The 57,671-nt window shown below is 58.8% G+C and carries 48 protein-coding genes (1 of these 48 running past the window's edge); 16 read left to right on the top strand and 32 right to left on the bottom strand.

From position 1 onward, the window contains the following. On the top strand, window positions 1–440 hold the 3' portion of the coding sequence (locus AC13DD_RS14985) for an EAL domain-containing protein (RefSeq protein ID WP_405417328.1). It extends 2,164 nt beyond the left edge of the window; only the last 440 of its 2,604 coding nucleotides appear in the window; its start codon lies beyond the left edge, outside the window; the stop codon is at window positions 438–440. 12 nt (window positions 441–452) lie between these two features. On the opposite strand, the gene ilvD is transcribed toward AC13DD_RS14985, so the two are convergent. Beyond that, entirely contained in the window at window positions 453–2,141 is a 1,689-nt protein-coding gene (gene ilvD, locus AC13DD_RS14980) for a dihydroxy-acid dehydratase (protein WP_482931380.1), read from the bottom strand. A 212-nt stretch (window positions 2,142–2,353) separates the two neighbouring features. On the opposite strand from ilvD, the gene AC13DD_RS14975 reads away from it, so the two are divergent. Next, the gene (locus AC13DD_RS14975; protein WP_482931379.1) at window positions 2,354–4,771 is read left to right on the top strand and encodes a phosphoketolase family protein; all 2,418 of its coding nucleotides are present in this window, start codon (window positions 2,354–2,356) and stop codon (window positions 4,769–4,771) included. On the opposite strand, the gene AC13DD_RS14970 is transcribed toward AC13DD_RS14975, so the two are convergent. The 6 genes from AC13DD_RS14970 to ald form a co-directional block, all read right to left on the bottom strand. Beyond that, window positions 4,752–7,478, bottom strand: a complete 2,727-nt coding sequence (locus AC13DD_RS14970; protein WP_273095526.1) for a cation-translocating P-type ATPase — start codon at window positions 7,476–7,478, stop codon at window positions 4,752–4,754. The two genes, AC13DD_RS14975 and AC13DD_RS14970, sit on opposite strands and share 20 nt — an antisense overlap. 107 nt (window positions 7,479–7,585) lie before the next feature. Further along, window positions 7,586–8,950 (bottom strand): alkaline phosphatase D family protein, encoded by a 1,365-nt coding sequence (locus AC13DD_RS14965; RefSeq protein ID WP_482931378.1) that lies wholly within the window; start codon window positions 8,948–8,950, stop codon window positions 7,586–7,588. Window positions 8,951–8,971: 21 nt separating this feature from the next. After that, window positions 8,972–9,328 carry a PhoD-like phosphatase N-terminal domain-containing protein gene (locus AC13DD_RS14960; protein WP_482931377.1) on the bottom strand — a complete coding sequence of 119 codons (357 nt, stop codon included), beginning with the start codon at window positions 9,326–9,328 and terminating at the stop codon, window positions 8,972–8,974. Window positions 9,329–9,544: 216 nt separating this feature from the next. Continuing rightward, complete coding sequence (locus AC13DD_RS14955) at window positions 9,545–10,156, bottom strand: Yip1 family protein (protein ID WP_008173563.1); 612 nt, start codon at window positions 10,154–10,156, stop codon at window positions 9,545–9,547. Window positions 10,157–10,350: 194 nt separating this feature from the next. Then, a complete protein-coding gene (locus tag AC13DD_RS14950; protein WP_136629870.1) occupies window positions 10,351–10,923 on the bottom strand; it encodes a glutathione S-transferase family protein in 573 nt (190 codons plus the stop codon). A gap of 22 nt (window positions 10,924–10,945) precedes the next feature. Next, a complete protein-coding gene (gene ald, locus AC13DD_RS14945; protein ID WP_482931376.1) occupies window positions 10,946–12,064 on the bottom strand; it encodes an alanine dehydrogenase in 1,119 nt (372 codons plus the stop codon). A gap of 157 nt (window positions 12,065–12,221) precedes the next feature. Here ald and AC13DD_RS14940 point away from each other — a divergent pair, with 157 nt between their 5' ends. After that, on the top strand, window positions 12,222–13,025 hold the full coding sequence (locus AC13DD_RS14940; protein ID WP_482931375.1) for a dienelactone hydrolase family protein: 804 nt from the start codon (window positions 12,222–12,224) through the stop codon (window positions 13,023–13,025). Between the two features lie 50 nt (window positions 13,026–13,075). Here the strand turns inward: AC13DD_RS14940 and AC13DD_RS14935 are convergent, their stop codons facing one another. The 6 genes from AC13DD_RS14935 to cysZ all read right to left on the bottom strand — a co-directional run bounded on the left by AC13DD_RS14935 (window position 13,076) and on the right by cysZ (window position 20,994). Continuing rightward, window positions 13,076–13,771, bottom strand: coding sequence for a lysophospholipid acyltransferase family protein (locus AC13DD_RS14935; protein WP_053113200.1), 696 nt, complete (start codon window positions 13,769–13,771; stop codon window positions 13,076–13,078). A 170-nt stretch (window positions 13,772–13,941) separates the two neighbouring features. After that, a complete protein-coding gene (locus AC13DD_RS14930; protein ID WP_008172950.1) occupies window positions 13,942–14,148 on the bottom strand; it encodes a cold-shock protein in 207 nt (68 codons plus the stop codon). A gap of 239 nt (window positions 14,149–14,387) precedes the next feature. Then, complete coding sequence (gene crcB / locus AC13DD_RS14925; RefSeq protein ID WP_482931374.1) at window positions 14,388–14,768, bottom strand: fluoride efflux transporter CrcB; 381 nt, start codon at window positions 14,766–14,768, stop codon at window positions 14,388–14,390. 17 nt (window positions 14,769–14,785) lie between these two features. Then, window positions 14,786–17,236, bottom strand: a complete 2,451-nt coding sequence (locus tag AC13DD_RS14920) for an acyl-CoA dehydrogenase (RefSeq protein ID WP_092030551.1) — start codon at window positions 17,234–17,236, stop codon at window positions 14,786–14,788. Between the two features lie 130 nt (window positions 17,237–17,366). Further along, the gene (rapA, locus tag AC13DD_RS14915) at window positions 17,367–20,228 is read right to left on the bottom strand and encodes an RNA polymerase-associated protein RapA (RefSeq protein ID WP_482931373.1); all 2,862 of its coding nucleotides are present in this window, start codon (window positions 20,226–20,228) and stop codon (window positions 17,367–17,369) included. 16 nt (window positions 20,229–20,244) lie between these two features. Then, a complete protein-coding gene (cysZ, locus tag AC13DD_RS14910; protein WP_092030554.1) occupies window positions 20,245–20,994 on the bottom strand; it encodes a sulfate transporter CysZ in 750 nt (249 codons plus the stop codon). A gap of 97 nt (window positions 20,995–21,091) precedes the next feature. Between cysZ and AC13DD_RS14905 the strand changes: the two genes are divergently transcribed. Then, window positions 21,092–21,496, top strand: coding sequence for a VanZ family protein (locus AC13DD_RS14905; RefSeq protein ID WP_482931372.1), 405 nt, complete (start codon window positions 21,092–21,094; stop codon window positions 21,494–21,496). Between the two features lie 444 nt (window positions 21,497–21,940). Here AC13DD_RS14905 and AC13DD_RS14900 read toward each other — a convergent pair whose 3' ends face one another. After that, window positions 21,941–22,600 carry a class I SAM-dependent methyltransferase gene (locus AC13DD_RS14900; protein ID WP_041645686.1) on the bottom strand — a complete coding sequence of 220 codons (660 nt, stop codon included), beginning with the start codon at window positions 22,598–22,600 and terminating at the stop codon, window positions 21,941–21,943. A gap of 133 nt (window positions 22,601–22,733) precedes the next feature. Between AC13DD_RS14900 and mnmH the strand changes: the two genes are divergently transcribed. The 5 genes from mnmH to AC13DD_RS14875 all read left to right on the top strand — a co-directional run bounded on the left by mnmH (window position 22,734) and on the right by AC13DD_RS14875 (window position 27,325). Beyond that, the gene (gene mnmH, locus AC13DD_RS14895) at window positions 22,734–23,837 is read left to right on the top strand and encodes a tRNA 2-selenouridine(34) synthase MnmH (protein ID WP_273069541.1); all 1,104 of its coding nucleotides are present in this window, start codon (window positions 22,734–22,736) and stop codon (window positions 23,835–23,837) included. A gap of 141 nt (window positions 23,838–23,978) precedes the next feature. After that, the gene (locus AC13DD_RS14890; protein WP_273157394.1) at window positions 23,979–24,812 is read left to right on the top strand and encodes a mechanosensitive ion channel family protein; all 834 of its coding nucleotides are present in this window, start codon (window positions 23,979–23,981) and stop codon (window positions 24,810–24,812) included. A gap of 170 nt (window positions 24,813–24,982) precedes the next feature. Next, window positions 24,983–25,540 carry an aminoacyl-tRNA deacylase gene (locus AC13DD_RS14885; RefSeq protein WP_008172962.1) on the top strand — a complete coding sequence of 186 codons (558 nt, stop codon included), beginning with the start codon at window positions 24,983–24,985 and terminating at the stop codon, window positions 25,538–25,540. Between the two features lie 82 nt (window positions 25,541–25,622). Next, on the top strand, window positions 25,623–26,918 hold the full coding sequence (locus tag AC13DD_RS14880) for an FAD-dependent monooxygenase (protein ID WP_482931371.1): 1,296 nt from the start codon (window positions 25,623–25,625) through the stop codon (window positions 26,916–26,918). A gap of 41 nt (window positions 26,919–26,959) precedes the next feature. Beyond that, window positions 26,960–27,325, top strand: a complete 366-nt coding sequence (locus AC13DD_RS14875; RefSeq protein WP_273044941.1) for a histidine triad nucleotide-binding protein — start codon at window positions 26,960–26,962, stop codon at window positions 27,323–27,325. 173 nt (window positions 27,326–27,498) lie between these two features. Here AC13DD_RS14875 and phoU read toward each other — a convergent pair whose 3' ends face one another. From phoU to AC13DD_RS14850, 5 genes are all read right to left on the bottom strand, one after another. Next, on the bottom strand, window positions 27,499–28,221 hold the full coding sequence (gene phoU, locus AC13DD_RS14870; protein WP_088558819.1) for a phosphate signaling complex protein PhoU: 723 nt from the start codon (window positions 28,219–28,221) through the stop codon (window positions 27,499–27,501). A gap of 33 nt (window positions 28,222–28,254) precedes the next feature. Next, complete coding sequence (pstB, locus tag AC13DD_RS14865; RefSeq protein ID WP_041645688.1) at window positions 28,255–29,142, bottom strand: phosphate ABC transporter ATP-binding protein PstB; 888 nt, start codon at window positions 29,140–29,142, stop codon at window positions 28,255–28,257. A gap of 11 nt (window positions 29,143–29,153) precedes the next feature. After that, complete coding sequence (gene pstA / locus AC13DD_RS14860; protein ID WP_053113208.1) at window positions 29,154–30,428, bottom strand: phosphate ABC transporter permease PstA; 1,275 nt, start codon at window positions 30,426–30,428, stop codon at window positions 29,154–29,156. Beyond that, window positions 30,421–31,809, bottom strand: a complete 1,389-nt coding sequence (pstC, locus tag AC13DD_RS14855; RefSeq protein ID WP_008172968.1) for a phosphate ABC transporter permease subunit PstC — start codon at window positions 31,807–31,809, stop codon at window positions 30,421–30,423. The genes pstA and pstC overlap by 8 nt, the downstream gene beginning before the upstream one ends. A gap of 137 nt (window positions 31,810–31,946) precedes the next feature. Then, complete coding sequence (locus AC13DD_RS14850; protein ID WP_008172969.1) at window positions 31,947–32,987, bottom strand: substrate-binding domain-containing protein; 1,041 nt, start codon at window positions 32,985–32,987, stop codon at window positions 31,947–31,949. Between the two features lie 197 nt (window positions 32,988–33,184). Here AC13DD_RS14850 and AC13DD_RS14845 point away from each other — a divergent pair, with 197 nt between their 5' ends. Beyond that, the gene (locus tag AC13DD_RS14845; protein ID WP_008172970.1) at window positions 33,185–33,589 is read left to right on the top strand and encodes an acyl-CoA thioesterase; all 405 of its coding nucleotides are present in this window, start codon (window positions 33,185–33,187) and stop codon (window positions 33,587–33,589) included. A 12-nt stretch (window positions 33,590–33,601) separates the two neighbouring features. Here the strand turns inward: AC13DD_RS14845 and AC13DD_RS14840 are convergent, their stop codons facing one another. From AC13DD_RS14840 to AC13DD_RS14815, 6 genes are all read right to left on the bottom strand, one after another. After that, window positions 33,602–34,594: a dihydroorotate dehydrogenase-like protein gene (locus AC13DD_RS14840; protein WP_053113209.1), complete on the bottom strand. Its 993-nt coding sequence runs from the start codon at window positions 34,592–34,594 to the stop codon at window positions 33,602–33,604. Then, window positions 34,587–38,180 carry a pyruvate:ferredoxin (flavodoxin) oxidoreductase gene (gene nifJ / locus AC13DD_RS14835; RefSeq protein ID WP_053113210.1) on the bottom strand — a complete coding sequence of 1,198 codons (3,594 nt, stop codon included), beginning with the start codon at window positions 38,178–38,180 and terminating at the stop codon, window positions 34,587–34,589. The genes AC13DD_RS14840 and nifJ overlap by 8 nt, the downstream gene beginning before the upstream one ends. A 110-nt stretch (window positions 38,181–38,290) precedes the next feature. Next, window positions 38,291–39,409: a tRNA-queuosine alpha-mannosyltransferase domain-containing protein gene (locus AC13DD_RS14830; RefSeq protein ID WP_053113211.1), complete on the bottom strand. Its 1,119-nt coding sequence runs from the start codon at window positions 39,407–39,409 to the stop codon at window positions 38,291–38,293. Window positions 39,410–39,420: 11 nt separating this feature from the next. Further along, window positions 39,421–40,605, bottom strand: coding sequence for an MFS transporter (locus AC13DD_RS14825; protein WP_053113212.1), 1,185 nt, complete (start codon window positions 40,603–40,605; stop codon window positions 39,421–39,423). Beyond that, window positions 40,602–41,399: an ABC transporter permease gene (locus AC13DD_RS14820; protein WP_041645695.1), complete on the bottom strand. Its 798-nt coding sequence runs from the start codon at window positions 41,397–41,399 to the stop codon at window positions 40,602–40,604. The genes AC13DD_RS14825 and AC13DD_RS14820 overlap by 4 nt, the downstream gene beginning before the upstream one ends. After that, entirely contained in the window at window positions 41,386–41,994 is a 609-nt protein-coding gene (locus AC13DD_RS14815) for an ABC transporter ATP-binding protein (protein ID WP_008172979.1), read from the bottom strand. The genes AC13DD_RS14820 and AC13DD_RS14815 overlap by 14 nt, the downstream gene beginning before the upstream one ends. An 89-nt stretch (window positions 41,995–42,083) precedes the next feature. Between AC13DD_RS14815 and AC13DD_RS14810 the strand changes: the two genes are divergently transcribed. Beyond that, window positions 42,084–42,710, top strand: a complete 627-nt coding sequence (locus AC13DD_RS14810; RefSeq protein WP_008172980.1) for a hypothetical protein — start codon at window positions 42,084–42,086, stop codon at window positions 42,708–42,710. Between the two features lie 7 nt (window positions 42,711–42,717). Here the strand turns inward: AC13DD_RS14810 and arsJ are convergent, their stop codons facing one another. From arsJ to AC13DD_RS14795, 3 genes are read right to left on the bottom strand one after another with little or no spacing between them, the layout of a single operon-like run. Continuing rightward, complete coding sequence (gene arsJ, locus AC13DD_RS14805) at window positions 42,718–43,911, bottom strand: organoarsenical effux MFS transporter ArsJ (RefSeq protein WP_273096385.1); 1,194 nt, start codon at window positions 43,909–43,911, stop codon at window positions 42,718–42,720. 1 nt (window position 43,912) lies between these two features. Next, window positions 43,913–44,917, bottom strand: a complete 1,005-nt coding sequence (locus AC13DD_RS14800) for an ArsJ-associated glyceraldehyde-3-phosphate dehydrogenase (RefSeq protein WP_273096375.1) — start codon at window positions 44,915–44,917, stop codon at window positions 43,913–43,915. A gap of 46 nt (window positions 44,918–44,963) precedes the next feature. Further along, on the bottom strand, window positions 44,964–45,728 hold the full coding sequence (locus tag AC13DD_RS14795) for a metalloregulator ArsR/SmtB family transcription factor (protein WP_273096378.1): 765 nt from the start codon (window positions 45,726–45,728) through the stop codon (window positions 44,964–44,966). Window positions 45,729–45,819: 91 nt separating this feature from the next. Here AC13DD_RS14795 and arsB point away from each other — a divergent pair, with 91 nt between their 5' ends. After that, on the top strand, window positions 45,820–46,890 hold the full coding sequence (gene arsB, locus AC13DD_RS14790; RefSeq protein ID WP_273096381.1) for an ACR3 family arsenite efflux transporter: 1,071 nt from the start codon (window positions 45,820–45,822) through the stop codon (window positions 46,888–46,890). A 129-nt stretch (window positions 46,891–47,019) separates the two neighbouring features. Further along, window positions 47,020–47,817, top strand: a complete 798-nt coding sequence (locus tag AC13DD_RS14785; protein ID WP_008172985.1) for an undecaprenyl-diphosphate phosphatase — start codon at window positions 47,020–47,022, stop codon at window positions 47,815–47,817. Window positions 47,818–47,829: 12 nt separating this feature from the next. Here AC13DD_RS14785 and uvrD read toward each other — a convergent pair whose 3' ends face one another. Next, complete coding sequence (gene uvrD / locus AC13DD_RS14780) at window positions 47,830–49,995, bottom strand: DNA helicase II (protein ID WP_405417364.1); 2,166 nt, start codon at window positions 49,993–49,995, stop codon at window positions 47,830–47,832. Window positions 49,996–50,234: 239 nt separating this feature from the next. Next, window positions 50,235–51,686 carry an NAD-dependent succinate-semialdehyde dehydrogenase gene (locus tag AC13DD_RS14775; RefSeq protein ID WP_482931370.1) on the bottom strand — a complete coding sequence of 484 codons (1,452 nt, stop codon included), beginning with the start codon at window positions 51,684–51,686 and terminating at the stop codon, window positions 50,235–50,237. 185 nt (window positions 51,687–51,871) lie between these two features. Here AC13DD_RS14775 and AC13DD_RS14770 point away from each other — a divergent pair, with 185 nt between their 5' ends. Further along, a complete protein-coding gene (locus AC13DD_RS14770; RefSeq protein ID WP_482931369.1) occupies window positions 51,872–52,885 on the top strand; it encodes a histone deacetylase family protein in 1,014 nt (337 codons plus the stop codon). A gap of 4 nt (window positions 52,886–52,889) precedes the next feature. Here the strand turns inward: AC13DD_RS14770 and thiI are convergent, their stop codons facing one another. Then, window positions 52,890–54,344 carry a tRNA uracil 4-sulfurtransferase ThiI gene (gene thiI, locus AC13DD_RS14765; RefSeq protein WP_482931368.1) on the bottom strand — a complete coding sequence of 485 codons (1,455 nt, stop codon included), beginning with the start codon at window positions 54,342–54,344 and terminating at the stop codon, window positions 52,890–52,892. 110 nt (window positions 54,345–54,454) lie between these two features. Here thiI and ppnN point away from each other — a divergent pair, with 110 nt between their 5' ends. Next, window positions 54,455–55,837 (top strand): nucleotide 5'-monophosphate nucleosidase PpnN, encoded by a 1,383-nt coding sequence (gene ppnN, locus AC13DD_RS14760; RefSeq protein WP_288367425.1) that lies wholly within the window; start codon window positions 54,455–54,457, stop codon window positions 55,835–55,837. A gap of 24 nt (window positions 55,838–55,861) precedes the next feature. Here the strand turns inward: ppnN and AC13DD_RS14755 are convergent, their stop codons facing one another. Beyond that, a complete protein-coding gene (locus AC13DD_RS14755) occupies window positions 55,862–56,197 on the bottom strand; it encodes a c-type cytochrome (protein ID WP_053113218.1) in 336 nt (111 codons plus the stop codon). Window positions 56,198–56,416: 219 nt separating this feature from the next. Between AC13DD_RS14755 and AC13DD_RS14750 the strand changes: the two genes are divergently transcribed. Next, window positions 56,417–57,520, top strand: coding sequence for an enoyl-CoA hydratase/isomerase family protein (locus AC13DD_RS14750; protein WP_014578589.1), 1,104 nt, complete (start codon window positions 56,417–56,419; stop codon window positions 57,518–57,520). Window positions 57,521–57,671: the final 151 nt, after the last annotated feature.

The raw sequence follows: 57,671 nt of genomic DNA, 5'->3' as shown, positions 1-57,671 counted from the left end.
TCACCCACCCGGACTTTCTGGAAAAGGTGAAGGCAATTGTGCAGCACCATGGGGCACAACCTTCCGATCTTATTCTGGAGATTACCGAAACAGCGATGATGGCTGACACAGCCTTGGCAAAAGTCGTTATTCGGACCCTGAGCCAAAGCGGGTTCAGAATTGCCGTCGATGATTTTGGAACCGGGCACTCGTCGCTGGGAACCCTTGCCACATTCGAGCTGGACGAGTTAAAAATCGACCGGAGTTTTCTCAGCGACATACTCACCCAACCCGCCCGACAGCGGATATTCCGAGCGGCGCTTGACCTGGGTGAGGCTCTCGACCTGGATGTTGTGGTCGAAGGTGTGGAGGAGGAAGCTATCGCCGCCTGGCTACAGCAGTTCCCCGGCCTGTATGGCCAGGGATACTACTGGGGCAAGCCAGAACAGCTGAAGACCTGAGCTCCAAGCAGATCAGGGCAAATCGGTCACAGCCCCTTTCGAGGCAGAACTTACGGTTCGCGAATACTTCGCCAACGTGCCTCGGGTGAAACGGGGTGGTGGAGCCTGCCAGGCCTGCCGACGACGTTCCAGTTCCTGATCCGAGACATCCAGCTCAATCCGGTTACTGACGGCATCAATGGTAATGGTGTCGCCATCCTCGACCAGCGCAATCGGGCCGCCCTCGGCCGCTTCCGGTGTGATATGGCCAACCACGAAACCGTGGCTGCCTCCTGAGAACCGGCCATCGGTAATCAACGCGACATCGCTGCCCAGGCCCTTGCCCATGATCGCGGAGGTGGGGCTCAGCATCTCCCGCATGCCCGGTCCGCCTTTGGGGCCTTCGTAGCGGATGACCAGCACATCGCCGGCCACCACTGTGCCGTCGAGAATCCGCTCCTGGGCTTCTTCTTCCGAATGGAATACCCGGGCACGGCCGGTAAAATGCGTGCCTTCCTTGCCGGTGATCTTCGCCACCGCTCCGGTTGGCGCCAGGTTCCCGAAAAGGATCCGCAGATGGCTGTCCGCCTTGATCGGGTTGTCGAAGGCGTGAATGATGTCCTGCCCTTCCGGATAGGGGGCAACATCGGCCAGGTTCTCGGCCAGAGTCTGGCCGGTTACGGTCAGACAGTCGCCATGCAGCAGCCCGCGGTCCAGCAACATTTTCACCAGCGGCTGGATACCGCCGATGGCCACCAGCTCCGACATCATGTAGTGGCCGCTCGGGCGCAGATCCGCCAGCACCGGCACCCGCTTGCCAATCTCGACAAAGTCTTCCAGCTCCAGATCGACACCGACGGTGCTGGCCATGGCCAGCAGGTGCAGTACCGCATTGGTGGAACCGCCCAGGGCGATGACGACCGTAATGGCGTTTTCGAAGGCTTTCCGGGTCATGATGTCGCTGGGCTTGATGTCTTTCTCCAGCAGGTTCAGCACCGCAGCACCGGCACCTCGACAATCCTCCGCCTTGGTCTCCGACACAGCGTTCTGGGCGGAGCTGCCCGGCAGGCTCATGCCCATGGCCTCGATGGCCGACGCCATGGTATTGGCGGTATACATGCCACCACAGGACCCTGGCCCCGGAATCGCGGTTTCCTCTATCTGCTTCACCTCAATCAGATCCAGATCACCACGGGCGTGGGCACCCACGGCTTCAAACACGGAAATAATATCGGTGTGGTTCTCGCCAGGCATGATGGTGCCGCCATACACGAACACAGATGGCCGATTCAGACGCGCCAGGCCCATCATGCAACCGGGCATGTTCTTGTCGCAGCCACCGATCGCCACCAGGCCATCGAACCCTTCGCAACCGGCCACGGTCTCGATGGAATCGGCGATCACCTCCCGGGACACCAGGGAATACTTCATGCCCTCGGTACCATTGGCAATGCCGTCCGATATGGTAATGGTATTAAAAATCAGTGACTTGCCGCCTGCCTCATCGGCTCCGGCAGCCGACTCCTCGGCCAGTTGGTTGATGTGCATGTTGCACGGCGTGAGGTTACTCCATGTGGACGCAATGCCGATCTGGGGCTTTTTGAAATCCTCATCGGTAAACCCGACGGCCCGAAGCATGGCACGGCTGGCGGATTTGCCAATGCCATCAACAACGGGGGCCGAATATTTCCGGCGCTTGTCCTGATTCTTGTCTTGCGTCATGGGAGTCTCCTTATCAGGTGGCTTATTCGAACAGACTCTCAGAAACCATGGCTTTCGGCAACGGGCAGGCGAGCAAGCCTGTACGCGGGCGGGTGGAACGCTTGGCTTGGGGCAGTCTGCAGAAAGATGCAGTTTCGACTGACCTGCATCAATGGCAGTTCACAGCGGTGGTTTTAAAATTCGCGGACACACTGACGCCATGGAGGCATCTCATGCCATTTCCCATTCAAACAGCAGCGGTGAATCACGCTGCTTCGGACTGCCCGGATTTCCGGCGCTGGTGCGATGGTTATGGCGTCATCCAGCACAGTGAAGCCACGCAACATCAGGTCAGCGTACTGGCAGAGCACCTGGTTGCTGCAGGCCACCAGCCCGATGCTGCCGCGGTCTATCGTAAACTCGCCGACCTGGACAGGCTGACCAGTGCCGGTCTCTGGCTGGTAGTCCACATGACCTACGCCCGCCGGGTTGATGTCTCCGGCCAGCCGCTGGCGCCTCAGGACTTCAAGACCAATCCGGAAGGCCACACCGGCGGGGCACTGAACATGGTGCCGGCCTATGCCGGCTATCTGGCTCTGAACAATCTGACCGAACGCACACGGAGCTGGCTGATGGGCCAGGGGCACTGCGTGGCAGCCGTGGACGCCCTGAATGTCCTCACCGGAAACCTTCATCCGGAACAGGCGGAACGTTATCGAGGGCCGGACGGGCTCTCAACTCTGGTTTCCGATTTCTACAGCTACCGCCAGAAGCCGGACGGTACCATGGCCGCGCCCCTTGGCAGCCACGTCAATCCGCACACCGCCGGTGGTATTCTCGAAGGGGGCTACCTCGGGTTTGCCGAGCTACAATACGCCCATATGCCCCTGCCGGGTGAGTCTCTGGTGGCCTTTCTGTCTGATGGGGCCGCCGAGGAGCAGCGCGGCAGCGACTGGATCCCCCGCTGGTGGCGTGCCGAGGACTGCGGCGCAGTGATGCCGGTTATGATTGCCAATGGACGGCGCATTGAACAGCGAACCGAGCTGGGCACCCGCGAGGGTCTCGAACGTTTTGAAGCGCATCTCGAACACAGGGGCTTTGTGCCCTTCCGTTTTGATGGCCGCGATCCTGCCGCCTTTGTCTGTGCTCTCTATGAAATGGAGCAGGCACTCGCCACCAATGGCGAGGCGGCGCTACGGGGAGAGAGCGGCTATCCCGTTCGGGTACCCTATGGCATTGCGGAGACCACCAAGGGGTATGGTTTTTATGGCGCCAGCAGCAATGCAGCCCACAACCTGCCACTGCCCGGAAACCCGCGAATGGATGCCCGGGCCAGGGAGCTGTTTAACGAGCATGCCGCCAGATTGTGGGTGGCTCCGGATCAGCTTCAAAACGCTATCACTCATCTTAACCAGCACGCCGGGCAATCTCGGCCACTTGAGCGTGATCATGCTCTCGCGACCCGCAATCCACCGGACCCGATAATCCCCCGGCTTCCGGCCTGTCGGGAATGCACCTCGCCGATGAAGGCTGTGGATGATTTTTTCCGTGCGCTGGTGGCCCAGAACCCGGACCTCAGGGCCAGAGTGGGCAATCCGGACGAGCTGGCAAGCAATCGTCTTGGCGGAGTGCTGGATGATCTGAAGCACCGGGTGAACGATCCCGAGAACGATCAGGAGTCGGTGCACGGCAAGATCATCACGGCACTGAACGAAGAATCTGTGGTATCGGCTTGTCTGGCCAATAAGGCCGGGCTAAATCTGGTCGCCAGCTATGAGGCCTTCTGCGTGAAAATGCTTGGCGCCATCCGCCAGGAGCTGATTTTTGCCCGGCACCAGAAAGAAATCGGGCGGCCTGCCCGCTGGCTCGGCTTGCCGGTTATTGCCACCTCCCACACCTGGGAAAATGGCAAGAACGAGCAGTCCCATCAGGACACCACCTTCTGCGAAAGCATGATCGCGGAGATGAACGACGTCTCCCGGGTGCTGTTTCCGGCCGACTACAACAGCACTCTGGCAACATTGCCATCTGTATTCCGTGAAAGGGGCACGATCAGTTGCATGGTAATCCCGAAACGGGAACGCCCCTGCGTCTTCGACACCCGGGAAGCGGAACTGCTGGCGAGGCACGGGGCCCTGGTGGTGGATGAAGATACCTCGTCCGGTGAACCATTGCTGCTCATCGCCAATGGCGCCTACCAGTTATCCGAGTCAATCAGAGCCTGTGAACGCCTGAGGGAGACCGGCACCCCCTTTCGCCTGGTCTATATCCAGGAACCCGGCAGATTCCGCCAACCGAGGGACACCATGGAAGCCCAGGTATGCCTGTCCGAATTCGAGCGGGAGCGCCTGTTCCCCCACCGCATTCGCCGACGGGTTGCTCTCACGCACATGCGCCCGGAGGTCTTCCGGGGCCATCTCCATCCGCTGTTCCCGGAACCGTCGCAGGCCCGGGTTCTTGGCTACATCAACCGCGGCGGGACATTGAATGAAGCCGGCATGCTGTTTGCCAACGGCTGTTCCTGGGGCCATGCCCTGGCTGCCTGTGCCAGCGTGATGGACAAGCCGCCGGGCGAATGGCTGTCCAGTGCGGAGCTGGCAGCGGTAGAAGGCCGGGGGGACCCGGCGGTGATTACCCGGGGCCTGCCCTGAGCCAACGCCTTCTGACAACCGTTTCGATTTCGAGGATCACCAGAACCACCACACCGGAAACCGCTGCAAACGCGAGCATTTCAACGCTCAACGCCTGCGTGCCAAAGGTCTCGTTGAACCAGGGCGTATAGGTAAACAGCAGTTGCAATGCAATAACCGCGGCGACTGCCAACAGGACGATCGGCGTACCCAACACCCCGCGCAGGGTAATTGACGCTGAATCCAGGTATCGCACCGCAAACAGGTAAAACATTTCCATTGCCACAAGCGTGTTAACCGCAAGGGTCCGGGCAGTGCTCTCATCACCATGATGATGCATGGCCCAGTACCAGGCAGCAAAAATGCCACCAAGGAACAGAAGTGAAACGAAGACCACACGCCAGACCACGAATCCCCGAAGCAGGGACTCATTCCGCCCCCTTGGCGGATGCTTCATAACATCGGGTTCCGCGGGCTCAAACGCCAGTGTCATGGCCAGAACCACAGAGCTGACCATGTTGACCCAGAGAATCTGCAGTGCCGAAATGGGCAGGGTCAGCCCAAGCAACAGGGCGGTAACGAGACTGATAGACTCCCCACCGTTAATGGGCAGCATAAAGGCAATGCCTTTTTTGAGATTGGTGTAAACAGTTCGCCCCTCGCGCACGGCTGCCGCAATACTGGCGAAATTGTCGTCCAGCAACACCACCGAAGACGCTTCCCTCGCAGCCTCCGAGCCCTTCACCCCCATGGCAATACCCACATCCGCCCGCTTGAGGGCCGGTGCGTCATTGACCCCGTCCCCGGTCATGGCGACAACTCCATGCAGGGCCTGCAGCGCAGTGACCAGCCTCAATTTGTGTTCGGGACTGGTCCGGGCAAAGACATCCACTTCACCAACAAGATCCCGAAGTTGATCATCATCCAGCTGGTCCAATTCCTTACCAGTCAGAACCCGCCCGGTATTTTTCAGGCCCAGCTTGCGGGCAATAGCGCCTGCCGTGATCCCATGATCACCGGTAATCATCTTCACCCGGATTCCGGCATCGTGGCACTCGGCAATGGCCCGAATGGCTTCCTGCCTTGGCGGATCCAGCAAACCAACCAGTCCAAGCAGTTCTGCACCCTGTTCAAGATCTTCAATGGCCAGTTCGCCAATGCCACGTTCTGCGGGCTTCCGGGCAAGGGCCAGCACTCTGAGACCATCGGATGCCATTTCGGTGATAACCCGCTCCCAGAAATCCCGGCGCAGTTCGCTGGTTTCCCCGGATTCGGCAACCTCGCTGTTACACATATCCAGGATCCGCTCCGGCGCGCCTTTGAGGTAGATCACGCTGTGGCCGTGGTGGTCATGATTCAGCGTGGCCATGAAGCGATTCTCGGTATCGAAAGGGATCTCATCTTTCCGGGGCCAGTCGGCGGCGCTGCCATCAACATCAAACCCGGCTTTGCGGGCAAACACGGAGAGCGCGGCCTCCATTGGATCGCCGGCGATTCGGATTCTGCCTGAGTCATGGTGAACATGGGCGTCGTTACAAAGGGCGGCGGCCCGGGCAAGTTCGTCCAGCAGAGTGGAGTCCGACGGGTGACCATTTTCGGCGTTTACCGCACCATCAAGATCGTAGCCTTCGCCAGTCACCTCGAGCTGAACCCCGGATAACACCGCCCGAGTGACCATCATTTCGTTCCGGGTGAGCGTTCCGGTTTTATCCGAACAGATTACCGACACCGCGCCCAGGGTTTCGATAACCGGCATTCGGCGAACCACGGCCTGCCGGCGTGCCATCTGGCGCACACCGATGGCCAGGGTAATGGTGAGAATTGCTGGTAAGCCCTCGGGTATCGCGGCAACGGTGAGCCCAACCACTGCCATAAACAGTTCCCGGAATGGCAGACCGCTGAATGCAGCTCCGCCAACAAAAATCGCAATGCCGGCGGCAATCACGATGATGGAAAGGATTCGGGCGAACCTGTCCATTTGCTCCAATAAGGGGGTTTTCAGAGTTGTGGTCTGAGCGAGGAGTCCGGAAATGCGACCGATCTCAGTGCGCGCGCCGGTTCGAACCACAACGCCACGGCCGGTCCCGGTCGCAACCATGGTGCCGGAGAAGGCCATCCCGGACTGGTCCCCCAACGGAGCATCTGGAGCCACCGACCCTGTTGATTTATCAACAGCCTCGGACTCACCCGTGAGAATGGCCTCATCGATTTTCAGGTTGTGGGACTTTTCCAGACGCAGATCGGCGGGCACCCGGTCTCCGGGCTCCAACAGTACCGTATCGCCCGGAACCAGATTGGCAGCATCTATCTGATGCTGGCCATCAGAACGCATGACCCGTGCTTTGGGCGCAAGCATGTGGCGAATGGCCGACAGGGCCTGCTCGGCCTTGCCCTCCTGAACGAAGCCCACCAGCGTCTGGATAACAACAACAGCGAGAATGACGCCAGCATCCACCCAGTGGCCCAGGCTCGCCGTGATTACGGCGGCCCCTGCCAGTACGTAAATCAGGAAATTCTTGAGTTGCCGTCCCAGTCTCGCCCAAGGCCCCTTTGCACGAGCCTCCGGCAAAGCATTTGGGCCATGGCGGGCCAGGCGCTGGCGAACCTCATCCTCAGACAGGGGCTCCTTTGCTTTGAGCTCCTGCCTTGCTTCCGCGGACTGAAGCACATGCCACTCCGGCTCCCGCTGCTCGCACTCGCCGTTTTTCAAGACCACCGATTCCGACATCCCCTGAGAGCTCCCTGCCATTGCAACACCCCATTAAACCCCGGAAAGCACCCGGGGTGGTTTGCGCTGCATCAAAGACAGAATAGTCAGGGGACCGGTCGGACTTCTTATCCTATGCTTGTGTCCTGCACCGTACGATTTCCGGGACCGGGCAATACCCGCCGGGAAGCGGTGCGGCTCGCGTCGATCTGATAATCCTTTGACTTGATGGTGTCCACGAAATACCAGTCGGCCCGGGCTTCTTCGGGCGTAAAGGTCACCAGCATGTAGCCACGCTGATTCACGTTCAGGTAATCCAGGTCATCCACCAGCAGACCAATGGCCTGTTCCGCGCCCTGAATCATGTCATCCGGAATGCCCAGATACTCCTCCAGGCCGGGTGATGTAACCGACGCTGTAGCGAACTCCACGCCAATCTGGTCGCCCTGGATGTCTTTCAGGTTGTTGGCCCACGCGTTATGGGTATCCCCCGCCAGTACAACCAGGTTCTTGTTCAGCGCCTTGGCCGTTCCCAGAACCACTTCCCGTTCATATTGGTAGCCATCCCAGGCGTCCAGATTGTAGGGGGCAACTGTATTGATGCGAGCCAATTCCTCTGGAGTCAGGGACGGATCCCCCTGGAGCTCCCGGCCTTTGAGCTGGGCCAGTTCCGCCAGTTTTTCCGGCAGACCGTCAAACTGCTCAGTAGCAATGGCCACCAGCAGCTCCGCAGGCAGATTCATTCGGCCCATGAGGACTTGTTGCCCCAGCACCTGCCATGTGGCGGTGGAGTAGTTCAGGGAAGACTGCAGCCAGAGCAGTTGCTCCGCACCTAGCAGGGTACGGTTCTCACTGCCAACATCCGCAGTAAAGCGGACAGCATCGAGGCCTTCTCCCGTGAAATAGTCCATGTAGTCCAGTTGCTGGTCGCGACCGATAATGCGGGTATCCAGCATGTGCAGGTCCACCAGATTGCCGAACCGGAAGGTCCGGAAGATGGCCTCGTCGCTGCCCTCGATCACAGGGCGGATCGGCATCCATTCGAAATAGGCCTTCAGGGCATTGAGCTTACGCTGGGTGAAATCGCCCTCGCCCTCGTTGTGGTTTTCAGCTCCCTCTTCCCAGGCGTCGTTCGCCACCTCGTGGTCGTCCCACACCACGATGAACGGCACTCTCGCATGCAGGGACTGAAGATCCGGGTCCGCACGATACGCAGCGTAACGTCTGCGATAGTCCACCAGTTCAATCAGCTCAAGATTGTTGTCCTCAGAAAAGGTCCTCCCCAGCGCCTGGGCATCCTGTGCCGCATAACTGCCGCTGTCGGAGCTGTATTCGTAGATGTAGTCGCCCAGATGGACCACGGCATCCAGGTCATTCTGTTTACTGATTTCCCCGTAGACGTTGAAATAGCCGGCCGGATAATTCGCGCAGGAGACCACGGCCAGGCGCACTGAGTCGATACTGCCTTCCGGTAAGGTCCGGGTTACGCCCACCGGTGACTGCCGATCGGTCGTCTAAAAGCGGTAATAGTAGCTCTGCCCCGGTGCCAGGCCGCGGACGTCCACCTTGACGGTGAAGTCATGGGCCTCAGTGGCCTCTGCCGTGCCGGAGTGCACAAGGTTCTCGAAACCCTCATCCGTCGATACCTCCCAGGCGACACCGACAGGTGCCGAACCGGTCGCCGGTGCAGCCCTGGTCCAGAGCATGACACCATCGGCAAGCGGGTCGCCGCTGGCCACTCCATGGGTAAAGCTGATTGTTCGCTTGTCGGAGCTGTCCAGTACACAGCCTGCGAGGCCGGTCGAAATCACCACGGCGCCCATACCCATGGCTGATGCCTTCAGAAAATCCCGTCGTGTCAGTCGTTTCATTGTTATATCTTCCCCTGCATTCGTCCCTTGTAGTCTCGACGTTCTGCACCTTTCGCCGTTTCTACTCCAAATGAAGAAGCTAATCGGGCTTGGTTAAGAACGCATTGCCAATTTGCGACAGGGGGATGGCAAATCACGACAAGTCTTTTGCAAGAACCAGAAACCATAAAAAAAGGGAGCCAGTGGCTCCCCTTTTGCGGTCCGTTTAAACCCGGTCTATCCGCTGATAAATACCGGACCAACTCCGAAGTTCCAGAGAATGACGGAACCCACGCGAGTGGATACCAGGATCACCAGCGCGACGGTCAGCAACGCTCCGGCGTACATTACCGCCCGCTCCTTTTCGATGCCCATGACAATCGGCAGCCCGTCATACATGAGATAGGCGCCATAGCAGGCGGCGGCCAGGAAGACGATGGCGTTGAACCAGGGCACTGGATACAGCAGGGCAAATCCTGCGAGGAACAGAGGAGTGCAGGAGTAGGCTGCCAGGGCAATACCGTTCGAGGGTACGTGTTCTTCCTTGGCGCCGTAGGTTCTTGCCATCCAGTTGATGGCGTAACCCAGCGCAAAAACGCCGACCAGCATTGCCAGATAGGTCAACACGCTGAGCTGCATTGCACTGATCTCGGTTAACTTGATCAGCCGCTCATTGCCGACCGTCCAGCCGAAATAGGCAGTCGATATGTAGGCACAAATGGGAGCTATCGCCGCCAGAATCAGAACATAGGCAACATAGACCCGGCGCGGAGTTTCATGTTCTTTTCGTATGGAAGCCCACTCTTCATCAGGATGGGTAAAGAGACCGAACGCATGTGACAGGAGCATGGATGACCCCCTCTCTCTTCTATTGTTGGTATTTATACGTACGGAACGCGGTAACCGGCAGATCAGACGCTGTTCCTTAATCTTAACTATAGTCAAGAACAGCGATTGCGAAAGCAAAATGACGCAGGATGATCGGGCAAGTTTTTTTCAGCCTTGGCTGGAGGCGGCGGCCGGCGATTGCCGGCCGCGCGGAGTCAGGAATTGCGCGGATCGGTCTCGGCAACCCAGGGGTAATCCCGGTGGCTGTCGCGGAAGGATAACAGGCTCTCCACACCGGAAAAGTCCACAAGGTCCCTGAAATCCAGCCAGTCTACCAGGCAATAAAGACAGATGGCCGGGTAATTCCATTCCTCGAACTGGCCCTCTTCCGCCATTGCCGACAGCGTGCGCAAGGTTGTCATGATGCGTTCACGTTGAAGGTTGTAGAACATCAGGTCGGCGCCGGTATCGATTCCGGACTTCTCCGAGAGCAGCAACGTGACCGCGGAGTCATTGGCGCCATCGATCATGGTCAGCTGGTTTTCCTGATCCCAGGTCAGCGGATCGCGGCCCTGTTTGGCACTGACGTAACGGGCGATAATCCGGGAATCATAGATTTCCTTGCCACCGTCTTCGAGTACCGGAATTTTCAGGGTCGGATTGTTTCGCCGCAGCTCGTCCCGGCCTTCACCATAGATATTGAGATTGAGGAATTCATAGGGCTCTTCGTCCAGCAGGATACGAATGCGCCGAACGTAAGGTGAAGTAGTGGATCCGATCAGTTTCATGGTTTCTCCGGGGATTTCACACTCAGGATCCCAACAGGGATTCAGGGTTGGTGTATGGGTGCCCGGTCGCTTCTGCCACTTCCCTGTAGGTCACCTTGCCCGCGGCCACGTTCAGCCCGGCCCTGAGGTGTTGATCTTCCTTCATCGCCCGATCCGGACCCTTGTTGGCCAGGGCCGCCACAAAAGGCAAAGTGACGTTATTCAACGCCAGAGTCGACGTGCGCGCAACGGCACCCGGCATATTCGCCACGCAGTAATGTACCACACCATCAACAATATACGTGGGATCGTCGTGCGTCGTGGCCCGGGAGGTTTCGGCACAGCCACCCTGATCAATGGCAACGTCCACGATAACGCTTCCCTCCGGCATCCGGCGGATCATGTCGCGGGTGATCAGCTTTGGCGCAGAGGCCCCTGGAATGAGCACACTGCCGATGACAAGATCGGATTCCGTCACCGCCTGATCGAGAGTCTGGGCCGTTGAAAACAGGGTTGTGATGCGGTTGCCGTAGAGATGGTCCAGGTTTCTGAGTACGTCCATGTTGCGGTCCAGAACCGTGACCTGGGCACCCAATCCGACCGTCATGGCAATCGCATTCTGGCCGACAACTCCGCCACCAACGACCGCTACTCGCGCCGGACTGACACCGGGTACGCCGCCCAATAGCACGCCGCGACCGCCCATGGCTTTCTCCAGGCAATGGGCACCGGCCTGGATCGACATGCGCCCGGCGACTTCCGACATCGGCGCCAGCAGGGGCAAGTGCCCTCCACGGTCGGTCACTGTCTCATAGGCAATGCAGGTAGCGCCGGACTTCACCAGGTCGTCCGTCTGCGCTTTGTCCGGGGCCAGGTGCAGATAGGTGAAAAGCGTGTGCTCCGGCTTCAGCATGGCCCGCTCTTCGGCCTGGGGCTCCTTGACCTTGACGATCAACTCTGCGGTATCGAAAACCTCCCCGGCCGTCTCAAGAATTCGCGCTCCGGCCTGCCGATAATCCTCGTCGGAAAAGCCAATGGCGAGGCCAGCTCCCGTTTCCACAAACACCTCATGATTGTGGCCGCACAGCTCATGAACGGCAGCGGGTGTCATGCCTACACGGTATTCGCGGTTCTTGATTTCCCTGGGTACACCGATCCTCATACACAACCTCCAGATCATTCGGGATTTGCGGGTGTCTGACTGTAGTGTAGTCAAAAGGTCCTATACTGGATTGGCAACTGATTGCATCGGTTTACCGGTTCCGGGCGTAGATTTCCGGACAAAAAGACAATCCGACCCAAAAGGAGTAGGACAGATCATGACACCCCTAAAAGCAACAGCGGCAGCCGGAACCTTCTCAATAGCGCTGGCAAGCACGCAGGTACTGGCAGAAATGCAAACCAAGACCGTTGAATACAAGGTCGGTGAAACCACCTTCACCGGTTACATGGCCTGGGATAATGAGTTCGAAGAGAAGCGCCCGGGTGTTCTGGTGGTGCATGAGTGGTGGGGCCACAATGACTTTGCCCGGGATCAGGCAGAGCGGCTTGCCGCTGCCGGCTATACCGCCTTTGCCCTGGATATGTATGGCTCCGGCAAGCAGGCGGACCACCCTGATACCGCCCAGAAGTTCATGCAGGAAGCGACCAAGGACATGGATCAGGTGAAGGCGCGCTTCATGAAGGCGATGGAGATCCTGCAAAACCATGAAAGCGTTGATGCGTCCCGCATCGCTGCACAAGGCTACTGTTTCGGCGGCGCGGTGGTCCTGAATATGGCACGTATGGGCGTGGATCTGGACGGCGTCGTCAGCTACCACGGTGCGCTTGGCAGCCCCATAACCGCCGAAGCCGGAACAGTGAAGGCCAGGGTTCAGGTGTACACCGGTGGTGCCGACAAGATGGTTCCTTCAGACCAGGTCGCCGGCCTGGTGAAGGAGATGCAGGACGCAGAAGTCGATCTCACCCTGGTGAGCTTTCCCGGCGTGTTGCACTCATTCACCAATCCTGGCGCTGACAAGGTCGCCGAGGAGTTCGGCATGCCGATAGGTTATGACGAAGAGGCCGCCACCCGTTCCTGGGAGGGAACCATGCGTTTCTACGAGGCTATTTTCGCCCGGTAACACCGTGCGCTGAACACCGGAACCCGGCCGGACGGCCGGGTTCTTCTGCTTCAGAGGGACGACGCAATACTGTTGCGAACGTCTGTCATCAGATCATCCAGCGGCAAAGCCCCGGACGCCATCGGGGGATGAATGACGATTTCAATGTCACCGCTGCTGAAGGCAGCACTTCCCTTGGGCAATCGCTGGTGGGACCCACAGATGGTGACGGGCAGAATCGGAAGCTCGCCATCCTGTGCAATGACGAAACCACCCTTCTTGAAGGGTAGTAATTTGCCATCCCACGAACGGGTTCCTTCCGGGAAAATCAGAATGCCGGTGCCGTCCGGGAGCTGGCCTACCCCCCGCTTGATGCTCTCCAGCGCATCACTGCCTTTCGAGCGATCGATAAACAAATTCCGCGAGGCTTCCAGTGCCAATCCGAACAGGGGCACCTTGCGCAACTCTTTCTTGATCACCCACCGATATTGCAGACCAAGGGCGAGCACCAGCGCCGGGGGATCAAGATAGGAGGCATGGTTGCTCAGAATGACATATCGCTGACCGGGCTCGATGTTTTCCCTGCCACGAACCTTGAGGCGGATACCGCAGACTTTCAGGATAATCCATGCATAGATCTGGGTGCCGTGGAACGCCGCATCCCCTCGCTTCCCCAAAAGGGCTGCAATAACAATCGGGAAAAACAGAATCAGGGTGAGCAGTATGGCCCAGAACAGGATCCAGGCGGCCTTGAGCGGTCGGAGCATGTAATGATTCCTGGAGATCTCGACTTCCGGTTAAACGAGCAGCAGGTCGGTAAAGATTACACAATGATGGGAAAATAACAAAAGCGTGCCACCTTGCCAGGCGTTTTTCAGCCATTAAAAAAGGCAGCCGAAGCTGCCTTTTTGGCGGTTATTGCCGAATCCATCAGGGATTACAGGGCAACAACGTTCTCCGCCTGAGGACCTTTCTGGCCCTGGGTAACGGTGAACTCAACCTGCTGGCCTTCTGCCAGAGTTTTGAAACCGCTGCCCTGAATAGCGCTGTAGTGAACAAAAACGTCCGGGCCGCCTTCACGAGTGATAAAGCCAAAGCCTTTTGCTTCGTTGAAGAACTTAACAGTACCGGTAGTAGTAGACATACTTAAACTTCCTGAAATCAATCATATTATCTGCCGCCTCGCACCTTCATGGTGTCAGGTCAGCGTTTTGCGGAAATACAGAACTCGCGGAATCAAAAACAGGACGGTCACTACTAACTGCGGAGGTACGTCTTATTCATGAAATGCTTTACTGAATCTTTCCTACGCCCTTCACTCTACTCCTGAATCCGAAGCTTGCCAAGGGTATTTTCGAGAATTTGTGTAGGTAGTGGTACCCATCATCCCTTCACCAGGCCAAAGGTGTAAATTCCCAGTGCAGTCATGAGGATGGAGCCGACAACGTGGGCCAGAATACCGGTGATGGCCATGGCCCATTTGCCGCCCTGGATTGCAGCAAACATCTCGAGTGAAAACGTCGAAAAGGTGGTCAGCGCACCGCACAATCCGGTTATGGCAAAGAGCCGCCACTCCGGTGCCAGCGTGGTGCCATGGCTGAAGTAACCGATAAGCAGCCCGATCAGCCAACCACCACTGAGATTGGCAACCAGCGTTCCGTAAGGAACGGCATGGTAGGTCGTGTTCAACCACAATCCCAGAGCCCAACGAAGGTTGGCGCCGATGACGGCGCCAACACTCACAGCAACGAACGACAACCACATGTCAGGGCTGTCTCCTGTCAGGCGGGGTTGTGATCAATCACTGTCTCCTTGTTGCGCGCAAACTCATCAAACGGGAAGTCATCGACCGTTAGCATCTCGAGTACCACCGTCTCATACTGGCGCATGAAATCGGCCTCTTCCTTGGTATAGATACCAGCCTTCAGGGCCGCCTCAAACCGCTCTTCCGGATGCAAGGCGGTCATCGGCAATTCACCTTTGGCGTAGGCCTTGGTCGCTTTCCGGTATAGCTGTTCTGCCTTGTCGTAGTCCTTGAGCAGACCGTTGTAGCGAGCCACCGGATTCTCCACGGTGCCCTCGCCATTGGTATGCCAGATGCTGGCAATCAGCTTATTGCGGATAGGCGTGTCTGTGGATATTGCACGAGCCAGTTTGCGCGCAAGGTCGTCCTGCGGACTGCCCCAGCGACGGCCAAGCGGCATCGTAACGCCGCGCAGAACCAGCGCCACGGCGCGATTCGGCAGGTTCTGGAGGAACTCATCCAGGGCGTTTTCAGTGCGATGCAGCAGCATGCCCAGGCTGTACTCCATTACTTCCTTCTCACCCTCTACCGGCTGGGTCTCGTGCCAGTTCTTGAGGACCATGGAAGCCAGGTACAGGTTGGACAGCATATCCCCCAGCCGTGCAGAGATAAGCTCCCGCATTTTCAGTTCGCTGCCAAGCGTGGTCATCGCGGCATCCGAGCACAGACCAAAGGCTGCGCTGAAGCGGGCCACGGCCTGCGCGTACTTGCGACTGGCACTGTCAAACGGCACATCTGCCCGTCCAAGACCAAGAGCCTGGGTGAAGGCGCGGGCGGCATTGCCGAAAATCAGCCCGGCGTGGCCGAAGAACGCATCGTCAAACGCGTTGATATCATCGTTGTCCTTGGCCGCCAGCTCCTTGAGCACATACGGATGGCAGCGAATGGCGCCCTGGCCGAAGATCATCAGGCTGCGGGTCATGATGTTGGCACCCTCAACAGTGATCGAGACAGCGGCACCGCTGTAGCCTATGCCCAGGTAGTTACGCGGGCCAAGCGTGACGGTCTTGCCACCGTGAACGTCCATGGCATCGGTCAATACACCGCGCTGGAACTCGGTAAGGTGGTATTTAAGGATGGCAGACGGCACTGCCGGCTTCTCACCTTTATCAATCATATTGGCAGTGTGGTTTACAGCTGCCTGAGAGATATAGGTCTTGGCGGCGATTCGGGCCAGAGGCTCCTGCACACCCTCCATATCAGCAACCGGCGTATTGAACTGACGGCGGATACGGGTGAAACCACCAGCGGTGCCAACGGCCGACGCAGCCGCACCGGCCGCACCGGAGGGCAGGGTGATGCAGCGACCCACCGACAGGCACTCAACCAGCATACGCCAGCCCTGACCGGCCATATCCACGCCACCGATGATGTAGTCCAGCGGAATGAAGACGTCTTTACCCTTGATCGGGCCATTCAGGAACGGGCTGCCAATCGGGCAATGACGACGGCCGATCTCCATGCCTTTGGTGTCCCTGGGGATCAGTGCGCAGGTAATACCGTAGTCTTCGGTTTCGCCCAGGAGCCCGTCCGGGTCGAACATGCGGAAGGCAAGACCAACAACCGTGGCGATTGGCGCCAGGGTGATCCAGCGCTTCTCGAAATTGAGCCGGATACCGACAACTTCCTTGCCATCGACTTTCTGTTTGCAAACGATACCGGTGTCCGGAAGCGACGTCGCATCTGAACCAGCCCTTGGGCCCGTCAGACCAAAGCACGGAATTTCACGACCGTCTGCAAGCCTTGGCAGGTAATGGTTTTTCTGCTCCTCGGTGCCGTACTTGACGAGCAGCTCGCCAGGACCAAGGGAATTGGGTACGCCCACAGACACCATGAGCGTCTCGTTGGATGCCAGTTTTTGCAGAACTGCAGACTGCGCCTTCGCAGAGAATTCGAGGCCACCGTATTCCTTGGGAATGATCATCCCGAAGAAACCTTCCTTCTTGAGGAAGTCCCACAGCTCTTTGGGCAGATCAGCCCGCTCGACCGCCACGTCCCAGGTGTTACACATGGAAATTGCCTGGACACACTGGTTGTCGACGAAGGCCTGTTCTTCCTCGCTCAGGCCGGTATTGCGGTTGATCAGCAGGTTGTGCCAGTCAGGCCGACCAGTGAACAGTTCACCGTCCCAGCCGACCGTACCGGCTTCGAGAGCCACTTTCTCAGTCTCGGACACCTTCGGTGCGACCTTCTTGAACATCGCGAAAATGCGGGGTGTCAGCCAGCTTTGGCGAAACCCGGGGAGGCCGGCAGCAGCTGTTACGGCGGCACCAATAAACAAAACCAGGGCCAGCAAACCAGAGGCGAAAATCAGCGACAGCAGGCCGGTAACGGCCATTACGCCAATCGCGGACGTTGCACCAGACTCGCGCCGCATCACAATCAGCAGGCCAGCCAGTGCCACTACAAACAGTATGAAAGTCATCATAGGTTCTCTCTGTCATCCATGGTTCGGGAATGTCGAAGACTATAAACCGTTACGTTTACGGTACCGCATCAGATGAGGGCTGACCAGCAAATGCCGCACAGTCAGCCAGTTACGGAGATCACACCTGGCATTATGCGGTCACGATCACACGAATGCCTTCCAATGCCAGGCTGGCGTGCCCTATCGCCTCTTTTGCCGCCTCGAACTGCTCGCGGAAAAAGTCGATTTCCTCCTCGCGAATCGCCGGATTCACCTTTTGCAATGCTTCCAGCCGACGGATTTCCGGTCCGAAACTGGCCTCCAACTGCTCAAGCGCCTGAGACTTCAGGGGTTCCAGATTAGGCTCCGACAACCGCTCCACGTGGTCCACCATGGTTTCCACCTGGGGCCGGATCTGCGGGACGATGGCCTGGGCCGTGCGACGCCGGATATTCGAGCACATCTCGTTAAGACGGTCGTGGGGCAACGCGCCCGAGAGTTCCTTGCCATTTACATCCACCAGCAGCCGAAGTGGCGAGACCGGCAGGTAGCGGGTCAGTTGGAGCGCTTCCGGTGCCGGGCAGTGCACAGTAAACAGGGCCTCCATCAACAGCGTTCCGGGCGGCAGCGCCTTTACGGAAAGACTGGCGAGGGCGGCCTTGCCAAGGCCGGAGCTGGTCACCGAGTCCATCACCCCCGTGACCATCGGGTGCTCCCAGCTCATGAAAGCCAGGTCTTCCCGCTCCAAGGCATTCTGTCGGTCCCAGGTCACGGTAATCCCGTCTTCCGGTAATTCGGCGACATGGCCGGCCTGATATTGCTCGCCGGGTCGCAGAATGTCGGAGTGATCGGCATGGTCTTCGACATCCACGCCGAGGATGTCAAAAGCCTCCATCATGTAATCCCGAACCCGGGCCTCGGATTCTTCGTCTTCGATGGCGGCGATCAGATCCTCTGCCACCTCAGGGCGACAGGAATTCAGCTCGATCAAGGCATCACGGCCAGCCTGCAAGAGCGTTTTCAGGCGCGTTGCTTCGTCCGCAGAGGCCTCGACGAGTCCATCAGCCACATCAAGGTCGCCATCAATAGCCTGCTGCCACTGGGCCTGCACCGCTTCCTGAACGGCAACGCCCACCGCGCAGCTCTCGGCAAAGGCGTTCAGGCCCTCGTGGAACCAGCGGAACTGCACCTCCTGACTGGTGCCACTGAGATAGGGCACGTGAATATCAATCGCTTCTGTCTGACCGATCCGGTCCAGCCGCCCGATGCGCTGCTCGAGCAAGTCCGGGTTTGCAGGCAGATCGAAGAGCACGAGATGATGGGCAAACTGGAAATTGCGGCCTTCGCTGCCGATTTCAGAGCAGATCAGCGCCTGGGCACCCTGCTCCGTGTCGGCGAAATAGGCGGCGGCGCGATCACGCTCGATCAGGCTCAGGTGTTCATGGAAGGCAGCACTGCGGATACCCGCCCGCAGCTGGAGATAATGTTCCAGGGCCATGGCGGTCTGGGCACTGGCACAGATCACCACCACTTTGGCCGGGCGCAGGCCGACCAGCTTTTTCTCAAGCCACTCAACCCGGGGATCGTCCGCCAGCCACTGCTCCTCGGGCACCAGTTGCTCCGGGGCCAACCCCTGAATACCTGAGGCCTGCCCTTCGTACATGGCCGGACAAGGCAACGGTGCAGGATCGGGTCGGCGCTCGGGAAATCCCTGGATGGCCGCCCGGGTGTTACGGAACAGCACGCGACCGGTACCATGCCGGTCCAGCAGGGCATCGATCACCGATTGCCTCGGATTGTCACCGGCAAACAGCTGGTCCAGCTCTTCACCCAACCATTCCCGCAGCAGCTTCTGATCACCCTCGCTGATATCGGAGCTTTCGTCCTGAAGACGTCGGACAACACTGTTGATGGCTTCATACTGCTGCTCTTCTCTGCGGAAGGTTTCCAGATCATGGAAACGGGCCGGGTCGAGAAGCCGCAGGCGGGCAAAGTGACTGGCGATACCCACCTGCTCGGGCGTTGCTGTCAGCAAGAGCAGGCCGCGGCTGACCGCCGACAGTTCCTCAACGATCCGGTATTCCGGGCTAACCTCTTCAGGGCTCCACGCAAGATGATGGGCCTCATCAACAATCATCAGGTCCCAGTGAGCCTTGAGGGCATCGTCCTGCGCCTTCTGGCTTTTCTTCAGGAAGTCGAGACTGCAGAGCACCAGCTGCTCGCTCTCGAACGGATTCACCGCATCTTCATCGCCAAAAATATGGTTTACCAGCGCATCCACGTCGCTTTCCTGCTCTTTCAGAGCGTCGTAGCGACTCTGATCCACTATGGAAAATCGCAGATTAAAGCGGCGGAGCATTTCCACCAGCCATTGATGGGTGAGGGAATCCGGCACCACGATCAAGGCACGCTTTGCCCGGCCAGTGTGCAGCTGATAGTGGAGGATCAGCCCCGCCTCGATGGTTTTGCCAAGACCGACCTCATCTGCCAGAAGAACCCGTGGCGCATGGCGCTGGGCAACTTCATGGGCAATGTATATCTGGTGTGGCAGATGCTGCGTGCGGGCGCCGATCAACCCCTGGGCTGACGATGCCCGCAGGCGGTTCATGTGCTGAAGCGTGGCAAACCTCAGGCGAAAGGCGCCGTTGCGATCGAACTGGCCCGCGAACAGCCGCTGGTGCGGTGCAGAAAAATTCACGGATCCGGCGAGTTTCACCTCGGATATTTCGTGCAGATCGGTGCCGTCGTCCCCGTGATACAGGAGCACCCCGCCCCGGTCCTCAACTGCACGGACGGTGTACCGTTCGCCATCGAAGGTCTCAATCTCTTCCCCCAGCTGATAGATGATGCGGGACAGCGGGGCGTTATCAATCGCGTAGGTGCGCTCCTCATCGGCGGCGGGAAACCCGAGGGTCACCCGGCGCCCGGAGATATCCGTGACGATCCCGAGCCCCAGGCCGGTGTCACTGTGGCTGACCCAACGCTGACCAATAACAAATTCCGATGTATCCAAGAAACCTCCAGACCAATTAAGTTCTTGTGGCGCCGTTCTCACGCACCCAGTAAGCCGTCGCCCCACATACCGCCGCCGGAACGACAAACAAATTCAGCACCGGCACCATGGCAGCCAGCGCCACCGGCAGGCCAAAGCCAAAGGCAGACAGGCGGGTGTCGCCGAGCAACCGTCGCAGTGCGGGGAAACTGACCTTGTGGTTGTCTGCCGGGTAGTCCACGTATTGCAGCGCCATCATCCAGCTGTTGAACAGGAACCAGAGAACAGCAGCCACCAGATTAACAACCGGTATAAGACCGATGATCAGTAAACCGATAGCCCGCGGCAGGTAATACAGGATCTTCTGAACCTCGCGCCAGAGTGCGCGGGGAATATCCTTGATGATCGATGCCCAGCTGTCATCGGTATTCACCTCCTGGCCGGTCAGGTGCTTTTCTGTCAGCTCGGCAAGATAGCCATAGAAAGGGGAACCAATCAGATTGGCAACGATCACAAAGCCGTAGGCGAGCATCAGTACGATGACCGCCCCATACAGAATCCAGAACAACCAATCCAGTGCCTGCAGCCACGCCCAGTCAGGCAACCACGACATCGCGGCGGCAATCAGGCCTGCAAACAGCTCTCCCATGAAGAAGAACAGCAATCCGAAGAGCAGAATATTGATAACCAGTGGAATGATGACGAACAGCCGAAGACCGGGCTGACGAATCAGGCGGAAACCCTCACCCAGGTAGCCCAGTCCACGAAAAAAATTACCCTTGAGCATAGCTGGCAGGACCTCCGCTTCAATGACAATGACGGGGCGCAAAGCATATCATGTTGGCAACATTCCCACAGCCCGAGAACGCTCAGTGACTTCCCCGATGGATACCTTGAAACAACAACTGACCAGCCTGCTGCAATATCGCCCCCTCTGGCAGGCAGCTTTTGTGGTTTCCGTTCTGGCCATCGGGTTTCTGGCGACAACCGACAGCCCTCATGCCATACCTTCATCGTCGAACGACAAGGTGAACCATTTTATCGCCTTCCTCGAGCTCACCATTCTCACCCGGCTGGCCTGGCCGGAGCTGCGGGCCATCTGGTTTGCGCCGGCGCTGCTGGGCTTTGGCCTTGGCATTGAGCTTATCCAGGCAACCCTGCCCTATCGGGAATTTTCCCTGGCCGATCTGGCTGCGGACGGCGCCGGCATTGCCATCGGACTTCTTCCCTGGCCCGGCATCCGAAACGCCGGAAAACCGGATTTGCGAAATTCGCCAGAATCGCTGTGAGATATCTCTTACACAGGCGTGAGATCTTGCAGTGACGTTGTGTGCGCGGCAGTGCCAGAAACTCTTTAGGGAAAAGCTAACTCACTGATAACTTTATTTTATTGCAGACACCCACGCTGACATCTCCTGCGATGCGTGCACAGTTCACACGTTTGTCAGAATCCAGTTGGTATATTGTTGTTGTCAAGGATGACAGGGAAATGGACGACGCACTGGATGCACCCCGGCAAGGATCGCGGGGAGAGGTAGGGACACAAGGACGCCTCGCTTAAGGGATAACTATTCGGATAGCCGGCTCGGATGCCGGCACCACGGAGTGGCTCAAGGATCTCGCAACACGGCTGTTGCCAAATGCGCAAGGATGCGCCGACCTGTTCCGAGAAAGGGTAACCGTTTGGTTGCCCTTTATTTTTTTATACCTTCTTTTTTCTCACCTCTGATCCATCACTGGTTGTTCTCGGCCAGGTAGATACGAACCCTATTGAACTCCTCGAATTCGTTAAGATCCGGCCAGGTCCGGGCCTCAAGCGTTGTCTGCTTGCGGTAGGCATCGTCACCCAACACTTTCATCCGCGAATCCGCCAGCAGCACCCGAGGAGCCGCCTCGCGTAAAACGCCGAGCAACGGCCGGTTTTCCGGATCATAGAGCACATCCGCGGCGGTCACGACATCTATTTCGTCCGGTCGGGCTGCCCAGTCAGGGCAAAGGCCAACGGAAACACCATTGAGAGCCGCATTTGCATTGGCCGCGTCCAGCGCAGCCGGATCAATGTCACAGGCGATGGCTTCCTTCGCTCCGGCCATTGCCGCCGCGACAGCCACGATTCCGGATCCCGAGCCGAAATCCAGGACGCGCTTGCCCTCAACCCAATGGGGATTGTCCAGAATCCAGTTGGCGAGCACCTGGCCGCTGGCCCAGCAGAACGACCAGTAGGCGGGTTCGGCAACGACCGCCTGGGCCTCTTCGTGCGATAACGGCCCCTCAAGCACCCTCGGGTCAAAGAGGTACAGGGCAATGCGCTCACAGCCGGCAGGACGGGAAACGGCCACCCGGCCTCGGGAGAGGGTTTTGCGCAGGTGCTGATTCAGACTGTCCACTGACATGGGGTACCCAACCTCAATTTTCCGGAAGGCGTTATTGTACCCGTGACCAGTACGGGAAACAGGCGGCGACAAGCAGAAAAACCCCATTTCCGCTATACTGCCGCCTCCATCTGACAACTGGTTTACCGCTGAAATGGCAAGCAGACCCGACACCGACGACTACCTTTCCCTGTTCCTGAACGATGTGCCGCTGATGGACGTCCGGGCACCGGTAGAGTTCAGCCGTGGCAGCTTTCCGAATACCGAAAACGCGCCCCTGATGAACGATGAGGAGCGCCATCGGGTTGGCATCTGTTACAAGGAGAAAGGTCAGGACAAGGCGATTGAACTGGGGCACCAGCTTGTGTCCGGTGACATCAAGGCCCAGCGCATTGAAGCCTGGAAACGTTTTGTCGCCCGCCACCCGAACGGCTACCTGTTCTGTTTTCGGGGCGGCCTGCGCTCCCGGCTCACTCAGCAGTGGATCCGGGAGGCCGGCATTGACTACCCGCTGGTCAAAGGCGGCTACAAGGCATTGCGCCGATTCCTGATCGACAGTCTGGAAGCGCAGATCGAATCCGGCGAGTTCCGCATTCTCAGCGGGCGCACTGGAACCGGCAAAACGCGGGTTCTGCAACAGTTACCCAATCCGGTGGATCTTGAAGGCCTGGCCAATCACCGGGGCTCCAGTTTCGGGCGTCAGGTAACACCGCAGCCTTCACAGATCGATTTCGAGAACCGGCTGGCGGTCGCCATGCTCAAAGCCCGCCACCTGAACAGTGGTCCGGTCTATCTGGAAGATGAAAGCCGCCTGGTGGGCCGTTGCGCCCTGCCCGAATCCCTCAAGGAGCGCATGGCCAGGTCGCCGTTGCTGATCCTCGAGCAACCGATGGAAGAGCGTATTGGCATCATTCGCGAAGATTATGTTGAGGGAATGTACTCGGATTACGTGGACCGCGACGGGGCCGAAGCAGGCTGGCTGAATTTCCGGGACTATCTGCTGAGCGCCATTGACCGCATCCGCAAGCGCCTGGGCGGGGAGCGACACCAGCAGCTGCGCGGCCTGATGGACCAGGCACTCCTGCAGCAGGAAGCCACCGGAGAGACAGCGGCCCATAACGCCTGGATCCAGTCACTGCTCCAGGATTATTACGACCCAATGTACGACTACCAACTGGGCAAGAAAGAAGGCCGGATTCTTGTTCGTGGAGGCCCCAAGACCATTCTCGACTGGGCCAACAAAAGCTCGGTTGCGTAAGGCCCTGACTGAATATTACGCCTGCAGTACACACTCACGACATTTGTCTGCTATATAAAGAAGTAGACGAATCAGGTTGTTGCAGGAATTTGTCCGTTAATCCGACACTTATGAAAAATACCAACGAACAAGGAGTCCTTTATGGAAGACCTATTTGGCGCTGAAGGCGGTGCCTCGGAACTCATGAATCAGGCCATGGCTCTGGTCATGACATACGCCCCCAAGGTCGTGTTGGCCATTGTCACTCTGATTGTGGGCATGTGGCTGATCAACCGGTTCGTCGGCGTTCTAGATAACAAGCTGGGCAAAAAAGACCCCACTCTGAACAAGTTTCTCTGCGGCCTCATCGGAGCAATCCTCAAGATTCTGCTGCTGATCTCTGTCGCCTCCATGGTCGGCATTGCCACCACCTCCTTCATTGCCATTATCGGTGCTGCCGGCCTGGCCGTCGGTCTTGCGCTTCAGGGCAGCCTCGCCAACTTCGCCGGCGGCGTGCTGATCCTGATCTTCAAACCGTTCAAAGTTGGTGACGCGATTGATGCTCAGGGCTACCTCGGCTCCGTCCGCGAAATCTCCATCCTGTACACCATCGTCGACACCTTCGATAACCGCCGGATTGTGATCCCCAATGGTCAACTGGCCAACGCCAGCCTGACCAACCTGAGCGCCTATGAAACCCGTCGCTGCGACATGAGCTTCGGCATCGGCTACGGTGATGACATCGACAAGGCCAAGGCCATCTGCAAGCGCCTCATTGAAGAAGACGAGCGCGCACTGAAGGACCCCGAACCACTGGTCGTTGTTGGTGCCCTGGGCGAAAGCTCCGTCGATCTGACCGTTCGGGCCTGGACCAAATCAGGTGATCTCTGGCCCTTCTACTGGGACATGCATGAGAAAGTGAAGAAAGCATTCGACGCCGAGGGCATCAGCATTCCGTTCCCCCAGCGCGATATTCATATGATTAAAACCGACTGAGATTCGCGATCGGTTTCTCATTGATACATCCGGTTACTCGCAAACTGCGTAACCTCGACTAAGCTGACCATTAATGGCGGGGTTGACCAACCCCACCAGGCCATCGGGGCCAGGCAATCAGATCAACACAGGCTCCGGAACGCTGTCATTGCTGGTAGGAGGTTGTCACTATGCCGGTACAGCAGTTGAAGGAATTCCTCGATGAGGCAGGTGTGGAATACATGTGCCTCTCCCACCCTCCTGCATTTACCGCCCAGGAACTCGCCCACCACGTCAAGATTGCCGGCGACCGTGTCGTCAAAACGGTGATCATCGAACTGGATGGCAAAATGGCAATGCTGGTGATGCCGGCCACCTGGCGAATCCGCTGGGACAGGTTATCCCGCATCCTCGACACCGACTTTCTTGACCTCGCTGACGAACAGGAATTCCAGGACCGCTTCCCGGATTGCGAGGTAGGCGCCATGCCCCCCTTTGGCAACCTGTTCGGAATGACCGTGTACTGCGCGGAAGCCTTGACCGAACAGTCGGAACTTGCCTTTGCGGCGGGCAGTCACAGTGAATCTGTCCACATGAAGACCGCCGATTTCATTAACCTCGTGCAACCGATGGTACTGAACCAGGGCTTCAACAAACCCGGAGCCCAGAAGCCCGCCTGGCTGGTCAAAGGCCGTCGCCGGCCGGACGACGTTGCCAAGCAACGGGTATCAGGAATGGCCGGCTACTGAGGCTTTTCCTGCCGGCTTGATCCCGGTCTCTTGTCTGGCTGCCGCCATCGCGTAAACTGGGGGCATCAGACAGGAAACCGATATGACTCAAGCCTTTGATATTGTGGTAGTTGGTGCCGGCATGGTCGGTGCTGCCCTCGCCACTGGCCTTGGCCAGAATGGCTTCCGCGTTGCCCTGGTAGACCGGGCTCCGCCCCCCGCCTTCGATCCAGAAAACGCCCCCGACATCCGGGTTTCTGCCCTCAGCGCCGGCAGCGAGCGCTATCTTCAGAGCCTGGGCGCCTGGGACCATATCCTTCACATGCGGGCAACGCCCTACAAACGACTGGCCGTATGGGATGAAACCCGCTATCCACTGCAGAACCTGGTGCCCCGGAAGCTGGCCGAAGTCCAGTTCGACGCCACCGAGCTTGGCGCACAGCACCTGGGGCATATTGTCGAGAACTCGGTTACCCAACAGGCACTCTGGCAAACCGCCGAGGCCTGCCCCCAGGTATCCCTGTTCCACGGTCAGGGTGTCGCCTCACTGGCGCAGTCCGGTGATACCGCGACGGTCACCCTGGATGATGGCCGCGAGCTGCTCGCAGCCCTGGTGGTCGGAGCCGATGGCGCCCAGTCCCGAATTCGCGAGCTGGCCGGCATTGGCACCACCCGGAACCAGTATGAACAGCAGGCGATGGTCGTCTCGGTACGTTATCAGGGGCCGGTTGAAGACATTACCTGGCAAGGCTTCCACCCTTCCGGACCACGCGCCTTCCTGCCCCTGCACAGCGCCGGCCCGGACCATCCCGGCGAGAGCTGGGGCTCCCTGGTCTGGTACGATTCGCCGGAGGAACTGGCCCGCTTGAAAGGCCTGGACGACAGGGCCCTGATGGAACAAATCCAGTCATCGTTCCCTGCAAGCCTGCCACTGCTGACCCACATCGACAGCAAGGCCTCGTTTCCCATCGCCCGTCAGCACGCCAAACACTACCACGCCGGGCGAGTGGTCCTGGCCGGAGATTCAGCCCACACCATCAACCCGCTGGCTGGCCAGGGCGTGAACCTGGGCTTCCAGGATGCCCAGGCCCTACAGGCAGTCCTCAAGGAAGCCAGGCGCGCCGATGATGATCTGGCAAATCCGAAGTGGCTGAACCTTTACGAGCAACAGCGCCGACCAGCGAACCGCAGAATGATGCTGACCATGGATGTGTTTTACCATCTGTTCAGTAACCGGATTCCGCCCGTCCATCTGCTGCGCAATCTGGGCCTGGGCGCCGCCCGCGCCCTGCCCTTCGCCCGCAACCGGGTGGCCCGCTACGCCATGGGCATCGACGAGGAACTGCCGGCCGTGGTGCGGCAGATAGCCTCCCGGATTCCGGGCCTGAATCAGCTTTAGAGCCAAACAACAATCCCAAGGACAAGTGAAAAGGAGCCACCATGTCAAAGACGATTTTCACCAAGATCATCAACCGGGAAATTCCCGCGGACATCCTCTACGAAGACGACATCGCCCTCGCTTTCAGCGACATAAACCCTCAGGCGCCGGTTCATTTCCTGGTCATCCCGAAAAAGGCCATTGCCACCATTAACGACATCACCGAGGAAGATCGGGAACTGGTAGGGCATCTGTATCTGGTGGCTGCGAAAATTGCCAAGGAGAAGGGCTTTTCCGACGACGGCTACCGGGTTGTCATGAACTGCGGGGAAAATTCAGGGCAGACGGTGTTCCACATCCACTTGCACGTTCTTGCCGGGAAGCCGCTGGGCTGGCCGCCTTATACCGACAAGATGAAGCAGGCCTGATTTTTTAGGCTTGGGTGCCGGCAAGCGGTCCGGTAATGCTGTTTGGGACACGCTCAAGGCATCCATGCGCGCTTAGCTTTCGCCATGGATGGCGAAAGCCAAGCGACCATGGACGGCTCGAGCGTGTCTCGGAAAGCCGCACCACACGGCGGCCCTCCTCCCAGGCCAAAAAATCAGCGGCCGACCACCTTCTCAGCCTCTTCCACCGGCGTATGACGAACGTCCTCGCCTTTGACCATGAAGATCACGTTCTCGGCAATGTTACATGCGTGGTCACCCACCCGCTCCAGGGCACGGAGCACCCACATTACGGACATGCACCGTGAGATGTTGCGGGTATCTTCCATCATGAACGTCAGCAGGGTCCGAGCAGCTGCCTGATATTCCTCATCGACGCGTTTGTCTTCCTTCATGATCCGCAGCGCCTGCTCCGAATCCAGCCGGGCAAAGGCATCCAGGGCATCGTGAAGCATGCTGAGCACGTGGGTGCCAATGTGGCGTACTTCCACATAGCCCCGCGGGGCCTGGCCTTCTTCCTGCAGCTTGATCGCAAGCTTGGCGATTTTCTTGGCCTCGTCGCCAACCCGTTCAAGGTCGGCCACCATCTTGATGACCGAGATCACCAGACGCAGATCCCTTGCCGTCGGCTGGCGACGGGCGATGATCAGGGTGGCTTCCTCGTCGATTTCCACTTCCATCCGGTCAACTTTCTTGTCGTTGGCACGGATTTCGTCGGCCAGATGACCATCGCCATCCACCAGGGCCTGAATGGCGTTCTCGACCTGGGATTCCACCATGCCACCCATTTTCAGGAACTCGGTCTTGAGTTCCATCAGTTCGTTATTGAACTTGTGGGAGATGTGATCCCCGTAAACTTCGTCCTTCTTCGTAGGCATACTGTTCTTCTCCAAAATTCCTCAGGTCCGGAATCAGCCGAAACGGCCGGTGATGTAGGACTCGGTCAGTTCATGTTCCGGCGAGGTGAATACCTTGTTGGTCTCGTTCACTTCAACCAGGTGTCCCAGGTGGAAGTAGGCCGTACGGTGAGATACCCGGGCCGCCTGCTGCATCGAGTGGGTCACGATAACGATCGTGTAGCTTTCGGACAGTTCGGCAATCAGCTCTTCCACTTTCGCGGTCGCAATAGGGTCCAGGGCCGAGCAGGGCTCATCCATCAGCACCACTTCCGGGCTCACGGCAATGGCACGGGCAATACACAGACGCTGTTGCTGGCCGCCGGACATGCCGGTTGCGTTGGCGTCCAGGCGATCCTTTACCTCTTCCCAGAGGCCGGCCTTGCGCAGACTGTTTTCCACTATCTCGTCCAGATCCGACTTGCGGTTGGCCAGCCCGTGAATCCGGGGGCCGTAAGCCACGTTGTCGTAGATGGACTTGGGAAAAGGGTTCGGCTTCTGGAATACCATACCGACCCTGGCCCGCAGTTCGACCACATCCCGCTTGGGGTCGTAAATGTCGTGGTCGTCCAGTTGCAGGGAACCCTTCACACGACAGATATCGATGCTGTCGTTCATGCGATTCAGGCAGCGCAGGAAGGTGGATTTGCCGCAACCGGATGGGCCGATGAAGGCAATGACTTCGTTACGGCCAATATCAAGGCTGATCTTCTTGATCGCGGGGGCATCCCCGTAGAATACCTCGACATCCCGAAGCTTGAACTTGGGGTCGTCCGAGTAAGGCTTACCGACGGTCTTGCCTTCCTCGATGATGGTTTCAGCGGGCTTCGATTCCTGAACTGGCACGGCAACCTCGTCCGGTTGGGTAACTTCACTGGTAATGGTTGTATTCACACTATTCATCTTGATTCTCCTTACCACCGGCGCTCGAGACGTTTGCGCATCCAGATGGCCAATGCGTTCATACTGATCAGGAAGGCCAGCAGCACCATGATGGCTGCCGACGCTCGCTCAATAAAGGCCAGCTCCGGGCTGCCCGCCCACAGGAACACCTGCACAGGCAGCACCGTCGCCGAATCGAAGAACCCGTCGGGTACGTCCACAATGAACGCCACCATACCGATCAGCAGCAGCGGTGCGGTTTCACCCAGTGCCTGGGCCATACCGATGATGGAACCGGTGAGCATACCCGGCATGGCCAGCGGCAGCACATGGTGCAGAACTACCTGCATCTTGGATGCACCGATACCTTCAGCGGCCTCCCGGATCGAGGGTGGTACGCTTTTGATCGCGGCCCGGCTGGAAATGATGATGGTCGGCAGAGTCATCAACGTCAGCACCAGACCACCAACCACCGGAACCGAACGTGGCATCCCGAACAGGTTGATAAACACCGCGAGGCCAAGCAGACCAAAGATGATGGAAGGAACCGCCGCCAGGTTGTTGATATTCACCTCGATAAAATCGGTGAATTTGTTCTGGGGCGCGAATTCTTCCAGGTAGATCGCCGCGGCCACACCAATCGGGAACGAGAGGATCAGGGTAACGAACATGGTCAGCAGCGAACCGACAATGGCGCCAAGAATACCTGCCTTGGACGGATCACGGGAATCGCCGCCACTGAAGAACACATCATTGAACGATGTCTCGATAACGTCCCGCTCCAGAAGCTCATCGACCCAGGTTTTTTGCTGGTCGTTCAGCTTGATCGAGTAGGCATCATCCCCTGCATGCTTGACGTAGACATCCACATCCGTGTGCGTGAGAAAGGTCATGGTCTGGGTGGTGCCCAACCAATCGGGGTTTGCCTTCAGGGCATCCCGTAGCGTCACCGAGGCGTACGGGTTGATCAGCTCGCGAACCTGATTCCGGTCATCCTCCGTTGCTCCAGGGATCTCCTTGATCAGTGCCTGAACCAGAGGCTCGACAAAATCGGCCATCTTGATCTGACGCTCGTCCGTGGGATCATCCAGATACATCATCTCACCATCCAACTGCACATCCATGGTGATGGTGGTCTTCACGAAGCCGGTATAACCCTTGCCGATGATATCGGTGAACAGGATTAACAGGGCCCCCAGGGCAATGGCGATTGCCATGATGCCGTAGGCGCGGAAACGGCGTTCCTTACGGTAGCGACGCTTGAGCGACTGGCGGACAATCTCCGCCTGTGAACGTTGGTCAGTCATACTGTTCCCGATATTTGCGTACGATTTTCAGTGCAATGACGTTGAGCAACAGGGTTGCCAGGAAGAGCATGGCGCCCAATGCGAAGGCAGCCAGCGTCTTGGCGCTGTCGAATTCCTGGTCACCGGTGAGCAGGGTCACGATCTGCACGGTTACGGTGGTAACCGTTTCCAGCGGGTTGGCCGTCAGGTTAGCAGCCAGACCAGCGGCCATGACCACGATCATGGTTTCACCGATGGCCCGGGAGACCGCCAGCAGAATACCGCCCATGATGCCGGGCAGTGCAGCCGGGAAAATCACCTTTTTCATGGTCTCGGACTGGGTGGCTCCGAGCGCAAGAGAGCCATCACGCATGGCCTGGGGCACGGCATTGATCACGTCATCCGACAGGGAAGACACAAACGGAATGATCATGATGCCCATAACGGCACCAGCGGCCAGGGCACTCTGGCTTGATGCCTCGATACCCATGGATGCGGCCAGATCGCTGATAAACGGAGCGACCGTAAGAGCGGCGAAGAAGCCGTAAACCACGGTGGGAATACCCGCCAGCATTTCCAGCAACGGCTTGACCACACCGCGCACCTTTCTACCCGCGTATTCCGACAGGTAAATGGCCGACAGCAAGCCCACCGGCACAGCCACAACCATGGCAATGGCAGAAATCAGAAGGGTACCTGTAAACAGGGGAATCATCCCGAAGGCGCCCTGAGAAGCCACCTGATCGGCCCTCAGAGCGGTCTGGGGGCTCCAGTGACTACCAAAGATAAATTCGGTGAACGGGACCTTGCCAAAGAAACGAAAAGTCTCGAACGCCACCGAGAAAATGATTCCGACGGTGGTCAATATAGCCAGGGCCGCACAGGCGAAAAATACCCACTTGAGAATGGACTCGACCTGGGAACGGGCATTCAGGCGGGGGCGAATTCTCAACCACCCGAGAAAACCCGCAAGCACGGCAACCGAGATTACAAGACCAGACATCAGGAACCGACTCTGCGTGCGCAGTGCCTGTAAACGCTCGGCGGCCTCAGCTATCGGTGCTTCAACGAAGCCAGGAGGCAAGGCTCCGCTGGCCACATTGCTGATCTTGCTCAACAGCAGGCTCGCCTCACCGTCGGTCGCCGGGATTATACCTTCAGGCAAACCACCAATAACGATCATCTGGATGACTTTGCCCTGGAATGCCGCCCAAAGACCAAGCACGATAAGAGCGGGGATACCGCTCCACAATGCCGCTCGGGCTCCGTAATAAAAAGGCAGGGACTTGAGGTGACGGATCCCACCCAGCGGCATCGCCAACGACCGGGAGCGAGCGTAACCGAGCCAATAGGCCACGATCGCCAGCACCAGAGTCAGTAATAAAAGATTAGCCGGTTGCATGAAAATTCCTGTATTCGACTTCGAATTGGCGCACAGTTTACAGATTCAGCTCTGAACTCGCACCGGATCGTCCAAACGTGCAAAAGGTGCGGGCCTCCAACGAGACCCGCACCTCCATTCTTGACCGGACGACGGTCTTACTTGAGCTCGTCCAGGGTCAGGTTCGGCATGCTTTCTGCCTTGTCCATCAGGTCCATCAAAGCAGCCCGCGGCGGCACGATCAGGCCCACATCTTTCAGGTAGCCGTTCTGGCCCATGGCAGCGTTGCTGGTGAACTCACTGACATACTCCGCAATGCCCGGAACCACACCAACATGAGCTTTCTTCACGTAGAAGAACAGCGAACGGGCCACCGGATACTCATCCGCAGCAATGGCTTCGGCAGTCGGGATCATACCGTTCAGAGTGGCAGCCTGCAGACGGTCTGCGTTTTCTTCCAGGAAGCTGTAACCGAATACACCGTACATGCCGGTGTCGCCAATCAGCTTCTGCACGATCAGGTTGTCGTTTTCACCCGCTTCGATAAAGGCGCCGTCTTCACGAACGCTTTCGCAGATGGAGGCGTGCTCGTCCTTGCTCAGGCTGGCGGCTTCAGGCAGCTCGTCGCAACCAGCGGCGAGAGCCAACTCGTTGAAGGAATCACGGGTGCCGGAAGTCGGGGGCGGACCCATTACACGAATCGGCTTGTTCGGCAGGCTGGAGTCAACATCGCTCCAGTTTTTGTTCGGGTTGGCTACCCACTCGCCGTTAACAGGCACTTTGGAACCGAGGGCCAGGAACAGCTGCTCGAGGGTGATATCGAGGTTCTCAGCTTCTTTAGAGCTGGCGATCACGATGCCGTCAGAACCAATGCGGAATTCGGTGATGTCTGTAACGCCGTTGCTCTGGCAGAGTTCGAACTCGGACGTCTTCATGCGACGTGACGCGTTGGTGATGTCCGGGTGCTGGGTGCCGATGCCCTGGCAGAAAAGCTTGAGACCGCCGCCTGAACCGGTGGATTCCAGCTTGGGTGTGCTGAAGTCGGTCTTGGTGCCGAAACGCTCGGCAACAACTGTGGCGAACGGATAAACAGTTGAGGAACCCACGATGCTGATGGTGTCACGGGCCATGGCTGGTGCAGACATGGCGGCTACGGAGCCGGCCAGTGCTACAGTCGCGAGTGCTTTGTTCAGTTTCATCACGTCATGTCTCCATTTTTTGGTTTGGACGTTTTGTCGGATGTGCTTTACCGATGGGTGCAGACTAATGGCACTCTGTGACAACTTTGTTACAGCTTCTGAAATATAGTCAGGAATGTTCAAATTTGCTTGCAGCGCTGCTTCAGCCCGCTACCATGCGTGTTAAAACAATTCCAGGCTCGCAAGAAGGCAGTACTATGACAGCGTTAGATGATGACAAACCCACGCCCCGTGGCGAACTCACCCTGCAGATTATCCCGCTCCCCTCAGACACCAATGCCAATGGCGATGTCTTTGCCGGCTGGCTGGTAAAACAGATGGATCTCGCCGCGGCGACCATGGCCGGACGGATTTCCCAGGGCCGTAACGCCACCGTGGCCATGGACCGGATGGAGTTCCTGTCACCGTTGCGAGTAGGGTCCCAGGTAGGTTGTTACTGCGAACTCGTCGATATCGGCCGCAGTTCCATGAAAATCAGCGTGGAAGTGTGGACCCTTGACCGCACTGCCAAGAATCCACGTAAGGTCACCGAGGGTCTGTTCGTCTACGTTGCCATTGATGAGCACGGTCGGATCCGCGAGGTGCCGGAGCAGGTTCTCTGACCCTGAGCCGCTCTATTTCCAGCCGTGCAGAAGGCGGGCGTAGTTAAGACGCTCCCAGGTTCGGGCATTGGGGGCGTTCGCCATTGACAGGACGCCCCGGGCTTCCGCCAGCGAGCGGTATCCCATTCCGGAGAGCCGAGCCGTCATTTCCCGGGTAATCCTCGACAGGGCGCCAGTACCCTCCGACAACACGGCCGAGACCACCTGCACAGCGGAAGCGCCCGAAAGAATGGCTTTTGCCGCATCGTCACCACTGTGAACGCCACCCGAAACCGCCATCTCCAGTGTTGTCTGGCCAAACAACATGGCGGCTGCGTGTAACCGCAACGGCAGCTCGGCACTGGTCGACAGCACCACCTCCCGGCTTAACTCCAGCTCATCCAGATCCATATCCGGCTGATAGAACCGGTTGAACAACACCACGCCCCGGGCCCCCGACTCTTCGATACCGGCGACGAACGCAGGCAAGGCCGAGTAGAAAGGCGATAGCTTGACGCTGACCGGAATGCTCACCTGCTCAGCCACTGACCTCACAACCGAGAGTTGTCTCTGTTCCAGTGCCTCCGCTGTTTCCTCCGGATCCGAGGCCAGGTCATAGAGATTCAGTTCGATAGCATGGGCGCCCGCCGCTTCCAGCTCACGTGCATGCCGGGTCCAGCCACCCGCTGAAATACCGTTGAGCGAGGCAATCACCGGCACACCCAGCGAATGTCGCAACAGCTCCAACCGCTGCAGGTAGCTGTCCGATCCCATCTCGAACAACTCGGATTCGGGAAAGAACGATCGGGCTTCGGCGTCCATGTTGATCCGCGAATCAATAAACCGGTGAGCCGCCATTTGCTCCTCCACCAACTGCTCCTCGAAGAGGGAATGCATCACCACGGCACCGGCGCCAGCGTCAACACAGGCCTTCAGCGCGTCCAGGTCATCGGTCAGGGGGCTGGCGCCGACCACAAGGGGGGAGCGAAGCTCCAACCCCAGCCAACGGGTTGCCAATTCAGTCATGACGTTCACCCTTTTCATTGTCAGCGTCAGAAGTTTCATGGGGCTCAAAGTGAATCCCCGCCAGCTGCTTGTAGAGCTCACGCTGTTCAGTGGCCGCCTCCGAAGCCGCAGCCACCAGCTGTTCATAGCGTTGGAGATCCCGCAGCTCCAGCATCCGGAAGCGGGCTTCTTCCTGCATGTAGGCTTTCATGGTGACTTTCTGACGCAGGGAGTCCAATTGCAGGGGCGGCAGCCCCTCGTGAATACGCCGGGGATCAAACCGGTACAGCGGCCAGGCCCAGCTGTCTACCGCCCGCTTCTGCTGTGCGGGCGAGTGCACCAGGTCGTAACCGTGGGCAATGCAGGGGCTGTGGGCGATGATCAGTGCCGGGCCGTCGAAGCTCTCGGCTTCCTGCAGGGCCTTGGTGGTGTGGTTGCTGTGGGATTGCATGGCAATCTGGGCCACGTAGACGTGACCATAACTCATGGCCAGCAGGCCCAGATCCTTCTTCCGGGTGGCCTTGCCGGCAGCGGCGAACTTGGCAATCGCACCCATGGGGGTGGCCTTGGACTGCTGCCCGCCGGTGTTGGAATAGACTTCGGTATCGAGTACCAACAGTTTCACATTCTGACCCGAGGCCAGGGCGTGGTCGAGACCGCCATAACCAATATCGTAGGCCCAGCCGTCGCCCCCTATTACCCAGACACTCTTCGGACAGAGCTCATCGGCCAGACTGTCCAGTTCCCGGGCCTCTGGCGTCTGCTTGTCTGCCAGCCAGTTCCGCAGCTGCTCAATGGCTGTGCGTCTGGCTGCCATTGCCCATTCATCAACGGTGGTGCAGGCGCTGGTCAGCTCCGGGTAGAGTCCGTCAGGTAGTTCTTCCCGGAACCCTTCCAGTAACTGCCAGGCCCGACCGACAAGCTTGTCCAGCCCCAGACGCATGCCCAGGCCCAGTTCCGCCGCGTCCTCAAACAACGAGTTGTTCCAGGTAGGACCACGGCCGTCGGCGTTCACTGTGTAAGGCGTGGTGGGCAGATTGCCACCATAGATCGAGGAACATCCGGTGGCATTGGCAATCAGCAACCGATCGCCCACCAGCTGGGTCAGCAGACGGATGTAGGGTGTTTCACCGCAGCCGGAGCAGGCGCCGGAATATTCGAACAGGGGAATCAGCAGCGGCAGGGATTTGAAGTCCCGGGGGATACGGTCTCTGGGCACAGCCGGCAATTGCCGGAAAAACGCCAGGTTCTCTGCCTCCACCTCACGGTGCGCTTCGATCGGCTGCATATTGATCGCTTTGCGTTTGGGCTGGGTGCGGTCCTTTGCCGGGCAGACCTCGACACACAGCCCACAACCGGTGCAGTCATCCGGCGCCACCTGAATCCGGTAATCCAGGCCCTCCAGTTCAGACGTCTGGGTTTCCGGCACCACCTCGAACGCCTCCGGCGCCCCTTTGACCGACTCGGGCTCAAACACCTTGCTGGTGATCGCGGTGTGCGGGCAAATCATCGCGCAGAAGTTGCACTGCACGCAGAGGTCGGATTCCCAGATCGGGATTTCCAGGGCGATGGTTCGCTTCTCGTACTGGCTGGTTCCCGTTGGCCAGGTACCGTCCGGCGGGAACGCACTGACCGGCAGTTTGTCCCCCTGCCCCTCCAGTAACAGGCGAGTGACTTTCTGCACAAAGTCCGGCGCATTCTCGGGCACCCTTGGCGGTCGGGTGCGTGTTGCCGTCACCTTGTCCGGGACCGGCACCTCATGCAGGTTGTCCAGGGCCGAGTCCACCGCTTCCACGTTGCGGCGCACCACCTCCGGCCCACGGCGGCCCCAGGTTTTGCGAATGGATTCCTTGATATGGGCAATGGCCTCTTCCCGGGGCAGGATATCTGCCAGGGCGAAGAAGCAGACCTGCATCACGGTGTTGATCCGCCGCTCCAGACCCGCCTTTTCCGCCACCTCGGCGGCATCAATCACGAACAGCCGAGCCTTGCGCTCGACCAATACCCGCTGGACCTCGACCGAGAGCCGATCCCAGATCTCGTCCTTTGACCAGGGCACATTGAGCAGCACCGTGGCGCCCTCGGCAGCGTGTTCGAGCACATCAAACCGCTCCAGAAACTGGGGCGCGTGAATGGCGACAAACTGGGCCCTGTTGATCTGGTAACTGGAGCGGATCGGCAGCGGCCCAAATCTCAGATGGGAGACAGTGGTAGCGCCGGATTTCTTGGAGTCATAGACAAAATGGCCCTGGGCAAACAGCTCCGTGCCCTCACCCAGGATCTTGATGCTGGCCTTGTTGCTGCTGACAGTGCCATCGGCACCGAGACCGAAGAACAGCGCCCGGCGGGTTTTCGGGGATTCAATATCCAGTTCGCTATCCACCTCCAGCGAAAGGTGGCTGACATCGTCCCGCACGCCGACGGTGAAGCGGGTTTTCGGCGCTGCCGCTTTAAGTTCGTCGAAAATGGCGCAGACCATGGCCGGCGTAAACTCACGGGAAGACAGCCCATATCGGCCGCCAATCACCCGGGGCAGTACCTTCCGATCCCCCCGGCTGTAGGCCTCCATCAGGGCACCGCTGACTTCCAGCAACAAGGGCTCACCCTGGGCTCCCGGTTCCTTGGTGCGATCCAGCACCGCGAGATGTTCGACGGTATCGGGCAAAGCGTCCAGAAAACGCGACGTGGCAAAGGGCCGGAACAGGCGGACCTTGAGAACCCCGACCTTCTCACCCTGCGCCAGCAGCCACTCCACCGTTTCATGGGCGCATTCGGCCCCGGAACCCATCAGGATGACCACTCTGTCGGCCTCAGGGTGCCCAACATAATCAAACAGACGGTATTGCCGACCGGTGATACCGGCGAAACGGTCCATCACGGCTTCAAGCTTCCCCGGGAATGCCTGATAGAAGGGATTGATGGCCTCCCGGGCCTGGAAGAAGGCGTCCGGGTTCTGGGAGGTGCCGCGAACCACTGGCCGGTCCGGTGTCATCCGGCGGCTGCGATGTGCTTCAACTCCGTCGTGCGATACCAGCGCCTGCAAATCCTGGTCACTGAGCGCCGCAATCTTGGAGATTTCATGGGAGGTGCGAAAGCCGTCGAAGAAATGCATCACCGGCACCCGGCTTTCCAGGGTGACGGCGTGGCCGATGGCCGCAAGGTCCTGGGCCTCCTGTACCGACCCCGAAGCCAGCAGGGCAAAGCCGGTACCGCGGGCACTCATTACATCGGAATGGTCGCAGAAGATCGACAAGGCATGGGTGGCAACGCTGCGCGCAGCAATATGCATGCAGAAGGGCGACAGCTCACCGGCAATCTTGTACAGATTGGGCAGCATCAGCAGCAGCCCCTGGGACGCAGTAAAGGTGGTCACCAGTGAACCGGCCTGCAGTGCCCCGTGCATGGCACCCGCGGCACCAGCCTCGGACTGCATTTCGACCACACTTGGCACCTGCCCCCAGAGATTGGGCTTGCCCAGGGCCGCCCAGTCATCGGCATGCTCGCCCATGACCGAAGCAGGGGTAATCGGATAGATGGCAATGGTCTCGCTCAGGCGATAAGCCACCGAAGACACCGCTTCATTGCCATCGAGGGTATGAAACTCCATGGCCACAACTCCTTGTGGTGAGGCCGAAAGACAGTTCTGAGTCTAGTATCGGCCGGGCCAACCGCAAAGGAACGGGATTGATCTGAGACAGATTTGAGGAAGAAACAGGTTCAGGAACTGGCTGATCCTGCCTGAATCAAATCTTGGAACAGGGAATGATAATCGCCGGCCAGGCTGGATGCCCGCCAATCCTCCGGCGGGCAGGCCAGAAGCTGTCCTTCCAGCAGCTGTTCAAGCGTGTCGGCAACCACTTCAGCCTCCATCGCCGCATTTTCCTGATGACTCTCATAGCGACACAGATCCGGCACGTATTCGCGATAGGCCAGGCGATCCGGCGCCAGTGGCACGCAACCTGAAGCCATGGCTTCCAGCATCGACAGCCCCTGGAAATCGTGCAGTGCCGTGGAGATCACAATATCGGCCTGACGCAGCAACTGATCATAGTCTTCACGATTCTCGAAAAACCCCCAGTGTTCGATGCAAGGACCAAACTGTTCCCGGATCCGGTCAAATGCCTTCGGATAGCTGCGAAATCGCTCACCCACCACACTCAACCTGAACGGCATCGAACGCTGGTCCAGCACCTGCAGGAACTTCAGCAGACGGTCAGGCCCCTTGTCATATTCCCAGCGATGGTTCCAGAGCAGATGGGGGCAGGCCCGGTTCATAAGTGGCCGGCGATCAGCAAACAACCGGTCCTCGATCGGCACCGGTATCACCCTCGACTTGTCCCGCAGGGTTTCGATCAGGCCCTCGGGCACTGCGTCGGGCAGCTTCTTGAGGAAAGAGTCGGCGCCAGCCAGAAAACTGTCCCGGTTCCAGCCACTGTTGAACACGACACAATCGGCCGAAAGCGCGCTGTACAGGTTCACCATCTGCGGATCGGCACTGGCGTTCTGGCCACTGGATACCGGGAAGGCGAACTGGTTTTCATGCATGTACAGCAGGCAGGGGGTATTGGCCAGGCGCGGATGTAGCCCCCGCAAGGTTGCCAGGTCCACCATGGAGGTGGCGATGATCAGATCCCAGGATTCCTGCAGGAGCGGCTCATTCAGCCAGCTCAGTGGATTGCCACGGATACGCCAGCGGAAGAATCTTGGCGGCAAAGCAAGAAACTGCCATTCATAACGCGGAAACATGGCGCTCAACTGCTCCCGCCAGCGCCTGTGACTGGCGGCATCGTAGCCAGACAGAAGGAGTATTCTCGGCGTGGTTCCAGAGGTCGTCATACGATGTCTCACTAACCAGCCTGAATCTCAGGCCGAGCCCGGGAGAGTGCCCAAAGCCCGAGCACCGGACCGGGGAACAGCAGGAGAACCACCCAGACATTCAACTGGCCCCAGAGCCCACTGGTCAGCCAGATGGCCGGCAGCGTCAGACCAAACCCGACCGCATTCATCACCGCCAGAGAGGAGCCTACCGACTCCCTCGGCGCCGTTGCCGAGGCCAGCGCCGAGAATTGAGGTGAGTCGGCAACCACAGCAATGCCCCAGACAATGAGCAAAACGATCAGCAAGGCCGGCGATAGTCCGTTCAGCCAGGGGTAAACCAGGCAGAAGGCCCCGGACACCATCAGGGCTCGCCGGGCCACCCATTCACTACCCCGTGTTCGGCTGAGCCGGCCACCACCGACGCAACCTGCCGCACCAATGCCAATGACAGCAAACGACAACCAGGGAATAAGTGCGTCACTCTGCCCCATCCGCTGCAGCTCCCGGCCGATGAGCAGGGGTGTTAATGTCCAGAACGCGTAGAGCTCCCACATATGGCCGAAGTAACCACCGGCCACTGCCCGGAATCTCGGGATGCGCAGAGCCGCCAGCCCCTGGCTGAGGGGCAATCGCCCGCTGCTTCTAGGCAGGTGCGGGCCGTCACCCAGCAGAAACACCAGCAGCCCTCCGGCCACGGCAAGACAGGACGCCGCCATCAGCGGCCACTCCCAGGGCATGCCCAGGGTTGCTCCGCGCATCAGGTGGGGCAGCGCCGTTCCCAGTGTCAGCATGCCCACCAGCCAGGCCAGGGCAGCCCCGGCATACTTTGGCGTCCAGGCAATGACCATTTTCATGCCCAGGGGATAGATCCCGGCCAGACACAGCCCGGTGGCAAAGCGCAGGAGGAAATCGAGCGGCGGCGCACCGGCAGCGAAAATAAATCCACCGTTAACCAGAGCCCCCAACAGGCTCGACAGCGCAAAGATCCGACTCGCGCCAAAGCGGTCGGCCAGGCCGGTCACCGCAATGGTCAGGGTGCCTGCGATAAACCCGGCCTGCACCGCCAATGTCAGCCGCCCGAGATCACTTTCGGTCAGGCCAAGCTCGCCGGCCAGCGACAACCAGACACCGTTGATACTGAACCAGAGCGAAGTGCCGAAAAGCTGGGCCAGAACGATCACAGGGAGGGGGTAACGTCGTAGCAGGTCGATCATTGTTTCACCAGTCGGTCCAGTCGCAGGCGCTCCCGGTCGTCGAACAGTCTTCGCCCGCCCCAGGAAACTGCCATCAGGGCACCGAATCCGGTGCCGACGGTGATGATCAGCATCACCAGAATCTGGTATTTCACCGCCACTGCCGGCGGGCTGCCTGCGAGAATCTGGCCGGTCATCATACCGGGCAGGCTGACGATGCCGGCAGCGGCCATGGCGTTGATGGATGGCATCATACCACTGCGCATGGCGTCCCTCCGGATATCCTCCAGCGCCTGCTTCCAGGTCTGGCCCAGCATCAGGCGGTTCTCGATGACGGCCCGCTGCCGCCAGACCGATTCGTTCAAACGATCCAGCGCCAGGCTGACGCCTGTCATGGTGTTTCCGAGCATCATGCCCAGAAGGGGAATGGCATACTGTGGGGTGTACCAGGGGTCTGGGCCGATCACTACCGAGAGCGCCAGTACCGTCACCGAGAAGGACGATACGAACATCGATCCGGTGCCGATACCGAACGCCCACCAGCCCTGGAGTCTTCGGCCCTGACGTGCCACAACCTCCCGGCCGGCAACCAGAAGCATGACCAGGGCCATCAGGGCGATCCAGTAGAACCCGGACGACGCAAACAGTGCCTCCAGAACCAGCCCGATCAGCGCCAGCTGAATCACCGTTCGAAGTGCAGCGATCAACAGGTTTCGGGTAATGCCCAGCCGGGCCAGATACCCCGTCCCAGCCAGGGCGAGCACCAGCAGCGCCGCCAGCCCCAACTTCCACCAGGCCAGATCAATCACTTCCATCTGCGCGCTCCAGACTGGTGCCAAGAATCCGGTAATGGGCATCGGCCACCCGATGAATCTGGCCAACATCATGGGCGACCCAGAGCACTGCGATCTGCCGCCTCCGGATTTCCTCAAGCAACCAGGTTTCAATCGCTTCTGTGCTGTCGTTGTCGAGGTTGGCGGTGGGTTCGTCCAGTAAGAGAACCTCAGGCTCAAGCAGCAGGGCCCGCCAGAGCGCCAGCCGCTGCCGCTCACCGGAAGACAACCGGCTTACCGACCACTCCAGCACCTCGGGCGGGAAGCCCAGCGCTGACGGCAAATCTGCCTTCACATGATCCGGGAAGTGACCTCCAACCTCATCAAACCACCACTGGCTGTCTGCCGGCACCATCACCACCCGGCTTCGCCATTGGTGGGCGGGCAAATCCTCCTGGCAGGTATCAGCCACAGACACGGTGCCCCCATGGGGCTCCAGGTCCGCCACGGCTCTCAGCAGCCGACTCTTGCCACTGCCTGACGGACCGGACAGACAGACAACCTGTCCACCAGGTACCGTCAAAGACACGTTACTGAGAGTGCCAACACAGAGATTTTTCAGGACCAAATCTGTCAAGATAGCCTCATCAGGGCTCGCCAATGTTCATAACGGATATACCATTGCACAGTGTCCTGCCAACAACCAGCCACACAGGCCAGGGATGTATGAAGCTTCGATCTCTTGTTACGTTCACACTGGCAGTTGCACTGATTGCCCCGCCGTTGGCAGCAGAGGTCAGTCTGGCACCGTTTGCCGGTTTTCGCATGAGCAGTTCGGTGGATATCGAGACCGCCGGCGCCAGCACCTCAGACCAGATCGACTTCCGGGATTCCGCCAGCCAGGGACTGGTGTTCAATTTTGATCTGGCAGAGCCCGGCAAACAGGGAGAGATTTATTTCGGCCGGCAGAACACCTCCGCCCGACTGGACAATGGTCTGTTTGCACCGAGCCTGGATTCCATCGACCTGACCATCTACCAGCTCCAGTTCGGCGGGCTGTATTTCCCGGCTGGCCAGAATCATGGCGGGTTTGTCTCTGGTGTGTTCGGCGTTACCCGCCTCGAGCCGGACGATTCACGGTATGAAACCCATCACCGGGCCGCCCTGTCCATTGGCGGCGGGTACCAGTTTTTCCTGACGGAACAACTGCGCCTGAGGCTCGATCTGCGTGGTGTTTACACAGCCCTGAACTCGGGCGGCTCCGCGTTCTGCTCCGGCGGCTGCGAACTCAGATTCGACAGCAGCGGCTACCTGCAGGTGGAAGCCGCCGCAGGGCTGGCCATTCGGTTCTGAAGCCCGGTCAGGCCGTCACTGGCCGCCGCTGGGGCAACAAAACCGACAGCAACGCGGCCATGGCCACCAGACCCGACGATATCCACAAGCAGGCCTCCAGCCCCCAGGCCTGGTAGACCCAGCCGGACAGAATCGTTCCCAGCAACCGGCCGGCGGCATTGGACATGTAATAGAAGCCCACATCCAGGGACACCCCATCACCGCGGGCATAGCTAACGATGAGATAGCTGTGCAGCGACGAGTTGACGGCAAACAGCACGCCAAACAACAGCAGGCCACCAACAATCACGAACTGGGGTGACCAACCCGCTGCCAGGCCGATGGCAATCGCTGCCGGAATCAGCGCCAGTGCTGCCGCCCAGAGCACAGCAGGCTGCTTGCCTTCCATGTTGCCGGTGATGCGCGGGGCAATGGTCTGAATAAAGCCGTAGCCGATAATCCAGCTGGCCATAAAGCCGCCCACTTTCCAGAAGTCCCAGCCAAAGACCGTGTGCAGGTAAACGGGCAAAGCAACCACAAACCAGACATCCCGCGCGCCGAACAGAAACATCCGGGCCGCCGACAAGACATTGATGGCCCGGCTTTTGGAGAGGATCTCGCTGAACTTCGGTTTGGCCTTGCTCTTGCCCAGATCCTGTCCCAGCAAGAACAGGCTGGCCAGCCAGACCAGTCCCAAAGCCACCGCCATGATAATCACGGCACCCTTGAAGCCGGCCGCCATCAGCAGGACCCCACCGAGGAAAAAGCCCACACCTTTGAGGGTATTCTTGGAGCCCGTCAGAATGGCCACCCACTTGTACAGGGTGCCCTGCTGCTCATCCGGCACCAGCAGCTTGATGCCGCTCTTGGCGGACATCTTGTTCAGATCCTTGGCAATGCCCGAGAGCGCCTGCGCCGCCATGACCCAGGGCACCGTCAGCATTACCGCCGGGACTGCCAGCATGGCCAGCGCCACAATCTGCAGGAACAACCCGATGTTCATGGTGCGGTTCAGCCCCATACGGGCGCCCAGGTAACCACCCACCAGATTGGTGACCACCCCGAAGAACTCGTAAAAGACGAACAGCAAGGCGATTTCCAGGGGCGAGTAGCCCAACTGGTGAAAATGTAGCACCACCAGCATCCGCAGGGCGCCATCGGTAAGGGTGAAAGCCCAGTAGTTGCCGGTAATGACCAGGTACTGTCGGATGGCCGCCGTCATATCAGGCCAGACCCACCCTGCGCGCCAGTTCTGCGGTGCGGTTGGCATAGCCCCACTCGTTGTCGTACCAGGCGTAGACCTTCACCTGAGTGCCGTTGACCACCATGGTGGACAGGGCATCGACGATGGAGGAACGCGGGTCCGTCTTGTAATCAATCGACACCAGCGGTCGCTCTTCGTAACCCAGGATGCCTTTGAGCTCGCCTTCAGCGGCTTCTTTCAAGAGCTGGTTTACGGTATCCCTGTCCGTGGCTGTTTCAACTTCAAACACGCAATCGGTGAGCGACGCATTGGTCAGAGGCACGCGCACGGCATGGCCATCCAGACGCCCTTTTAGCTCGGGGAATATTTCGATAATCGCCGTTGCCGAGCCGGTGCTGGTAGGAATCAGTGAACTCCCGCAGGCCCGTGCCCGGCGCAGGTCCTTGTGGGGCGCATCAATAATGGTCTGGGTGTTGGTCAGGCTGTGAATGGTGGTGATGGAGCCGTGCTTGATGCCCAGCTTCTCATGAATCACCTTTACCACCGGTGCCAGGCAGTTGGTGGTACAGGAGGCGGCAGTGACAATACGGTCGTTGGCCGGCTCGAAAATATCGTCGTTCACACCAACCACAATGTTCTTGGCGCCCGCCTCCTTCACCGGTGCGGTGACCACGACGCGTTTCACGCCCTGATCCAGATACGCCTGCAGGGCACTGACCTTCTTGTTGACGCCACTGGCCTCGATCACCAGATCGCAGCCGGACCAGTCAGTTTCGCCAATGGTGCGGTTATGGGTCACGCGGATGCGCTTCCCTTCGATCTCGATCTCCGTTCCATCCGCTGTTGCCTCATGGCTCCAACGACCATGGATGCTGTCAAAATTGAGCAGATGCGCCAGCGTAGCTGCGTCGGCACCCGGATCGTTGATGGCTACAAACTCCATGTCTGGCCAGCCCCAGGCGGCCCGCAAGGCCAGACGACCGATACGGCCGAATCCATTAATGCCTACTTTGATTTTGCTCATGATCTGCTCCTGATGGACCTGTTCCCTGAATTTAACCGCGCGGGCACTACAGGCATTGGACAGCCGGGCGGTCTGCCATGGCCAGCAATCGCGCCAGCGGGCTCTCTATCAATTGTTCGTTATGGCTGGCGGTTTCATCGAGCACCCGGGCCAACCACTGTGGAATGCCCGGGCTGAGGGAATAGTAGATCCACTGGCCCCGACGCTCCGTGGCCAGCAGGCCTGCATCCCTCAGAGTGGCCAGATGCCGGCTGACCTTTGGCTGGGGCGCCTCAAAGGCTTCCGTAAGCTCGCAGACGCAGAGTTGTTCCTGGCTTCGAATCAGCAGCAGGGCTGCCAGACGGAAGTCGTCGGCCAAGGCCTTGAATACTGTAACCGGGTCATAGCTGGCGGGTTTTGGTCCGGTTTCTTTTTGATGGATTAGTGCGAATAAAGCCACCCGCTCTTTGATTTCCCCAAGCCTGAGGGCGAAAGTAGAATGGCGGTTTGCCGGTACCGGGTCGGCGAAATCCCAGGCAATCTGCTGGGCCGGCTGGCAGATCGAACCGCACTCGTTCGCGGCTTTCTCGCACAGGGTAATCACATAATCCCAGTGTTGCCCCTGCACATCGGCCAGCTGCTTGCTGTGTAAGCCTTCGGTGGATATGCCGGCTTCCTCCAGCACCTGCAGTGCCATGGGGTGGGGCCTGGTTGGCTCGGTACCGGCGCTGGCAACTTCAAACCGGTCCCCCGCCATGTCACGAAGCAAGGCTTCTGCCATCAGGGAACGGGCACTGTTGGCGGTACAAACAAATAGAACGCGGCGCTTCATATCTGGAGTTCCGTATATTCGGTTTTATGAATATCTAATTTTGTGCATAATAGATTCAGTCTCCCTACGAGTAAAGGAATCATCAAATACGATGAGCACCAACACAGAAATAACCCGGGCTGAAGACGCCGACGGCGGCATGGATTTGTTCGGCAAGTTCCTGTCGGTATGGGTAGCCCTGGCCATCATCGCCGGCGTGGCGCTCGGTCAGCTCGCACCAGTGGTACCCGAGACCCTGTCCCGTTTCGAATACGCGCAGGTCTCCATCCCCATCGCCATTCTGATCTGGGCAATGATTTTCCCGATGATGGCGCAGATTGATTTCAGTGCAGTGGTCGGCGTCAGAAAAGAACCGAAAGGCCTCGCCATCACCACCATCGTCAACTGGCTGATCAAGCCCTTTACCATGTTTGCCATTGCCTGGTTTTTCCTGATGGTGGTGTTCGAGCCATGGATCGCTCCGGGACTGGCCAGCGAATACCTGGCTGGCGCAATCCTGCTAGGCGCGGCGCCCTGCACCGCCATGGTGTTCGTGTGGAGTTACCTGACCAAAGGTGATGCCGCCTACACCCTGGTCCAAGTATCTCTCAACGACATCATCATGCTGTTCGCCTTCGCGCCAATTGTTGTTTTCCTGCTGGGCATTTCGGACATACAGGTGCCCTGGGATACCGTGCTGCTGTCGGTAGTCCTGTACATCGTGATTCCGCTGACGGCCGGCTATCTGACCCGCCGCACCCTGATTTCGCGCCACGGTCAGCAGTGGTACGACGATGTCTTCATGAAGCGGCTCAGCCCGGTCACCCCGGCGGCGCTGATCGTCACTCTGGTGTTGCTGTTCGCCTTCCAGGGTGAAGTGATCCTGAACAATCCCCTGCACATTGCGCTGATCGCCGTGCCGCTGATTGTTCAGACTTTCCTGATTTTCTTCCTGGCCTACGGCTGGGCGAGGCTGTGGAAAGTCCGCCACTGCATCGCGGCGCCGGGTGCCATGATTGGTGCCAGCAACTTCTTCGAACTGGCCGTGGCCGCAGCCATCGCACTGTTCGGCCTTCAATCCGGCGCAGCGCTGGCAACCGTCGTCGGGGTTTTGGTGGAGGTACCTCTGATGCTGGTGCTCGTTCGCATCGCCAACAAGACCCGGGATCGGTTCCCGGCATAAATCGCGGCGGCCAGCGCCGGGCTTTTGGTCACGGCGCTGACCTCACTCGCATTACCTGTTCAGCTCACCGTCACCCTGCTAATATCGCGGCCACATTTCTGACGCACTGAATCTGACGGAATCCACGCAATGGACGTTTTCCAGGCCCTTTTCCTTGGCCTTCTCCAGGGACTGACCGAATTCCTGCCCATCTCCAGCTCCGCTCACCTGATCCTCACCCCGGCGCTGTTCGGCTGGACCGATCAGGGCGTAGGCTTCGACCTGTCGGTGCACGTCGGGACCTTACTGGCGGTTGTGCTCTATTTCCGGAGGGATGTTTTTGGTATTGCCCGGGACGGACTGATTTCCGTCAGCCGCCGCAAAATCGTTGGCCAGGGCGCCCTTGCCTGGTACCTCGTCATCGGCACCATCCCTGCGGGCCTGGCCGGCCTGGCGTTGCTGGATATGATCGACAACGAACTGCGGGCGGTGGAAGTCATCTTCTTCACCACCCTGTTCTTCGGCCTGCTCCTCGGCCTTGCAGACTGGTTGCCCAAACGTCAGCGCACCCTCGACAAACTGAACTGGAAAGACGCCGTCCTGGTTGGCATCGCCCAGGCCATGGCCCTCGTCCCCGGCACCTCCCGTTCCGGCGTAACCATCACCGCCGGCCTGTTCCTGGGCATGACCCGCGAAACCGCCTCCAGGTTCTCATTCCTGTTGGCAATCCCCATCATCGTGCTGGCATCAGCCGTGAAACTGCTGGAAGTGGCAACTTCGGATGTGATCGTCGACTGGAGTGGTTTTCTGATTGGCGGGGTGACTTCATTCCTGATGGCCATTACCGCAATCCACTTCTTCCTTAAGTGGCTCAACAAGGTAGGCATGTGGCCGTACGTTATCTATCGGATTGTTCTGGCGGGCGTGATTTACGCAGTTCTGATGTAGGCCTGCTTACAATTAGCAGGCCTCGAGAGGCGCATAAGCCAGAACAAGCCACTTGGCGCCCTCATCAAAGTTCACCTGCACCCGAGTATGGTGCCCGGTGCCCTCCGAATTCATCACGATGCCCTCGCCAAACTTGGGATGGCGCACCCGCTGACCCAGGCTGAAACCGGATTGCTGGGCCGAATCCTGGCTGAACATGCTCTCATTCGGACGCGCCACCATAGCGGGGCGGGTCACTGTGTTGCGCAGCCGCACTTCCAGCAGACAGTCACCCGGAATCTCCCGGACAAACCGCGACAACGCATTGAACTTTTCCTGACCGTACAAACGCCGGGATTCGGCGTAAGTAAGCACCAGCTTTTTCATGGCCCGGGTGATGCCCACGTAGGCCAGGCGGCGCTCCTCTTCCATGCGACCAGGTTCTTCCAGGGACATGCCGTGGGGGAACAGCCCCTCTTCCACGCCCGCCAGGAAAACCAGGGGGAACTCCAGACCCTTGGCGGAATGCAGGGTCATTAACTGAACGCTGTCCTCATGGTCCTCGGCCTGGGATTCACCGGCATCCAGAGCCGCCTGAGCAATGAATTCCGACAGCGCGTCCACGCCGTCCTCCACCTCATAGTCAGACAACGCATTGACCAGTTCCTCGAGGTTCTCCACCCGGGCCTGGCCTTTCTCACCTTTTTCGCTGGCGTGATAGTCCTTCAGCCCGCTGTTTTCGATGGTCTGCTTCATCAGGCCATGCAACGAAGCATCGCCCACCATGTCGGAGAGGCCTTCGATGATCGCAATGAAAGACTGCAGCCCGGTTTTGGCCCGGCCTTTAACCTGCCCGGCTTCCAGCAGACGCTCGGCGGATTCCCACAATGAGATACTCTGCTCGGTCGCGTATTCCCGAAGCTCCGCCAGGCTCTTGGCGCCAATGCCACGGGGCGGCACGTTCACCACCCGCTCAAACGCCGCATCGTCGCGGCGATACTGGACCAACCGCAGATATGCCAGGGCGTTGCGGATTTCCTGACGATCATAGAATCGCAGGCCACCGTATACCCGGTAAGGAATGCCCTGGCGCATCAGCGATTCTTCCAGCACCCGGGACTGGGCGTTGGAGCGATAGAGAATCGCGGATTCACTGCGCAGGTTGCCGTCCTGCACCCAGGCAGAAATGCTGTCGGCAATGTAGTTGGCTTCGTCCTGCTCGTTGAACGCCGCGTACAGGCTGATCGGTTCGCCTTCCGGACCGTCGGTCCAGAGCTCCTTGCCCAGCCGGCCCTGGTTGTTGGCGATCACCGCGTTGGCCGCCTTCAGGATCATCTGGGTGGAGCGGTAATTCTGCTCCAGACGCACCAACCGGGCATTGGGGAAATCCCGCTGGTACTGCTGGATGTTTTCGACCTTGGCGCCCCGCCAGCCGTAGATAGACTGATCGTCGTCCCCCACCACCGTCATTGGCACGCGATTGCTGGCCAGCACCTGCAGCCAGGCATATTGAATGGTGTTGGTGTCCTGAAACTCGTCCACCAGGATATGCTGGAACCGGCTCTGGTAATGGGCCAGCAGCTCCGGACGATGCAGCCACAGTTCATGGGATCGCAGCAACAACTCGCCAAAATCCACCAGACCACCCTGCTGGCAGAGTTTTTCGTACTGGCGATAGATCTTCAGCATGATCGACAGGAAATGGTCGCCCGGATTCTCCTGGATGTGATCCGCCCGCAGCCCCTCGTCCTTCTGGCTACTGATAAACCACTGGGCCTGCTTCGGTGGCCACTTGCTCTCATCAATCTGGTTTTCCCGTATCACCCGCTTGATCAGTCGCAGCTGGTCGTCGCTGTCCAGAACCTGGAAGTTCTCCGGCAGCCCAGCATCTTTCCAGTGCGAACGCAGCAGTCGGTGCGCGATACCATGAAAGGTGCCGAACCAAAGGCCGCGGGCCGGAATGTCCATCATCTGCTCGATGCGGTAACGCATTTCCTTGGCGGCCTTGTTGGTGAAGGTCACCGCCAGGATTCCAGTGGGCGGCACCCGATCCACGGTCATCAACCAGGCGATCCTGTGCACCAGAACACGGGTTTTGCCACTTCCTGCGCCGGCCAGAACCAAAAGGTGATCGTTCTGAGCGGTAACAGCTTCACGCTGGGCATCGTTCAACGGATCGATGATGTGGGAGACGTCCATAAAGAATCGGTTCGCTACTGGTTAAATAAACAGGTTGTTGAGTATAACAGGAGAAAAGAGGGATTTCTTTGGGGTCTGGGTTAGCCCTTATCCAGGGAGGAACGCACGAGGGCGGGGCTCTGTTCAGGACACGCTACGAGCACATCCATGTGCGCTTGGCTGTGGCCATCCTTGGCCACAGACAGTCCTGAACAGAGCCCCGCCCCCGCGCTTATCTCGCTTTGGAGATGGCTTCTCTGTTAAAAACCTCTTGGTACAGTCTGCGCTTCTACAAACTCGAACAGACCTTCCAGACCGCCCTCACGGCCTATGCCGGAGGCCTTCATGCCACCGAACGGGGCTTCCGGCGTCGGGCCGGTGCCGGTGTTCCAGCCACAGTGGCCAAAGCGCAGGCCGGCAGCCACACGCTGGGCGCGTTCGGCATCGTTGGTGAACACGTAGGAGGCCAGGCCGAACTCGGTGTCGTTACCGGCTTCGATGACTTCCTCTTCCGTGCGGAACAGGGCCATGGGTACCAGCGGGCCGAAGGTTTCTTCCTGGTAGCAGGACATCTCCCGGTTCACACCGTGGACCACGGTGGGCGGGAAGAACAGGTCGTTACCCAGATCTTCCGGTTTCTTGCCGGCAACCAGGGTGGCGCCTTTTTCGAGGGCATCCTGGACGTGACGCTTGACCTTGTCGTAGCCAGCCTGGTTAATCAGGGGGCCGAGATCCACATCGCCGTTGATGCCGTCACCGACGGTCATTTTGTTGACCCGCTCGGCCAGTTTTTCACCGAAGGCATCGGCCACTTTCTCATGCACAAAAATCCGGTTGGCACAGACACAGGTCTGGCCGCCACCCCGGAATTTGTTGGCTATGAGGTTATCTGCCGCGGTATCCAGATCGGCGTCATCAAACACGATGAACGGCGCATTGCCGCCCAGCTCCAGGGCCAGTTTCTTGACCTGATCCGCGGTGTCTACGATCAGCTTACGGCCCACTTCGGTGGAACCGGTGAAGCTGAGCATGGGAACATCCGGGCTTTCGCACAGAGCCTTGCCAATCACGCTGGCCTTGCCCATCACCAGGTTAACCATGCCATCCGGAATATCGGTGTGCTTATCCATCAGGCTGAACAGGGCAATCATGGTCAGCGGGGTTTCACTGGCCGGTTTGATCAACGACGGACAGCCGGCCGCCAGGGCCGCAGACAGCTTCTTGGCGATCATGCCAATGGGGAAGTTCCAGGGCGTAATCAGGCCGGTGACACCAATGGGGCGGTAGTGGACCGTCCAGGTACAGTCTTTCGGCTTTTCCGGAATGGTGTGGGCGTCGAGTGCCTGAATATGCTTGGAGCAGTAGTCGAAAAACCCGGCGGCATAATCTACTTCACCCTGGGCCTCCTGCAGCGGTTTGCCGTGCTCCATGCAGAGGATGCGGCCCACTTCTTCCTTGTTGGCCTTGAGCGCATCCCGGATGTCTTCCAGCCACTTGCGGCGGGTCTCGATGCTGTAGGGACTGATCAACCGCAGTGCCGACTTGCCGGAGGCAATAGCGGCGCTCACTTCATCTTCCGACATGGATGCGACCTGGGCGATCACCTTGCCCGTTGCCGGGTTGTAAACATCGAAGGTGTTGCCATGCTCATTATCAATCCAGCGACCACCGATATAGCCGGTCAGCTTTTCCAGCAGGGGTGACTCGATCATCTCGACTCCTCTTCTGTGATTGGCTCCGCCCCGTGTGGGGCGCAGTCCAGGTAATCTGGTTGCGTCAGTGTTTTATGTCTTTCATAGTGGATGTTGTATCCCGACCTGTAAAGTCAAGGGCAGGCTTTTGATCATCGCCTGAGTGTGCCTATACTCGGGGAATCAGACACCCAGGAGACCGAACAATGAAGGCATTTTTCCATCCCGCACAGGATGAGCATGTTCCACAGACCTACTTTACCCGGGGACAAATGCGCCAGCCCCAGGAAATTCCTGCCCGCACTGGTGAAATGCTGGGCGGACTCAGGGAACTGGGCATCTCTGTGTTGCAGCCTGCAGACCAGGGCGCGGGGCCTATTTCAAAAGTTCACGATCTGGGCTACCTGCGCTTCCTGGAATCTGCGCATCGGCGCTGGAAGCAGATGGATGACTGGGGCGATGAGGTTATTTCGAATATTTTCGTCCGCTCCCCGAATCACCTGACTGGCATTCTCGCCGAGGCAGCCCGCTATCAGGCCGATGGCAGCTGTCCGATCGGCGAACACACCTGGCATGCCGCCTACTGGTCTGCGCAGAGCGCGCTGGGTGCGGCCGATGCACTGATCGCCGGCGACAGAACGTCGTACGCCGTGTGCCGTCCGCCGGGGCACCATGCCCGCCGGGATGCCGCCGGTGGTTTTTGCTACCTGAACAACGCTGCAATTGCTGCCGAGCATATGAAGGCCCGGTTCCCGAAAATTGTTATCCTGGATACTGACATGCACCACGGCCAGGGGATCCAGGAGATTTTCTACGATCGAAGCGATGTGCTGTACATCTCTATCCATGGCGACACCACCAACTTCTACCCGGTCGTCAGCGGCTTTGAGAACGAACGTGGCGAAGGGGAAGGTTTTGGCTACAACATCAACATGCCGATGCCCCATGGTTCAACGGAAGAAGATTTCTTCGCAAAACTGGATGAAGCCCTGGCGGCCATCAAACTTTTCCAGCCGGATGCCCTGATCCTGGCCCTCGGCTTCGATATCTACAAGAACGATCCACAGGCCAAGGTGTCAGTCTCTTCCGAAGGGTTCTGCAAGCTCAGCACCCATGTGCGTCAGCTGGGGCTGCCGACGCTGGTAGTGCAGGAAGGCGGTTACGATCTGGAGGCTCTGAGCGAGAACGTCCAGCAGTTCTTCAAAGGTCTGGCAGGCTGACGCTTCAGGCTGCGGGCACGTAAACCTTCACGTTTTCGTGCCCTTCGGCCTTCAGATGCCCGGCGTGCATGCGGCTCATGGTGCCGCGATCGCAGTACAACAGGTATTGCCGGTTCGCCGGCAGTTCTGGTATCTGCTGGTTCAGCTCATAGAATGGAATCTGCAGAATCTCGTTGTTGGTCAACATCAACGGTGACTGCTCGCCTTCCGAGGGGTGACGCACGTCGATGATCACATCATCCACCGAGGGTGTCTGCACGAGCTCCACTTCCTCTGGCGTTACCGTGGTTTCCAGCAACCGGTTTACCGGCGTTTCCTCACGTGCCTCAATGGCGTTTGCCAGAACCGCGGCGTCCATTTGGGCCTCGTCTTCTTCCACCCGGTGCAGCTTGGCCCGGGTGGCAGGCTTCTGGGAGATCACTCCGCAGTATTCAGGCATGGTTCGTGCGAAAGATTCCGTGCCGATTTCCCGCGCGATGCGGATAATGGATTCCTTGTCCATGGACACCAAAGGGCGCAGGACCACCTCGTCACTGGCCCGATCCACCACATTGAGGTTGCTCAGGGTCTGGCTGGACACCTGGGCCACGGCATCTCCTGTCACCACCCCCGAGGCGTTGTTCTTGCGGGCGATCTCTGCTGCCGCCATCAGCATCTGACGCTTGAGCACCACGCCCCAGTGACGGTGACTCACCGAACGCATGATTTCAGCGACAACACCCTCGAAGGGCACCGAGATAAACTTGGCACTGTGGGAGGCACCGTAGCGATCCCACAGGTAGTGCACCACCTGGCGCACACCAACCTCGTGAGCCGTGCCTCCGAGGTTGAAAAACAGGAAGTGATTGCGCAAACCCCTTCGCATCATCAGGTAAGCCGCCACCGACGAATCATAACCCCCGGAAATCAGGGTCAGCACATTTTCGACACTGCCCAGCGGATAGCCGCCCAACCCCCGGTGCTTGCGATGGGCAATATGGAACTGGTCGTCCTGGGCCTCAATCCGCACCTCAACCTGTGGGGATTTCAGATCAACCCCACTGGCACCCGATGCCTGCATAAGCGCGGCACCCACGGTGCGCTCCAGATCAATAGAGCGGAAACTGTGTTCACCGTGACGTCGGGCCCTGACGGCAAAGGTTTTGCCAGTCAACCTGTCCGCAAAGGCCTCAACAGCCTTCTCGGCAACATCTTCCAGACTGACAAATGGAAACGCTCCGATTTCCTGGATCGTGGAAATGCCCGGTATGCGCAAAAGCAGCTCAAGGGCCGGCCCGGACAACCCGCGACCGTCTGGCACCTCCACGTCTACCCTGTCCCAACTGCCTTCAACCCGAATCTCCGGATCAAGCCGCGCCAGCAGCTTTCGGATGTTCTGGCGCAGATGACGCATCTGCTGGCGACGGACGGGTTTACTCTTGATAGCAACTTCCGGAGCGGGACGAATAAGCAGTTTCATAAATCGGAATTTTGTCGGGTGGCGTATTGTACTGAAAGGCCTTAGTCTACCCTTTTGACTGCGTGCCTCAAAATCGGGCATTTCCGCAACATCCAGGAGTTTCACCGTTAATGCAGGAAACCACCATCAATGCCCTCGTCTCACCAGAGGGCAGCCTTGAAATTCTCTCCAATCATGAGGTCAACCGCCTCAAGGACCGCAGCGAAGGCGGCCTTTACCGGCTGTTCCGCCAATGCGCGCTGGCGGTTCTCAATACCGGCATCGAGACTGACGACTGCAAGGCATTGATGGAATCCCATGCCGACTTTGATGTCCGCCTGGTACCGCAGCCCCGGGGCCTCAAACTGGAACTGATCAATGCGCCCGGCCATGCCTTTGTTGATGGCGAAATGCTGAGGGCGATCCGCGAGCACCTGTTCTCGGTTTTACGAGACATTATCTACTCGCATTCAATCCCTCAGACAGCCGCCGGTTTTCGCCGGGATGATCCGGAGGACCTGACCAATTACGTATTCCACATTCTCCGCAACGCCCGGGTGCTGCAGGCAGGACGACAACCAGACCTCGTGGTCTGCTGGGGTGGTCACTCAATCGGCCATGATGAATACCAATACAGCAAGGATGTCGGTCATCAGTTGGGTCTCAGGGCCCTGAGCATCTGCACCGGATGTGGCCCGGGTGCCATGAAAGGACCCATGAAAGGTGCCACCATTGGCCACGCCAAGCAGCGGGTAAAGAACGGTCGCTACATCGGTATTACAGAACCCGGCATCATTGGCGCCGAAGCCCCAAACCCGATCGTCAATGAACTGGTCATCATGCCGGACATTGAAAAGCGCCTGGAAGCGTTCGTTCGCTGTGGTCACGGCGTGATTGTATTCCCGGGCGGTGTCGGCACCGCCGAGGAAATTCTCTACCTGCTCGGGATCCTGCTGCATCCGGACAATGCGGATCTGCCCTTCCCGGTGGTATTTACCGGCCGGAAGGAAAACGCGGAATACTTCGAGATGATCGACAAGTTCATCCGGAACGCCCTCGGGGATGAGGCTGCGAGCAAATACGAGATCATCATCGACGATCCGGTGCGTGTGGCCCAGACCATGAAAAAAGGAATGAAGGAGGTCGAGACGTTCCGGCGCGCGATGCAGGATGCCTATTATTTCAACTGGATGCTGAAGATCGACCCGGTGTTCCAGCTACCGTTCGAGCCCAATCACGACAACATGCGGGCGCTGGAACTGCATCGGGACCAGCCTGTGCACCTGATCGCTGCGAATTTGCGCAAGGCCTTCAGTGGCATTGTTGCCGGTAACGTCAAGGAGGGTGGTATACGGCAGGTTCAGGAAAAGGGGCCATTCGAAATCGCAGGCGACCCGACTCTGATAAAACCGCTCGAAGCCATGCTCGAGCAGTTTGTGACCCAGAACCGAATGAAACTACCGGGTTCTTCGGCTTACAGACCGAGCTATCGCATCGTCAGCGGAGCGGCCTGAGCCGCTTCGCTGACAGGGTAAGGCTTACTTGCCGCCGTCTGCCGGCAGACTGGCGTAGTAGGCCGCGAGGTTGGCGATATCAGTGTCACTCAGGGCAGCAGCCTGCCCCTGCATAATCGCAGCCTGGCCGCCAGAGCGTTGCTTGTTCTTGTACGCCTTCAGGGCCGATACCAGGTACTGCTCGTTCTGGCCCGCCAGGTTCGGGTATGTCGGAATTTGCGCAAGACCATTCTGGCCATGGCACGCAGCACAGACAGCCGCCTTGGCCTTGCCGGCTTCGGCATCTGCGGCAGAAACTACTGCAGGCACAGCAGCGCCAAGCGCAAAAATTCCCGCAACAGCGTAGTGTTTCAGATTCATTGATATTACCCTCTCATCGTCATTTTCCAGATTTTAAGGCCGGTTCGGAGACCGGGCACTAAACTGACTTGCACTTATAGCACAGAGCGGGGCAACCTCAAATGCGATAGGTCAAGGACATCTTTTCGACGTTAGTCCTCTTTCCTGTTCTGGCTATTAGGGTGAAAGTACGTTCGATTCCGTATCCAAGATTGATTTAATTCTCCGGAGAAAACGCCAATGTCTGTAGAGGCCGAGGAACTTGCATGCCGCGAAGGGCACATGGGTGTTCTGACACTGAACTCCCCGGGCACTCTCAACGCGCTTTCCGAACACATGATCGAGCAGATCCAGGACATCCTGGACCGCTGGGCCAATGATGACCGAATCTGCATCGTGGTCATTCAGGGCGCCGGTGAGAGAGCCTTTTGCGCCGGCGGTGATATCCGCGAACTCTATGATGCAATTCTCGATGGGCAAGAGCCGGAGAAACCGGTACGGTTTTTCAGCCGGGAATACCGGATGGATTACAACATCCATCGCTTCCCAAAGCCGGTGCTGGGTATAGCCCACGGCGTGGTGATGGGCGGCGGTCTTGGTGTGTTCTCAGGCTGCCGGTATCGGCTGGTTACACCCGATGTCACGCTGGCAATGCCCGAGATCACGATCGGGCTGTTTCCGGATGTGGGTGCCAGCTGGTTTCTGAAACGGCTGCCAGGAAGGCTGGGGCTGTTCATGGGGCTGACCGGCGCCCGTTTGAACGTCAGCGATACGCTGCGGGTTGGTCTCGCCGACATGGCCATCCTGCCGGAGGACCGGGATCGCCTGCTTGACCGACTGGCCTCGGAACGCTGGACCGGCCAAACCGCCGCCGATGACAATCGACTGTTCAGGTTACTCAACCAGATCCAGACACCGGATTACCGGACACTGCCACCCAGTCACCTCGCCCGGCACGAACAGCGGATTGCCAGGCTGAGCGCCGGCGATGAACTTCCGGACATCGTTGATCAACTGCTGGCAGCGGAGGTTGACTGCGACTGGTGGCATGCCTGTATGAACACGCTCAGAAACGGATGCCCGGTCTCTGCATGGCTGGTCTGGACCCAGTTACAGAAAGCGCAGCAAATGTCCCTGAAGGACGCCTTCCGCATGGAACTGGCGATGGTTTCCGAATGCATCCGCCGGCCTGATCTGACAGAGGGAATCCGGGCTCTGGCTATCGACAAGGACCGCCAGCCAAAATGGAGTTACCCGAGCGTGGCCGATGTGCCGGAAGACGTGGTTGCGGCTCATTTCACCCCGGAGTGGGATGACGAGACGGATCCGATGGGCCTGGAGTAAGCCGGTCGGCGCTAGCCCGGATTTCTCATAGTGCTCCAACAACCTTCGCAGACCAAGCCTGGTAGTGCCAGATCCGAGTGGTCATGGTCGAAGTTGGCGATTATTTAGCCAGTTTCCGGCATTCAGGCACAACTCCCCCTTTCCCCCATTG

The sequence above is a fragment of the Marinobacter sp. L-13 genome, assembly GCF_056857715.1.
Note: the sequence above shows the minus strand (reverse complement) of the source record. Positions and strands in the feature narration are given on the sequence as shown.

Bases quoted from the DNA above. Each gene is read 5' to 3' on its own strand.
- ilvD (WP_482931380.1), bottom strand. From the start codon at position 2,141: ATGACGCAAGACAAGAATCAGGACAAGCGCCGGAAATATTCGGCCCCC.
- AC13DD_RS14975 (WP_482931379.1), top strand. From the start codon at position 2,354: ATGCCATTTCCCATTCAAACAGCAGCGGTGAATCACGCTGCTTCGGAC.
- AC13DD_RS14970 (WP_273095526.1), bottom strand. From the start codon at position 7,478: ATGTCGGAATCGGTGGTCTTGAAAAACGGCGAGTGCGAGCAGCGGGAG.
- AC13DD_RS14960 (WP_482931377.1), bottom strand. From the start codon at position 9,328: ATGAAACGACTGACACGACGGGATTTTCTGAAGGCATCAGCCATGGGT.
- AC13DD_RS14955 (WP_008173563.1), bottom strand. From the start codon at position 10,156: ATGCTCCTGTCACATGCGTTCGGTCTCTTTACCCATCCTGATGAAGAG.
- AC13DD_RS14950 (WP_136629870.1), bottom strand. From the start codon at position 10,923: ATGAAACTGATCGGATCCACTACTTCACCTTACGTTCGGCGCATTCGT.
- ald (WP_482931376.1), bottom strand. From the start codon at position 12,064: ATGAGGATCGGTGTACCCAGGGAAATCAAGAACCGCGAATACCGTGTA.
- AC13DD_RS14940 (WP_482931375.1), top strand. From the start codon at position 12,222: ATGACACCCCTAAAAGCAACAGCGGCAGCCGGAACCTTCTCAATAGCG.
- AC13DD_RS14935 (WP_053113200.1), bottom strand. From the start codon at position 13,771: ATGCTCCGACCGCTCAAGGCCGCCTGGATCCTGTTCTGGGCCATACTG.
- AC13DD_RS14930 (WP_008172950.1), bottom strand. From the start codon at position 14,148: ATGTCTACTACTACCGGTACTGTTAAGTTCTTCAACGAAGCAAAAGGC.
- crcB (WP_482931374.1), bottom strand. From the start codon at position 14,768: ATGTGGTTGTCGTTCGTTGCTGTGAGTGTTGGCGCCGTCATCGGCGCC.
- AC13DD_RS14920 (WP_092030551.1), bottom strand. From the start codon at position 17,236: ATGATGACTTTCATACTGTTTGTAGTGGCACTGGCTGGCCTGCTGATT.
- cysZ (WP_092030554.1), bottom strand. From the start codon at position 20,994: ATGCTCAAGGGTAATTTTTTTCGTGGACTGGGCTACCTGGGTGAGGGT.
- AC13DD_RS14905 (WP_482931372.1), top strand. From the start codon at position 21,092: ATGGATACCTTGAAACAACAACTGACCAGCCTGCTGCAATATCGCCCC.
- AC13DD_RS14900 (WP_041645686.1), bottom strand. From the start codon at position 22,600: ATGTCAGTGGACAGTCTGAATCAGCACCTGCGCAAAACCCTCTCCCGA.
- mnmH (WP_273069541.1), top strand. From the start codon at position 22,734: ATGGCAAGCAGACCCGACACCGACGACTACCTTTCCCTGTTCCTGAAC.
- AC13DD_RS14890 (WP_273157394.1), top strand. From the start codon at position 23,979: ATGGAAGACCTATTTGGCGCTGAAGGCGGTGCCTCGGAACTCATGAAT.
- AC13DD_RS14885 (WP_008172962.1), top strand. From the start codon at position 24,983: ATGCCGGTACAGCAGTTGAAGGAATTCCTCGATGAGGCAGGTGTGGAA.
- AC13DD_RS14880 (WP_482931371.1), top strand. From the start codon at position 25,623: ATGACTCAAGCCTTTGATATTGTGGTAGTTGGTGCCGGCATGGTCGGT.
- AC13DD_RS14875 (WP_273044941.1), top strand. From the start codon at position 26,960: ATGTCAAAGACGATTTTCACCAAGATCATCAACCGGGAAATTCCCGCG.
- phoU (WP_088558819.1), bottom strand. From the start codon at position 28,221: ATGCCTACGAAGAAGGACGAAGTTTACGGGGATCACATCTCCCACAAG.
- pstB (WP_041645688.1), bottom strand. From the start codon at position 29,142: ATGAATAGTGTGAATACAACCATTACCAGTGAAGTTACCCAACCGGAC.
- pstA (WP_053113208.1), bottom strand. From the start codon at position 30,428: ATGACTGACCAACGTTCACAGGCGGAGATTGTCCGCCAGTCGCTCAAG.
- pstC (WP_008172968.1), bottom strand. From the start codon at position 31,809: ATGCAACCGGCTAATCTTTTATTACTGACTCTGGTGCTGGCGATCGTG.
- AC13DD_RS14850 (WP_008172969.1), bottom strand. From the start codon at position 32,987: ATGAAACTGAACAAAGCACTCGCGACTGTAGCACTGGCCGGCTCCGTA.
- AC13DD_RS14845 (WP_008172970.1), top strand. From the start codon at position 33,185: ATGACAGCGTTAGATGATGACAAACCCACGCCCCGTGGCGAACTCACC.
- AC13DD_RS14840 (WP_053113209.1), bottom strand. From the start codon at position 34,594: ATGACTGAATTGGCAACCCGTTGGCTGGGGTTGGAGCTTCGCTCCCCC.
- nifJ (WP_053113210.1), bottom strand. From the start codon at position 38,180: ATGGAGTTTCATACCCTCGATGGCAATGAAGCGGTGTCTTCGGTGGCT.
- AC13DD_RS14830 (WP_053113211.1), bottom strand. From the start codon at position 39,409: ATGACGACCTCTGGAACCACGCCGAGAATACTCCTTCTGTCTGGCTAC.
- AC13DD_RS14825 (WP_053113212.1), bottom strand. From the start codon at position 40,605: ATGATCGACCTGCTACGACGTTACCCCCTCCCTGTGATCGTTCTGGCC.
- AC13DD_RS14820 (WP_041645695.1), bottom strand. From the start codon at position 41,399: ATGGAAGTGATTGATCTGGCCTGGTGGAAGTTGGGGCTGGCGGCGCTG.
- AC13DD_RS14810 (WP_008172980.1), top strand. From the start codon at position 42,084: ATGAAGCTTCGATCTCTTGTTACGTTCACACTGGCAGTTGCACTGATT.
- arsJ (WP_273096385.1), bottom strand. From the start codon at position 43,911: ATGACGGCGGCCATCCGACAGTACCTGGTCATTACCGGCAACTACTGG.
- AC13DD_RS14800 (WP_273096375.1), bottom strand. From the start codon at position 44,917: ATGAGCAAAATCAAAGTAGGCATTAATGGATTCGGCCGTATCGGTCGT.
- AC13DD_RS14795 (WP_273096378.1), bottom strand. From the start codon at position 45,728: ATGAAGCGCCGCGTTCTATTTGTTTGTACCGCCAACAGTGCCCGTTCC.
- arsB (WP_273096381.1), top strand. From the start codon at position 45,820: ATGAGCACCAACACAGAAATAACCCGGGCTGAAGACGCCGACGGCGGC.
- AC13DD_RS14785 (WP_008172985.1), top strand. From the start codon at position 47,020: ATGGACGTTTTCCAGGCCCTTTTCCTTGGCCTTCTCCAGGGACTGACC.
- uvrD (WP_405417364.1), bottom strand. From the start codon at position 49,995: ATGGACGTCTCCCACATCATCGATCCGTTGAACGATGCCCAGCGTGAA.
- AC13DD_RS14775 (WP_482931370.1), bottom strand. From the start codon at position 51,686: ATGATCGAGTCACCCCTGCTGGAAAAGCTGACCGGCTATATCGGTGGT.
- AC13DD_RS14770 (WP_482931369.1), top strand. From the start codon at position 51,872: ATGAAGGCATTTTTCCATCCCGCACAGGATGAGCATGTTCCACAGACC.
- thiI (WP_482931368.1), bottom strand. From the start codon at position 54,344: ATGAAACTGCTTATTCGTCCCGCTCCGGAAGTTGCTATCAAGAGTAAA.
- ppnN (WP_288367425.1), top strand. From the start codon at position 54,455: ATGCAGGAAACCACCATCAATGCCCTCGTCTCACCAGAGGGCAGCCTT.
- AC13DD_RS14755 (WP_053113218.1), bottom strand. From the start codon at position 56,197: ATGAATCTGAAACACTACGCTGTTGCGGGAATTTTTGCGCTTGGCGCT.
- AC13DD_RS14750 (WP_014578589.1), top strand. From the start codon at position 56,417: ATGTCTGTAGAGGCCGAGGAACTTGCATGCCGCGAAGGGCACATGGGT.